General features: G+C 67.6%; 40 protein-coding genes and 1 pseudogene (1 of these 41 cut by a window edge). 13 read left to right on the top strand and 28 right to left on the bottom strand.

All coding sequences use genetic code 11. From position 1 onward, the window contains the following. Window positions 1-592: pseudogene (locus FXO23_RS21225) on the bottom strand (IS5 family transposase); the annotation flags it as partial. Between the two features lie 133 nt (window positions 593-725). Here FXO23_RS21225 and FXO23_RS21220 point away from each other — a divergent pair. Next, on the top strand, window positions 726-1,187 hold the full coding sequence (locus FXO23_RS21220) for a hypothetical protein (RefSeq protein ID WP_158887121.1): 462 nt from the start codon (window positions 726-728) through the stop codon (window positions 1,185-1,187). A 35-nt stretch (window positions 1,188-1,222) separates the two neighbouring features. Here FXO23_RS21220 and FXO23_RS21215 read toward each other — a convergent pair whose 3' ends face one another. Next, a complete protein-coding gene (locus FXO23_RS21215) occupies window positions 1,223-2,164 on the bottom strand; it encodes an NAD-dependent epimerase/dehydratase family protein (RefSeq protein WP_158887120.1) in 942 nt (313 codons plus the stop codon). Window positions 2,165-2,288: 124 nt separating this feature from the next. Here FXO23_RS21215 and FXO23_RS21210 point away from each other — a divergent pair, with 124 nt between their 5' ends. Further along, window positions 2,289-2,966 (top strand): TetR/AcrR family transcriptional regulator, encoded by a 678-nt coding sequence (locus FXO23_RS21210; RefSeq protein ID WP_158887119.1) that lies wholly within the window; start codon window positions 2,289-2,291, stop codon window positions 2,964-2,966. A gap of 4 nt (window positions 2,967-2,970) precedes the next feature. Here FXO23_RS21210 and FXO23_RS21205 read toward each other — a convergent pair whose 3' ends face one another. After that, on the bottom strand, window positions 2,971-3,882 hold the full coding sequence (locus FXO23_RS21205; protein WP_158887118.1) for a ScbA/BarX family gamma-butyrolactone biosynthesis protein: 912 nt from the start codon (window positions 3,880-3,882) through the stop codon (window positions 2,971-2,973). A gap of 483 nt (window positions 3,883-4,365) precedes the next feature. Between FXO23_RS21205 and FXO23_RS21200 the strand changes: the two genes are divergently transcribed. Next, window positions 4,366-4,974, top strand: coding sequence for a hypothetical protein (locus FXO23_RS21200; RefSeq protein ID WP_158887117.1), 609 nt, complete (start codon window positions 4,366-4,368; stop codon window positions 4,972-4,974). Between the two features lie 46 nt (window positions 4,975-5,020). On the opposite strand, the gene FXO23_RS21195 is transcribed toward FXO23_RS21200, so the two are convergent. The 4 genes from FXO23_RS21195 to FXO23_RS51635 form a co-directional block, all read right to left on the bottom strand. Further along, on the bottom strand, window positions 5,021-5,653 hold the full coding sequence (locus tag FXO23_RS21195; protein WP_158887116.1) for a hypothetical protein: 633 nt from the start codon (window positions 5,651-5,653) through the stop codon (window positions 5,021-5,023). A gap of 295 nt (window positions 5,654-5,948) precedes the next feature. Then, entirely contained in the window at window positions 5,949-6,356 is a 408-nt protein-coding gene (locus FXO23_RS21190) for a hypothetical protein (protein ID WP_179956827.1), read from the bottom strand. A 733-nt stretch (window positions 6,357-7,089) separates the two neighbouring features. Next, window positions 7,090-7,233 (bottom strand): hypothetical protein, encoded by a 144-nt coding sequence (locus FXO23_RS51640; RefSeq protein ID WP_246257632.1) that lies wholly within the window; start codon window positions 7,231-7,233, stop codon window positions 7,090-7,092. Window positions 7,234-7,275: 42 nt separating this feature from the next. Next, a complete protein-coding gene (locus tag FXO23_RS51635) occupies window positions 7,276-8,037 on the bottom strand; it encodes a site-specific integrase (protein WP_246257629.1) in 762 nt (253 codons plus the stop codon). 62 nt (window positions 8,038-8,099) lie between these two features. On the opposite strand from FXO23_RS51635, the gene FXO23_RS21180 reads away from it, so the two are divergent. Then, window positions 8,100-8,450 (top strand): hypothetical protein, encoded by a 351-nt coding sequence (locus FXO23_RS21180; protein ID WP_158887115.1) that lies wholly within the window; start codon window positions 8,100-8,102, stop codon window positions 8,448-8,450. Here FXO23_RS21180 and FXO23_RS21175 read toward each other — a convergent pair. Beyond that, window positions 8,415-8,849: an SUKH-3 domain-containing protein gene (locus FXO23_RS21175; protein ID WP_158887114.1), complete on the bottom strand. Its 435-nt coding sequence runs from the start codon at window positions 8,847-8,849 to the stop codon at window positions 8,415-8,417. The genes FXO23_RS21180 and FXO23_RS21175 overlap by 36 nt on opposite strands. After that, on the bottom strand, window positions 8,846-17,548 hold the full coding sequence (locus tag FXO23_RS21170) for a golvesin C-terminal-like domain-containing protein (protein ID WP_158887113.1): 8,703 nt from the start codon (window positions 17,546-17,548) through the stop codon (window positions 8,846-8,848). Before FXO23_RS21170 ends, FXO23_RS21175 begins: the two co-directional genes overlap by 4 nt. Before the next feature lie 183 nt (window positions 17,549-17,731). Between FXO23_RS21170 and FXO23_RS21165 the strand changes: the two genes are divergently transcribed. Beyond that, the gene (locus FXO23_RS21165; RefSeq protein WP_158887112.1) at window positions 17,732-18,928 is read left to right on the top strand and encodes a YncE family protein; all 1,197 of its coding nucleotides are present in this window, start codon (window positions 17,732-17,734) and stop codon (window positions 18,926-18,928) included. 469 nt (window positions 18,929-19,397) lie between these two features. Here FXO23_RS21165 and FXO23_RS21160 read toward each other — a convergent pair whose 3' ends face one another. Genes FXO23_RS21160 through FXO23_RS21110 form a run of 11 tightly spaced genes read right to left on the bottom strand, consistent with a single transcriptional unit; the run spans window position 19,398 to window position 32,758 of the window. Further along, window positions 19,398-20,678 carry an aspartate kinase gene (locus tag FXO23_RS21160; protein ID WP_158887111.1) on the bottom strand — a complete coding sequence of 427 codons (1,281 nt, stop codon included), beginning with the start codon at window positions 20,676-20,678 and terminating at the stop codon, window positions 19,398-19,400. Further along, entirely contained in the window at window positions 20,662-22,143 is a 1,482-nt protein-coding gene (locus FXO23_RS21155) for a cation:proton antiporter (protein ID WP_158887110.1), read from the bottom strand. The genes FXO23_RS21160 and FXO23_RS21155 overlap by 17 nt, the downstream gene beginning before the upstream one ends. Window positions 22,144-22,150: 7 nt before the next feature. Next, on the bottom strand, window positions 22,151-23,026 hold the full coding sequence (locus tag FXO23_RS21150; protein ID WP_158887109.1) for an arylamine N-acetyltransferase family protein: 876 nt from the start codon (window positions 23,024-23,026) through the stop codon (window positions 22,151-22,153). After that, window positions 23,023-24,768 carry an FAD-dependent monooxygenase gene (locus FXO23_RS21145; protein WP_158887108.1) on the bottom strand — a complete coding sequence of 582 codons (1,746 nt, stop codon included), beginning with the start codon at window positions 24,766-24,768 and terminating at the stop codon, window positions 23,023-23,025. Before FXO23_RS21145 ends, FXO23_RS21150 begins: the two co-directional genes overlap by 4 nt. Continuing rightward, window positions 24,768-26,087 carry a phenylacetate--CoA ligase family protein gene (locus tag FXO23_RS21140; RefSeq protein WP_158887107.1) on the bottom strand — a complete coding sequence of 440 codons (1,320 nt, stop codon included), beginning with the start codon at window positions 26,085-26,087 and terminating at the stop codon, window positions 24,768-24,770. The genes FXO23_RS21145 and FXO23_RS21140 overlap by 1 nt, the downstream gene beginning before the upstream one ends. Next, on the bottom strand, window positions 26,084-26,851 hold the full coding sequence (locus tag FXO23_RS21135) for an amidohydrolase family protein (RefSeq protein ID WP_158887106.1): 768 nt from the start codon (window positions 26,849-26,851) through the stop codon (window positions 26,084-26,086). Before FXO23_RS21135 ends, FXO23_RS21140 begins: the two co-directional genes overlap by 4 nt. 8 nt (window positions 26,852-26,859) lie before the next feature. Beyond that, the gene (locus tag FXO23_RS21130; RefSeq protein WP_425484885.1) at window positions 26,860-28,005 is read right to left on the bottom strand and encodes a 3-dehydroquinate synthase II family protein; all 1,146 of its coding nucleotides are present in this window, start codon (window positions 28,003-28,005) and stop codon (window positions 26,860-26,862) included. Window positions 28,006-28,023: 18 nt separating this feature from the next. Then, window positions 28,024-28,845 (bottom strand): 2-amino-3,7-dideoxy-D-threo-hept-6-ulosonate synthase, encoded by an 822-nt coding sequence (locus FXO23_RS21125; protein ID WP_158887104.1) that lies wholly within the window; start codon window positions 28,843-28,845, stop codon window positions 28,024-28,026. 39 nt (window positions 28,846-28,884) lie between these two features. Further along, window positions 28,885-30,282 (bottom strand): NAD(P)/FAD-dependent oxidoreductase, encoded by a 1,398-nt coding sequence (locus FXO23_RS21120; RefSeq protein WP_158887103.1) that lies wholly within the window; start codon window positions 30,280-30,282, stop codon window positions 28,885-28,887. A 41-nt stretch (window positions 30,283-30,323) separates the two neighbouring features. Continuing rightward, entirely contained in the window at window positions 30,324-31,697 is a 1,374-nt protein-coding gene (locus FXO23_RS21115; protein ID WP_158887102.1) for an aldehyde dehydrogenase family protein, read from the bottom strand. Next, complete coding sequence (locus tag FXO23_RS21110; RefSeq protein ID WP_218952114.1) at window positions 31,697-32,758, bottom strand: class I adenylate-forming enzyme family protein; 1,062 nt, start codon at window positions 32,756-32,758, stop codon at window positions 31,697-31,699. The genes FXO23_RS21115 and FXO23_RS21110 overlap by 1 nt, the downstream gene beginning before the upstream one ends. A 289-nt stretch (window positions 32,759-33,047) precedes the next feature. On the opposite strand from FXO23_RS21110, the gene FXO23_RS21105 reads away from it, so the two are divergent. Next, the gene (locus tag FXO23_RS21105) at window positions 33,048-33,935 is read left to right on the top strand and encodes an AfsR/SARP family transcriptional regulator (protein ID WP_158887101.1); all 888 of its coding nucleotides are present in this window, start codon (window positions 33,048-33,050) and stop codon (window positions 33,933-33,935) included. Window positions 33,936-33,945: 10 nt separating this feature from the next. Here FXO23_RS21105 and FXO23_RS21100 read toward each other — a convergent pair whose 3' ends face one another. The 4 genes from FXO23_RS21100 to FXO23_RS21085 all read right to left on the bottom strand — a co-directional run bounded on the left by FXO23_RS21100 (window position 33,946) and on the right by FXO23_RS21085 (window position 38,092). Continuing rightward, window positions 33,946-35,004 carry an NAD(P)-dependent alcohol dehydrogenase gene (locus FXO23_RS21100; protein ID WP_425484883.1) on the bottom strand — a complete coding sequence of 353 codons (1,059 nt, stop codon included), beginning with the start codon at window positions 35,002-35,004 and terminating at the stop codon, window positions 33,946-33,948. Window positions 35,005-35,105: 101 nt separating this feature from the next. After that, window positions 35,106-35,486 (bottom strand): MerR family transcriptional regulator, encoded by a 381-nt coding sequence (locus tag FXO23_RS21095; RefSeq protein WP_158887100.1) that lies wholly within the window; start codon window positions 35,484-35,486, stop codon window positions 35,106-35,108. A 28-nt stretch (window positions 35,487-35,514) separates the two neighbouring features. Beyond that, a complete protein-coding gene (locus FXO23_RS21090; RefSeq protein WP_158887099.1) occupies window positions 35,515-36,756 on the bottom strand; it encodes an MFS transporter in 1,242 nt (413 codons plus the stop codon). Between the two features lie 70 nt (window positions 36,757-36,826). Then, window positions 36,827-38,092, bottom strand: coding sequence for an SGNH/GDSL hydrolase family protein (locus tag FXO23_RS21085; protein WP_246257623.1), 1,266 nt, complete (start codon window positions 38,090-38,092; stop codon window positions 36,827-36,829). A 335-nt stretch (window positions 38,093-38,427) separates the two neighbouring features. Here FXO23_RS21085 and FXO23_RS21080 point away from each other — a divergent pair, with 335 nt between their 5' ends. Beyond that, on the top strand, window positions 38,428-40,143 hold the full coding sequence (locus FXO23_RS21080; RefSeq protein WP_158887098.1) for a hypothetical protein: 1,716 nt from the start codon (window positions 38,428-38,430) through the stop codon (window positions 40,141-40,143). 25 nt (window positions 40,144-40,168) lie between these two features. Beyond that, complete coding sequence (gene sigJ / locus FXO23_RS21075; protein ID WP_158887097.1) at window positions 40,169-41,041, top strand: RNA polymerase sigma factor SigJ; 873 nt, start codon at window positions 40,169-40,171, stop codon at window positions 41,039-41,041. Window positions 41,042-41,049: 8 nt separating this feature from the next. Here the strand turns inward: sigJ and FXO23_RS21070 are convergent, their stop codons facing one another. Further along, the gene (locus FXO23_RS21070; RefSeq protein ID WP_158887096.1) at window positions 41,050-41,850 is read right to left on the bottom strand and encodes an SDR family NAD(P)-dependent oxidoreductase; all 801 of its coding nucleotides are present in this window, start codon (window positions 41,848-41,850) and stop codon (window positions 41,050-41,052) included. 147 nt (window positions 41,851-41,997) lie between these two features. Between FXO23_RS21070 and FXO23_RS21065 the strand changes: the two genes are divergently transcribed. After that, complete coding sequence (locus FXO23_RS21065) at window positions 41,998-42,375, top strand: YciI family protein (protein WP_158887095.1); 378 nt, start codon at window positions 41,998-42,000, stop codon at window positions 42,373-42,375. Between the two features lie 13 nt (window positions 42,376-42,388). Here FXO23_RS21065 and FXO23_RS21060 read toward each other — a convergent pair whose 3' ends face one another. Next, window positions 42,389-42,877 carry a DUF4262 domain-containing protein gene (locus tag FXO23_RS21060; protein WP_158887094.1) on the bottom strand — a complete coding sequence of 163 codons (489 nt, stop codon included), beginning with the start codon at window positions 42,875-42,877 and terminating at the stop codon, window positions 42,389-42,391. 296 nt (window positions 42,878-43,173) lie between these two features. Here FXO23_RS21060 and FXO23_RS21055 point away from each other — a divergent pair, with 296 nt between their 5' ends. From FXO23_RS21055 to FXO23_RS21045, 3 genes are read left to right on the top strand one after another with little or no spacing between them, the layout of a single operon-like run. Continuing rightward, complete coding sequence (locus tag FXO23_RS21055; RefSeq protein ID WP_158887093.1) at window positions 43,174-43,512, top strand: hypothetical protein; 339 nt, start codon at window positions 43,174-43,176, stop codon at window positions 43,510-43,512. 44 nt (window positions 43,513-43,556) lie between these two features. Then, window positions 43,557-43,808 carry a hypothetical protein gene (locus tag FXO23_RS21050; protein WP_158887092.1) on the top strand — a complete coding sequence of 84 codons (252 nt, stop codon included), beginning with the start codon at window positions 43,557-43,559 and terminating at the stop codon, window positions 43,806-43,808. Window positions 43,809-43,825: 17 nt separating this feature from the next. After that, window positions 43,826-45,889, top strand: coding sequence for a hypothetical protein (locus tag FXO23_RS21045; protein WP_158887091.1), 2,064 nt, complete (start codon window positions 43,826-43,828; stop codon window positions 45,887-45,889). 171 nt (window positions 45,890-46,060) lie between these two features. On the opposite strand, the gene FXO23_RS21040 is transcribed toward FXO23_RS21045, so the two are convergent. Continuing rightward, window positions 46,061-46,723 carry a class I SAM-dependent methyltransferase gene (locus FXO23_RS21040; RefSeq protein ID WP_158887090.1) on the bottom strand — a complete coding sequence of 221 codons (663 nt, stop codon included), beginning with the start codon at window positions 46,721-46,723 and terminating at the stop codon, window positions 46,061-46,063. A gap of 93 nt (window positions 46,724-46,816) precedes the next feature. Further along, window positions 46,817-49,873 carry an NACHT domain-containing protein gene (locus FXO23_RS21035; protein ID WP_158887089.1) on the bottom strand — a complete coding sequence of 1,019 codons (3,057 nt, stop codon included), beginning with the start codon at window positions 49,871-49,873 and terminating at the stop codon, window positions 46,817-46,819. An 80-nt stretch (window positions 49,874-49,953) separates the two neighbouring features. Between FXO23_RS21035 and FXO23_RS21030 the strand changes: the two genes are divergently transcribed. Continuing rightward, window positions 49,954-52,119: the 5' portion of an AfsR/SARP family transcriptional regulator gene (locus FXO23_RS21030; RefSeq protein ID WP_158887088.1), read on the top strand. The gene runs 879 nt beyond the window's last position; the window shows 2,166 of its 3,045 coding nt (coding positions 1-2,166); the start codon lies at window positions 49,954-49,956; its stop codon lies off the right edge, out of view.

Here is a 52,119-nt window from a genome sequence, read left to right as displayed (position 1 = left end):
TTGCGGTATGTGTCGTGGTCGTAGGCGCGGTCGGCGTAGACCCGCTCGGGCCGCCGGCGAGGTCGCCCGCGGCGGCCGCGGATGGGCGGGATGGCCTCGATCAGCGGCATCAACTGGGTCACGTCGTGGCGGTTGCCGCCGGTCAGGGCCACCGCCAGCGGGATACCACCGCCGTCGGTGATCACGTGGTGTTTGGAGCCGGTGCGTGCTCGGTCGACCGGGCTCGCACCGGTTTTGGGCCACCGCTCACCGCCCGGACATGGGAACCATCCACCACCGCCCGCGACCAGTCGATCAGCCCGGCGGCGTTCAGCTTGGCCAGCAGCAGCTCGTGCAGGCGTTGCCACACCCCAGCCTCGGTCCAGTCCCGCAACCGTCGCCAGCAGGTCATGCCCGAGCCGTACCCCATCTCCTGCGGCAGGAACTCCCACGGGATGCCCGTGTACAGCACGAACAGGATGCCGCACAACGCCTTGCGGTCGTCCAGCCGCCTGCGCCCGGGATGGCGGAAACGCCGCTCGACCGTGGGCAACAGCGGCTCGATCAGCTCCCACAGCGCGTCCTCGACTTCCCACGGCCTGCGCTGGGCCACACCAACCTCCCACCAGATGATCAACAACCGGCGAGATCAAACCACAACACCAAGATCATTCTGTTAGGACCTCTTAGGCGATGCCGTCGCCTTGGTCGTTCCCTGCCCGTACCCCGCGCATACCGTCGGTGACGTGATCGTCATCTGCGACGAGGTCCTCTTCGCCGGTGACCTGGTATTCGCGGGCTCGACACCGCTGGCCATCGGTGGCACGGTCCGTGGCTGGCTGGCCGCCCTGGAATGGCTCACTGCAGGCACATATGCCCAGTCCATTCGCCACATGGTGCCGGGCCACGGTCCCGTGCTCGACGACCCCAAGGCCGCGATTACCCACCTGAGACGCTACTTCGATTGGCTGCTCCGGGTCACCGCGGACAGCCAGGAGCCCGCTGAGGACGACTATCGCAGGCTGGTCGATCAGGCCCGGGCAGCTCACCCGGATTGGCTCGCCCCCGAACGGCACGCGGCGAACCTGCGGGCCGCGTACGCCGAACAAGCACAGCGATACCTCGATACCGCCGGCGTGGTGGAGGCGATGCTCGAGATCAACGGCGGAAAAATCGCCGTGGAAACGCCCCCGTTTTCCCAGGACTGATCGTCGCATCGCCTCGCCGCCAGACGACCACGTGCTCAAGGCTCCCCGGCGATGTGCTCGCGATACCAGCCCACCAATTCCGGGAGGTCACCCGGGAATCCCGGTCCCGGCCGGCATCCGGTGATCTGCCAGATCCGCTCTGAGTCGTACACGTGATCGTCGGTGTACATAGCCAGCCGGCGGACGGCAGCGGCGCCCCCGCGGTCAGCCAGTACGTCCCGCGCCCGGGCGATCGGCACTGAACGCCGGGGCGGGTCGAGACCGAAAGCACGGCCGACCAGATCGAATACCGTGGCCACTGGTATCGGGATCGGGTGAGTCGCGTGCAGGATCGCTTGGGACGGCACGGATCTCGCCTGCACCATGGCCAAGCCAGCGAGCAGGCGCCCCAACTCTTCCGCGGCGATCAAGGAAACCTGGGCGCTGGTCTCCGGCCAGCCGTCGAGCAGCCGCCGCAATCGGATCAGGCTGGGCACCACCCAGCGGTCCCCGCGCCCGTAGACCACGTGCGGGCGTACCACGATCCCACCGGCCGCGAGCACATGCTCCTCTGCGGCGGCACGACTGCGGCTGGCCGCCGATTCCGGGCGCAGCTCGAGCTGATCCGGACTGTGGCCGACCTGGGCCCGATGTCCGTACACCGCGGCGGTGCTGACGTAGATGATCCGCCGCACTCCCGCTCGGGTCGCCTCCCGGACGAGCGTCGCCGTGCCCTCGTCGTTCACCGCGGTGCACAGCGCCGTGTCGTCTCCGACGTAACTGGCAGCGTGCACAACGGTGTCCACTCCCGCGCACACCCCCGCGACCGTCTCCGGGACGGTCAGATCGGCCCGGAGCGCCCGCACGCCCGCCGGGCTGTTCCGCGTGCGCACCAGCGCTGACACGTTCGCGTGGTTCTTGTGACCAGCGGTCAGGGCGCGTACCACCGCTGAACCGATGAACCCGCTGCCGCCGGTGACCAGGACGTGAGTTACCACTGCGTCTCCTCGAATTGCTGCGTTTGCGATCCAATTCGACCCGATCGGGCCAGTCAAGATCCACTTCTGCCGACCGACTGCCCGGTATCATTTCCGACGTGATGCCCAAGCTGGAGAACCTGTCGTGACAACCCAGCGGCGAGCACTGGAGGTGCAGCGCGCCGCCGTTGTGGCTGCCGCCGGCGTCTTTGACGCCAAACCGTCGTACGAGGCTGCCTCCATGGCGGACCTGCGCGAGGCGACGGGGCTGTCCCAAGGTGGTCTGACGCACCATTTCGGCAGTAAAGACGGCATCGCGCACGCGGTCGTGGAAGAGCAACATCGACGGTCGATCACCTTGGTGAAGGCCGCCCTGGAAAACCCGGACATGACCGGCCTGGAGGCGGCGATCCGGTTGTCCTTCGAGTTCGCCGACCAGCTCACTCACGATCCGGTGGTGCGGGCCGGGATCAAGCTCACCATCAGTAACAACGATGGGCTTGACCTGGACAAAGACCCGTGGGGGGACTGGACCAGCGCGACCGAACACTTATTGCGTCGCGCTGCGGACACCGGCGAGATCGTCCTCGAGGACATGAACCCGGCGGATCTGGCGCTGCTGTTCGCGGGCTCCTTCATCGGCATTCACCTGCTCTCCGAGCATCGGACGATGCGTGTCGATCTCGCCGACCGGCTCGGTGACTTCTGGACGTTCAATCTGCGCCGCGTGGTTCGCCCCGCTCAACTGCCGCGGTATCTCGAGTACGTGGTGGCCTGTCAGGCGACGGTCGGTACGGAGCAGCCCACACTGACGAAGGCCTGATCGCTCAACCCCCGCCGCGGGACCGACGAAGCGTCATCGTGCCCTCTGCGGCCACTTCACGATCCTGTACCGCCTGAACGTTCAACCTTGCCTCGGTCCTGGACTCGTTATCGATCTCCAACCGAACAAGGCTGGAGCGGGACAACTCAAGAAACCGATCGAACGACACATCGCAGGCACTTGGTTGGGCACCGGGCCAGCCCAGCAGGTCCCGGGCGGCCTGCCGCCACGCCTCCAGCAGCAGCATTCCTGGAACGTGATCCAGTGGGTGATCGAAGAGAACGGGGTGCGCGAACTCCAGCCGCACCGGCCAAACACCAGGTTCATACGCTGCCCCGATCACGACATCCAGCGGGTCGAACCGACCGACGCGACTCGGCTCGAGCGGGGCGGGATTGTCAGCCGGGGGGCCGCCCGGCGGTTGGGTCGATCCCCGCATCCGCGCATACAGAGCAGGCTCCACGCAACTCACCGATCCGGCCCCGTGGGCGATGCGAGAGCCGTCTCGGAAGAACTCCATCTCCATGGCGAACCGAGTGCGTCTCGGCGTGGGGTCATGCGGTATCACGGTCACCCGCACGACCACGTTTGCGGGGGTGGTCTCCGCGGCGAGGCCGGTAGGGATGGTGAACCGCATCCGGCCCATCAGGAACGACCAACCAACGGGAATCGTGTAGGCACGGTGACACAGCAGGATGCCGATCTGGCGCATCGTTTCAGCCAGCATCAAGGGGTCGTGCTCGCCCTCATGGACTCGGTAGAAAGAGTGCGATCTCGGCCACTGGGCAGCGCACTCGAAGACGTTGCCCTCGGGCAGGGCACGCCAGTCGGTCAGCAGCACTTCGCTGACCGCGCGTTTGTGCACCCAATCGCTGGGCAGTGCCTGGCGCCACGACACGGGAATGTCTGGAGCCATGCTCACGGAGTAGCCGGTTGGGTCCTCGTCCTGATTTAGGTGCACGTGAGTATCTTTCGCGGGGGCCGCTGCGCCGCAGCGCCCGCCCCTCTTGTGAGGTCAGCCCGCCGAGAAGCGACTATGGTACGGCCGTACGGGTGATGTCCCTTGCGCACAGTAACAGGCGTTTGCGAACCGGTTTCGTTAGCCCAAATCGCCTACACTGCCCGCCCCGCGCCAGCCATGACCAGCACAAAGGCAGAGCCTGAGACTGGTAGAGACACCGTAGCGGACCCACGCTATTTACGGGCTGCATACCGTCGGCGAGATGACGGCGACCGGTTACCCACTGCCACAGGCGTCAACCTAGTTTGACTAAACCGAGCGGTTGGTCTGTATCTGAGCTACCATGCGAGTAGCTCTCGATCAGAGAGCGCCGCACCAACGTCACGGCGTTGTCCAGACGCCGTCGATCGTGACCCCGCGCCAGGCAACGGAGGACTTGTGGCCAGCACCCTGCGGAACGATCCGCTCCCACCGGAACTGCGTGTTCCGCTGGAGGAACTGGTCAGCGCCAAGCGGGCAGAGGCGAACGCGTTGTGGCACATTGCCGCCACAGCGGCCGAATCCGAGGACGACCTCCTGCATGTTCCACCCGATCGGCAATTGACGATCGCCAACGCCACAGAGTGGCTGGACATGTGCGTCAACCGGCTCCAAGCACCTGACGGCCCGGACGCGACGGCGGCGATGCGCTACCGCGGCATCACGATCCGGATCCTACGAACCGCCGCCGCATACACGCCGCTCACGCTGGAAGCCACCGTGGACACCGCCGAACGCCCGTGGAGTTATCAGTGGCCGCTGCATACTCCACGCAACACCCCTCCGATCCCCCTCGGAGATTTCCTCGCGGCCAAAATCGCCCAAGCCGACGATCAAGCCGGGCAACTGGAAGTTCGCATTCAGTCGTGGGAGGCGGTCCTCAGGCCCCAAGAATCTGTCTTGGCCTGTTGCTCGCCCTCCCAACTGCACAAGATCGCACGGGCACATATCGCGATGTGGGTTCATCCCGGCGTCGTCCGCTCCGCTAGGGCACCGTCTTTCGCCTAAGGAAGGCGACCGCGTCCGTACGTACGCTTAGCGCTTAAGGAAGGATTCAGTCCCAGCTGGCATGGGCGCGATTGACGACCTCCGCCCACCAGGTTCCCGGCACGGCGGCCAAGGTCAGCCCCAAGTGGCACAGGATCCTGCAGATCTCGACACCGACAGGGCGGACCGTCGGGTTCGACTCCGGGTCCGGATTGATAACCAACTGATGCGGTTTTCGCGAGTCGGGCACTGTGGGGAGAAGCGGAGCGATGGCATCCACATCCGAGTCCGCGCCCAGACCGGCCTCCTCAATCCACAGCGCGATCTGGCGCAACGTGCGCGCCGGGGCCGCCAGGCCAGACAGGTCACGATCCAGCTCAGTCGCGAAAAACGAAGTGTCGTGGTGCTGGATCCCCAACCGTGAATCAGCCAGCCACAACCCCCACGCCACCCCCGCCGGCGACCACGCCGACACCGCCGCGCAATTACCACCGAGCAACTGCGCGACCAGCGCTGGAAAGCTCGTCCCGGCAACCGCCTGCACAACCAGATCCCGCCCAGCCAAGTCACCATCCACCCGCGCCAGTTGCCACCCATCGTCGCGACGCGCCCACACCTCCACGTCCGCCACCTCAGAGGCATTAAGCGCTGCAATCGTGGGTAGCGGCGCGGTGGCGCGCGCCACGAGCAGATTCCTCACCCTCGATCCTCCCCTACCCCGGACTCATTGTTTGAGTGCCCTGCCGCGCGTCGCCGACTCCAGGCCAACCGCAATACTCGCGGTGATCCACCACCCAAGATCATCTTCGATGGCGGTAGGGCACCATCGCATCAACTGCCAGTGTTGCAGGTTCGCCAGCTATTGGCGCGCCCCGGCTTAGAGACAATTCCTGCGTGGACAGCACCGCCTACGAACAACATCTCCCCACCACAACGCCAGCGCTGTAACTCCCCAGACAACGCGCAAGCCACATCCCCGGCCCCAGGTCCAGCGCTCAATCCACCGCCCGTGCGTAGTGCGCGTATACCGCGTTTACTTGCCGGATCCAGAAGTCCTCTTTCGCTCGCGCCGATGCACGCGCCTCGAGCGCTCCGAGTTGTGCGGCGAGCTTGTAGAAGCCAGATCCGGCGTCGTTCGCGTCGAGGTATTGCACCAAGCTGGAGAGCATCAAGCCGGTCGTGGGGAAGTCCCTTTCGACGATCAGACCGAGGAGATGACCCATTGCGGCTCGTTCACCTGCATGTCTGAAGTCGAAGCCGGCCAGACCGGTTCGGCGCTCGAGAATGGCATTGAGTTCGGTGTACGTCGTGATCTTCTGGAGCCGAGCCCGTTCGATGAGAAAAGCCCGCCCTGTCTCGACGAGGCAGTTCCAGTCCGCTTCGTCTCTGCCATACACCGCCATCTGCGACTCCTCCCCCTGCTTCTGGTGCAGTGAGCCTACTGGGTTCCGACGAAGGGGCGCTGACGAAGGCTTCGCGTCGAAGATCTGCCTCACTCTCACCGAGGCTGCGCAACCGTGCTTTCGGTGTCGACGATTCCGCGTTCATAGCCCCAGGCAACCGCTGCGGCCCGGCCGTCGGCGCCCAGCACCCCGCGACCTGCTGCAACCGGATGTGGCGCTGGTCGGAGTGCGGTCGTCGTACTACGTCGCCGGCGAACTGGACGCCGCCACCGCCCGGATTTGCGCCGGTCATTGAAAGAGCTCCGAGTCCCGCCCTAGGTCGTCGCGGTCCTCGACTTCGTCGAGATGTCCTTCCATTCCCGCGGCCAGCAGGTGGGCGTCACGCTGGTCATGGCTGCGGACTGCCGAGTGCGCGACGCGGCCGTGCAGCACGTGGCGCAATGCAGCGCCCAGCCGAAGCCGGACACGGCTTGACCCCACCACACCTTGCTCGCGGGCGCGGCGCAGTGCCCTGCATGGACGACAAGAGACCAGGCCCGGCCCCGTGATGGACGGAGCTGGGCCTGCAGGTGAGCGTGAAGCTATTAGGCAGCGGGTGGTTGCTGCGGGCTTTACGGGGAACGAGGGCGGCGGAGGCTTCGGCGGTGCCGCGGGCGAGGTCGGGCGCAGGATGTGGGTGTAGGTGTCGGCGGTGATGGTGATGCTGGAGTGCCCCAGCAGCGCCTGCACTTCTTCAGGGTGCCCCCCGGCCGCGAGGATGATGGTGGCGGAGGTCGTGCAGCCGGATTGGCGGGAGTCCGGCTTCCTTGGCGAGTTCGTAGAAGGCGTCGGTGACCTTGGCCGGGTGTACCGGGGTGCCGTCGGGGTTGGTGACCACCAGCCCGGTCTTCTGCCACGCATCACCTGCGGCGAGGCGCAGCTAGTTCTGGTGCTCCCTCTGTTCGGCCAGCATCTCGGTGGTGGCGTTGTCCAGCGCGACGACCCGTCCGGAGGCTTCGGACTTGGATTCGCCGAACTCGACTTGCCAGCCGACCTGGATCAGCGCGGCGGAGATGGTCATCTCCTGGGCCGCGAGGTCGGTTTCCCACCAGGGCAGGCCGCACCCTTCGCCGCGGCGGAGTCCGCGGTAGGCGATGAGGTGGTAGATCGGGTAGTAAGGGCCGTAGGCGTAGTCGAGGAACTCGCCGACCTGCTCGGGCATCCACACCATCACCCGAGACGGCTTCTCCCCGGTCTCTTCCCAGCGGCGGACCCGGGCCGGGGTCCACAGCAGCGCCTTCGGCCGCTTGCGCGAGGGCAGCTCGACGTAGGAGGCGGGGTTGAACGTGATCAGCGGGGCCGCCTTACGGCCCCGTTTGGCGCGGATGGCGGCGTTGAGTGCGGCGCGCAGGGTGGCGCGGTAGCGCTGCATGGTGGCCGCGCTGATCGTGCGCATGCCCCGGACGCCGACGCGCACTTTCGGGTCGTCGCTGGCGCGGGCTTCGGCAATGCGGTCGTTGCGTTCGGCCATCGCGTCGAACATGCGGGAGATGTGGTCGATGGTGAGTTCGTCGAGGCGGTAGTGGCCGAGGTGTGGGATCAGCCAGAGCCGGATGTGAGAGCGGTAGGAGCGGTCGGTGCCGCCCCGGATCTTCTTGCGGCCGTCGATCCAGCGCTCGAGCCATTCGGCGACAGTGGGCATGGCGTCCGGGTCGGTACCGATGTCCAGGCGCTTGGCGACCTCCTCCGGTGTTGGAAGGGCTCGTGAGCGCGCCGAGCGTTCTCGATGAGATCCCCGATGAGGGTCAGCTCAGCGGGACCACGTTCCTCGCCGATCTGGACAAGTTCGGCGACCCGATCGAGTTCGGCCTGTCCGTGACCGTCGACGACCGGCCGAGCGGAGCCAGCTACCGAGCCGGATCAAGATCAGGCCCCACCCCGGACGACCTGGCGGGTTCTCGGAATGTGCGCCATCGACGCAGCCCGATATTCGGGCAGCTCCCAACTCCTTTCTTCGACGAGGCGGCCGACAATCCCGGCACTGACGTATTTCTCACCCATTTTCCAGGCGGGCAGGTGTCACAGTTTTCGGGTGAATCCTTTTTCCAGGATTAGGTTGTCCAGGCAGGAGAGCAGGTCTTCGCCAAGTTCGCCGAACTCGTCGTCGAAACCACCGAACCAGCGACCGTCCTCGCCGATCAGCAGCATCAGATGGCCGGTGTTGGAGGCCCCGACCGGTACCAGGGCCGTACCAGCCCGAGCCGCGTACTCACCGACCCACGACGGATCACGGTCCTGGCAGATCCGGGCGGCGGAGAACCAGATCTCGTCGGCGAAGCCATCCCGGTCCCAGGGCAGGTCGAGACCCGAGTACTCGCGGAGAAAAGCAACCGCACCCGCGAAGGCCGTATGCCCCTCCGCCTCAAGAGCACGCAGGTCATCCTCTACCTCCACCTCCCGACCAGGCATCCAGCCGCCTCGCCTCAACAGTTCGATCGAAGGTCGCTCGCTCATTTGTCGCCGAACACCCATCTTTCACAGTTTCTGCAGGGAGGCTTGACTATTCCTGTTCTAGTGTAAACCGAGACGATCTCAAGGTTCTCCAGCTTAGCACCGTGTGAAATCGCTCCGGCGCATGCCGCGACCTCTCCACAGTTCCGCACGGACCACGGCTCCAGGCTCTGCTTCGGCAACCGAGCCGCCAGCTCCGGCGGAATGAAGATCTTGGGGTTCCCACTTCCGCCGAACCACACCTGTCCGCTGACCCGGTCCACCGCGGCGGTCGTCACGGTCGGATGCCGGCCGGGAAGCCCCAGCAGCGCCGCCGCTTCCGTCCTCGCGGCTTCCAGCGCATTGGGCACTGTCTTTCCGGCCGCCCCGACCCGGCCAGCCCCCGCACCCGCGCCAACGCCCAGGGCCAGAAGCATCTCGCCGATGCTGGCGATTCCCGCCTGCCGCTCGCAGGTCTCCATGTTGACCACGCAGTAGGTGGCGGCGATGAACTTGGCGCCTTGGACGTCATCCTTGTTCTCACGCAGGTACTCGATCGCCTTCTGGCATCCCGCCCTGCCGAAGCAATTGCGCTTGACCTCGCCGTTGGCACCGGTGTATTTCGGGTCCCACCACGATCCGACATAATCGGCTCCCTGCAGGTCCTGGAGGACCTCCTCCGGACGTGTGGTTTCCGGGGAGTTCTTTCGAACCCATTCTTTTTGTGCCTTGTACTGCTCCCACCAGATCGCCTGACCGACTGCCCAGGCCTTTTCTTCCTCGGTTTCCGGAGCACAGGTCTCGGCCGAGTCCTGGACTCCGAAACCCGAGCAGTTGATCGCGGTGTCGCGCGGCTCGTGGCCGTCAATTTCGACCCGGCTGGCCGGGTTTCCCCCGGCAAAGGCGTAGCGATTGCCGGTCCAGGGGTCGATGGCGAGCCCGAGGTCGTCGAGTGCTCCGTTGAAGGAGTCCCTGTTGAGGAAGGCATTGCGATCGGGGGAATAGTTTCGGAAGCCCATGTCGTAGGTGCCGGTCGCCCCGTCCCAGCGTTTCGCGCTGTACCGGTACGGGTTGTAAGCCTCTTTCGCCGGATTTTGCGGGTCGGGCTTGTCGATCCCGGTAAACGACTCCTTGTCGTTGCTTCCGTAGGCGGTGTAGCCATAGGTCGCCTTCGCGTCCCCCTTGTCGTCCGTCAGCGTCTCGACGTCGGTATGGGGGTTGTAACCGTAGAAGGCGTTCTCGTTCTGATTGTCACCGGTCTTCTTGGTTTGCGAGAGGCGCTCTCCGGATGGGCTGTACTGATAGGACTTCTGAAGTTTTCCGGCGGTTTCTTCGGTGAGGACCTCGTTCGACAGGCCCAGGTATGCGAAGACGGTCTTCTTGTCGCCCTCGGTCTTGGTGGTGGTGCGGTCCATCGGGTCGTAGGTGAAGCGGGTGGTGACGCGTTCGGTCGCGCTGCCTTCCTTGAGCTTTTGATGTTCCGCGACGCGATCGAAGCCGTCGTAGCGGTACTTTTCGACGAGCTTCCCGGCCGAGGTGACCTTGTCGAGCCGACCGTAGGGGTCGTAGGTGCTGATTGTGATGTGCTGGTCGTTCTGCGCGGTGATGAGCCGGTTGCGGTCGTAGGTGTACCGGGTGGTCTTGCCTTCGAGGGTTTGCTCGATGACGTTGTTGTTCGCGTCGTGGACGTAGGTCTCGGTCTCGAGTTCCTTACCTCCGGGATCGGACTTCACAGATTTGCGGAGCCTGTCGCGCGGATCGATCGTGTAGCTGCGGACCTCGTCGATGGCCGCCGTGTGGTTGTCCGCGTTCATCTTTCGTGACGCGTCGCGGATCAACTGACCATTCGCGTCGTAATCGAGGGTGTGCTCCGCGACGACAGTCGTTCCGTCGGCCTTCTTCTCGATGGAATGCCGTAACCGGCTATCGGGGTAATACTGATCGTAGTCGACAGTATTGCCGTTGGCCTTGATCTCCGACTTCTTTTGCGACCGAGGGGTATAGCCGAAGGTGGTGACCTGTGATTTCGCACCCGGCCCGGTGTCTGTGTTCGTAACCTTGGTGAGCAGGTCTCGGACGTCGTACTCGTACACCGCATTCTGCGCGTTATGCGTCCGAGTCTTCGCGTTGCCGTTGGCGTCGTAGGTGTAACCGGTGGTTTTCTTGGTTACATTCTTGAGTTTCTCCTCGATCTTTTCGACTTGGTTCAGCCCGTTGTAACCGATGGTGTACGTGTCGACCGCGGAACCGGGGCTGGTGTCGGTCATCTCCACCAGGTTGTTGTTCGGATCGTAGGCGTATCCGAATGTCTTCTGCTCATCGTCTCTTTCACCGGTGCCGTCGCGGACGAGCTTGACGGCGTCGGCCACAACGGTGCCGTCGGCCTTGTCGCTCAATATGATCTTGCGGATCTGGTCTTCGGTGTACCCGTACTTGCCCAGGCTCACCCACTGGCCGGCCTGCTGAGTCTGGTCGATCACCTTGGTGGCACTGCCGCCGTCGTGTTCGACGGTGTAGGTCGCGTTGGTGGCTTTCGCTGCCGCGGTGTACCGGACGAAGACCTCGTAGGCACCGTTGCGCGGCACATCGATGTTCCACGTGACGGTGTCCGCACCGGTCCCCGGGTTGTGGAGCCGGTAGTCGTAGCCTTCGTGATCAGGCGCCGGACCCGCCACGCCCCAGTTGCCGGTCACTACCGCGGCCGGATCCGAGTTGTCCACCACGGCGACGTCCCGGCCGACCGGGGCTCCGTCGTCAGATCGGGTTTTGGTCTTGCCGTCGGGGTAGTAGGTCCATTTCATCTCCCGGCTGGCCGAGCCGCCAGCCGCGGTGAGGGTTCGACTGGTCTGATTGCCGAACGAGTCGTACGCGAAGGCCGTGGTGATGTTCCACGGGTCGGTGCTGGACCGGACCCAGCCGGTGTCCAAGAAGGTGCTGCGGGTGACGTTGCGGATCGTCTGCCCGGCCGATGGCGGCGCGCTGACTTCGGTCAGGTTGCCGACCTCGTCGTAGGTGTTGAAGGTCTTGTCCGGTGTCTTGACCCGCTCGTCGTCCTTGTCGAACGCCGTCCATTGCTCGACGACCCGGTTCATCTTGTCGTAGACCGCCACGTGCGCGAAGTCGTCCGGATCGTCCGCCGTCTCCATGCCGCGCGGGGTGATGACGCGGGTCTTGTTCCCCACCTCGTCGTATTCGTTCCGGGTCTTGTGATAGACGACCGCGCCCTTGTCGTCCCTTCGCCACGGGGCCCATTGCTCCTCGACCATCGAGCGGGCGTCGTATTTGATCAGCGTGGTGTTGATTGCCGGATCCGCGGCGTTGGCGTTGTTCGCGTCCGGCGCGGTGGATTCGATGACGTTGCCGTCCCGGTCGTACCTGCTGCTGGTCCCGCTTCCGGCGGCGTCGGTGACGGTGGTGACCCGGTGGTTGCGGTCGTAGCCATACTTGCTGGTGAAGTCGTTCAGGTCCGCGGTAGCAACCTTGATCGGGTCCACGACCGTGATGACGTTGCCGACGTTGTCGTACTCGTTGGTCGATCTGTTCTTCAGGGCGTCTACCGTGCCAGTGACCCGGTTGAGCTGGTCGTACTCGTATCTCGTGGTGAAGTCGTTCGGGTCTGCCGGGGTGAGCACGCCTTTTGGATCGGTCCTGCTGGTGAAGTTGCCGACGTCGTCGTACCCGTATCGGGTCGTTTTGGCCGGCCCGTCCGGGGTGTCCGACGGCGCGGTCGTCGTTTCCAGGTGATCCGTGGCGTCGTAGGTAGCCGTGTTGACGACGCTTTCGGCGGCGGTGTGCTTTATGACGTTGTCGTTGGGGTCGTACTCCGGGCCGGGAGTGAAGATGTATTTCCCGTTGTCGGCGTCCAGCGGGGTCTTCGAGGTGAGCGGCCTGGCGAAGACGTCGTAGGTGAACTCGCTGGTCTTGCCCTTGGCGTCCTTGGACTGCAGGACGTTGCCGAGCGCGTCGTACTTGACCGTCTGGGCCCGGTTGTACGGGTCGATGGTCCGCGTCGGGTAGCCGGTCGCGTCGTAGTCGCGGTACTGGGTGGCGTTGTCGTTGGCGTCCGTGGCGGTGATGAGCTGGCCGACGTCGTCATAGGCGTAGGTGCTGGTGTAGTCGCCCTCGGTAGGGGTTGAGGTCCCCATCGGGTCGGTCACCGCGACCAGGTTTCCTGTGCCGTCGTAGGTGAACTGCCACTTCCGGCCCTCGGGGCTGGTCTTCTCGTTGAGGTCTGCGACGTGCCCCTTGAGCCCGGTGTGATAGGCCAGCTTGGTGGGTGGCCCGTTCGCCGCGTTGGCCTCGGCGTCCTTGATCTCGACCGGGAATCCGGTATTTGGGTCGTAGACCCAGGTGAACACCGCCTTGTTGTCCTCCTCCAACCGGCGGACGTTGTTGTCGGTGTCCCAGGTGAGTTCGGTCTTCTCGTTTTTTGCGTTGGTCAGTTTGGTGGGTCTGCCGTAGCCGTCGATCAGGGTGGTGGTGGGGTTGTTGCGGGCGTCGGTGACGGTGGACTCGACGAAGGAGCCCTGGTCGCCGTCCGGGTCGCGGTAGTCGAAGCTGGTGTTCTTCTGCTTGCGGTCGGTGAACTTCTCGACCTTCCATTTGCGGCTTGGGTCGCTGTGGTAGGTCAGCCCCGTGGAGTGGCCGCGCGGATCGGTGACCGCGAGCAGTTTCGGGTTTTTGTCGAGCCAGGTGTTGTCGTAGAAGAACATGAACTTTTTCGACGCCTGGGTTCCTGCGCCGTCGGTCATCTCCTGGAGCAGGCCGCGATCGCTGTAGACGAATTCGACGCGGCGGCCGGTGATGTCGCTGATGGCCTTGAGCTGGTTGGCGATTTTGCCGTTGGCGAGGTTGGTGCCGTGCTGTTTCTTGTCGCCGGTGTAGTAGTCGTATTCCGGGTCGCCGTGGGCGTAGTACTCGAGGTTCAGCGTGCGGCGGCCGGTGGCGTCGGTGATGTACCGCAGGACCCCGGTGTTGCGGTTCGAGATGCTGGATCGCTCATAGGTGAACTGCATCTCGTTGCCGTTCTTGTCGACGGTCGCGGTCTGGTAGCCGTCGGTGTCGAAGAAGAACTGGGTCCGGTCCGGTCTGGTCATGACCCACATGCGGGTCGCGTCATCGCCGCCGTTGCGTTGCAGGTAGGAATGCACACCCGCGGGCTTGTCGTAGTCCCAGTCCGCCGGGTTGCCGCTGTTGTGCTTGTTCAGTTCGAACTGGTGACGGGTGCCATCGCCGTCGGCCAACACCACTTTCTGCGGAAACCCGGGCCCTGCCCAGCCGTAGAACTCCAATGGCGACCCGAGTCGCATGGTGGTCGAGGTGGACAGGGACCAGCCGTAGCCGATGTAGGAGTTGGAGGTGTCCTGGGAGTTGTAGGTCATCCGCAGGAAAGTCGCCGGTCCTCGGCTCGGGTGGGAGAAGGCGTTGTAACTCCACACCGCGTTCCCGGCGAACTGGTTCACCATCGCGGTCGAACCGGCGCCGGTGCCCACGGCGGTGTACTGGTAGAACTTCTCCAAACCGAGTTGGTTGGAGGTCGGGTCCTCGACAGTGATGTTCTGCGCGAGCGGCGGGACCTTGCTGATTTCCGAAAGCCATTTCCCGGTCTTGGTATTGCGGAGGTCCCATTTCAGGATGAACGACTCGCGCTTGTTTCCGAGATCGACCGGAATCGCGGCCTTGACCTTTGCGTCCACTGTGGACACATCATCGACCGGGATATCGGCTGGCAAAAGGGTTTCGGCACGGTTTCCGGGGTTGGTGTAGTCGGTCCCGTCGGGGAGTGCCCAGTGGTAGGACAGTGCCCAGTCGGCTTTCGGCCACGCGGCGCCGGTGGTGTTGGTGATCGTGACGGGAACCGTGTACTCGTCGCCGGGGATCATCCGATCCGGGGTGGTCGGTGCGTAGTAGGTGTTTTCCGCGGTCTGCTCGGTGTAGGTGATGAGCAACCGGGGACGCAGCTCCGGTTCGGCGGCCTCGCTCGACAGGAACAAGGTGCGCTCGGTGGCCTTGGACTCGTCGGCCAGCTTGATCAGAGCGCCTCGATTCGAGGCAGGTTCGTTAACCCATTTCTGCACCAGGGCGTTCGGTTTCCAGGTACGCCAGGTCGGGTCGTTGGTGACCTTGTCGACCGCGCCGGCGATCGCCGGGTCGAAGTCGCCACCCGGAGCGGACCAGGCCGCGGCCGGACCGGCACGGTTCCACGAGGCGGCAGCCTCGTCGAAGTCCCTGGTCAGGCCGTGCAGCTCGTAGGTGCCCGTGCCGATGGCCCCGTCCATGACAGAGGTGAATCCCCACAGGCCGAGCTCGGTGTCCACCACCCGGGCCCCCGCCGGAAGACCGAGGTTGGGGAACTTGACGACGGCGCGGGCGGCGCCGAACGTGGCGCTCGAGTTACCGACCATCAGCCAGGGTTCACCGGTGAGTTGATCGTGCCCACCGTCGGGTTGCTTCGCCGTCAGGGTGGTGTCCGGTGTGTCGCCCTGAACGACTTTGACGACCCGGCCTGCCTTGGGCAGGCGCACCAGCTGCGTCTGTGACGGGATCAGTTGCCCGTCCCTGGTTTTGACCGCGAGTACGTAGTAGAAGGCGCTGCCGAACGGCTGCGGGTCATCGGCCCGGGTCGGGGTCGCGGTGGTGTCGTTGTAGCTGGTCCTGTCCGCCTTGATCGGCGCCACCAAAGTGGCCGCGGACGGCCGGAAGTTCTGGAAAACGCTGCGGTGCACCTGGTACTCGACCAGGTCGTCTCCGGGATCGGTCGAGGGATCGCGGTACTGGCTCCAGCTCAGATCCGCGCCGGTAGCCCGGATCCTGGTCGGCGCGTCCAGCGACACACCCGGACGTCCGTAGGTCAGCAGCAGCTTCGGGGTGTGCGCGCTTTCACCGTTGTAGGCGAACTCCGCCGCGGCATACCGCGGCCCGCCCTTGCCCAACGCTTCGTCGGCTGCCTTCAGCATGAAACCGTGGTTGGGGTGGGTGCCGTTGAGCCAGTCCTGCACGGTGGAGCGCACGCTGAAGCTGTGCCACACATTGGCCTTGTTGGCCTTCTTCAACTGCACACCCAGCTTGGTCAGCCGCACCGCATCGGCCACCACCGCCCGGTTCGCGACATCACCCAGCACGATCTTGTGGCTGGTCCCCGCGTTGAAACCCCATTTACCCAGCGGCTGCCACACCCCGTCGGCGCCCGTGCTCTGGTTGATCAGCACCTTCTGCTCGCCACCGGCGTGGAACACTGTGAACGGCGCGTTCGTCGCCCGATCCGCAGCCGCCACGTTGTGCGCCTCGACCTGGTACTCCCCCGGCTCGGTCAACCGCGGCACCCAGGCGAACGTCTCCCCGGTCCGGGAGTTCCGGTTCACCCGGTACGTGCCACCGATCGCGTGCTGCGCGTCGCCGGTGTTGACCACCGGCCATTCCCCGTTCACCGCGGTCTTTCCGGTGTCGCCGTTGTCGACCTGCTCGGCATTCTGGCCGACTTCTCCGAAGGCGGCGTTGATCGAGTTCCAGGTGGCGGTGTTCTCCGTCCACGGCGCCGTCACGCGTCGCGCCTCGATCGCCACATCGTTGGCACCGGTGGTGTGGTCCTGGTCGTAATAGGTCTGCAGCTGCGCGGAGTCCAGCCGGGTGCCCGCCGGGATGCCCGCCAGGTCGAACTTCAGCAGGCTCCGCGCGACCGAACTCGTCGTGGCGCCGACCGACAGCCGCCAGTTGCCGTCGTAGTTCGTACCCGGCGCATCCGAGTTGATCATGACGTCCTGCGACTGCGTGGGCGTCGGCTGGATCTTGATCGTCGGATCGATCACCACCGGGAACTTCCGGTCCCCGGCACGCAGCCACTCGTCGTCCGCGGTGACGACGATGACGAACCGGTCACCCTCCTGCTTCAGGGTCTGGGTGACCTTGTCGCTGTACGCCTTGCCGTACGGTGATGTCGCGCTATCCCGGCTGTCGTACATGAACGGCTTCGGCATGAAGAACAGCGCGGGCCCCTCCCCACCCTGGCGGTAGAAGGCGATCGAGCCGTCCACCTGCTGCTTCGCCTCCACACCCGCCATCCGCAGCGAGAAGGTGAACGCCGCCGTGGCAGGCGCCTTGTCTAAGACGATCTTTTCCTTCAACGCCTGCGGTGTGACCTCATACGCCACATCCGCATCCCCCGCCGCATCCGGGTAGGAGATCGAGTTGCCGTCCACCTTCGGAGCCAAGCCACGCGCCGGGCCGTCCAGGCCGAGTTCCACCTGCCGCTCACCGAGCTGGAACTTCACCATCCGGTCCGAGCCGGCACCGAAATAGCTTCGGTACAAGCCACGTTCGCTGGCAAAGGCGAATCCGGATCGTGCGTCCACACCAGCGATCCGGGTGTCGATCTCCTGCCAGTTCCCGGCCGCGTCCCGGTAGTGCACCGGGCCGGCCGACACCTCCACCTCCGTCCGGCCGTCGGCCAGCCGGTAGGACTTCGTCGTCGCCGTCCGCCGCTCAACCTGCTCGCCGGCCCGCTTCGCTTCCAGGAGCACACCGCCGGTCGGCGTGGGCTCCTGGCGGGGCAGAGCATTTTCCGGACCCGGAGGAGTCGGCGCGACATTCGGCTGCCGCACCTCGGCTTGCCGGACCGAACCAGCCACTGTGGACGGTGCGGCCGAAGCCATCTGGCCTGGCGAAAGACCGGCCAGAAACAGGATCGCTACCAGGGCAGAAGAAAACAGCGCGCGAAATTTAACCATGACTGGGGCTCCCCCAAACCATCACGGAAAATACGGACGACGAGCCGTGCACCCTCCCCGACGGATCCCCAGGACAAACGACTCTGCGACTGACGGTAGCGTGAAGGTCAGTTCGCACACCATAGGCCGTTTGGCCGGTTTCTCACCAACGCCGAGGCAGACATCCCTCATGGCATCAACTAAATGATCTTCGCGGACCGCCTCGATTACCAGCCAGAAGCCCGTTCGGCCGCGTGGGATGCGACCGAAGAGCGGTATCCGTTCCCGATCAGTTATCGATACTTTCCACTGGGAGAATCAAGAAGCTTCGTCAATACTTCACGAAATGGGGACCGGGGGATGCCTTCAGTTCGAAGAATCACGCTCACCTTTTTGCCTGCCGTCGCCGCCTCGCTACTGATAGCCACCTCGCCCAACGCGAACGCGGAAACCCGCGGCTCACTCGGCCTTCCGGCCTATGCCGACACCGTCGTCGACGAGACCAACCACCGGGTGTTCATCTCCGGCGGCAAGTCCACGAACGCGGTCGTGGTGACCGACTTCTCCGGCAACGTCCGCAAAACCATCAGCGGCCAGTACGGCGCCACCGGCCTGGCCCTGTCCGCCGACAACCGCACCCTCTACGTCGCCCAGGCCTCCGGCGACGCGATCTCCGCCATCGATACCACCACGCTCACCGAAACCGCGCGCTACGCCACCGGCGCCCAAACCTGCCCCACCCACCTCGCTCGCACCGAAGGCACCATCTGGTTCGGCTACGGCTGCGAAGAAAACTGGACCGGCGGCATCGGCAAACTGGACACCGCCACGACACCACCGGCCGTCACTCTCGACCTGCAAGGCGACGCCCAATACCAGCGCGCACCACTGCTCACCGCGCAACCCGACGCCGACGGCCCAGTCGTCGCCGGGCAACCGCAACTCAGCCCCGCCAACATCCGCGTCTACGCCGTGACCGCCGGCAAACTCGAATCCCGAGGCGCGGGCAATGTCGTCGGCAGCGATCTCGCCGATCTGTCCCTGTCGCCCGACGGCGCCACCCTTTACACCGCATCCGGCTCCCGCGACCACGTCGAAGCCTTCGCGACCGCCGATCTCTCCCGAGCCGGCGCCTACCACACCGGCAGCTACCCCAACTCAGTCGCCACCTCCGCCGACGGTAAATACCTCGCCACCGGCGTCCGCAATCCACGCGACGACGCCTACCTCTACAAGACCGGCGGCGCCGTCCCCGAGAACACCCTCAACATCACCGACAGCGGCGTCCTCGCCCCACGCGGACTCACCTGGGCCGACGGCACCAGAAAACTCCTCGCCATAACCACACCGCCCAACGGCACCACCCCCACCCTCCACGTCATCAACCGCCCCTTCGACTGACTGAGGCCGCCCTTTCGTGGTTGCGGGATCACGTCGCAACCACGAAAAGTGGCCGTCCTCAGCCACACCCCCGCAAGTGAGCCTCGGCCACCACGCCCTCGGACGCGACCACGCGGGATTCTCGACACGGCCCGAAGCAGCTCCGCGCCTGGAGATGAATCGACCATCGCGGGTTTGACCATGCGGCCACGCAGGCGCCGACGTGCGCGGCCGCCGCCCACTATCCAGCCGGCTGGCGGCTCCAGCAACTGGTCACCGAACTACGCGCGAACAGTGGCTGCTTCGCCGAGCTCTGGGGTTCAAGATTCATCTCTGCCGCGAGACCTGTAATCCAAAGGAAGGCTCTACGAGGCTCTAGCAGGCAACTAAACCGCTCTTCCTGGGCGCAGGTGCCGCAGGTTCGAATTCTGCTGAGGGCACCCGATCGGCCCGGGTCGATGTGTTTGTGGGTCCGTTGTCGGTCGTCGCTTCAGACTTTATGAGCGGGTTCGAGCGCCGGGTTTTGCGAATCGAGGCCGAAGGCGGTGTGCAGGACCTCGACCCCGCGGGTCACCTCTTGCGCCGGGACGGTGGTCGAGATCCTCAACTGCGAGGTTGAGACCGACGTGGTGGGGATTCCCGCCCGGGTGAGGGACGACAACATTCGAGCGATGCAATCGGGACGGTTGAGCAGGCCCTTGCCCACAATGGACAGCTTTCCGATGCCGTCGTCCACCTCGACTCGCCCGCCGCAGCCGTTGGCGAGCTCAGACAGAACGGCACGGGCGGGCTCGGCGTCGATCCGGCGGACCGCGATGCCGATGGAGAATTCGTTCGTGTCCCGTTCGGAAATGGTGGTCATATCGGCCGGAATCGCTTGCTGTGCCAGCAAACGGAACAAGGTTGGCATCAGTTCACCGTCCCGACGCGCGGTACGCATGACCAGGCGCACCACGTTCGTGTCATGCACGACAGCCATTACGGCAGGCTTCGCCTCGAGCATTTTCTCTCCGTCCTTGATCTGGATGCGCGTGCCCGGCGTGGCTGCGGCGGAGTGTCCGACGTGGATCTCGACCCGGTACATCGCCGCGAGTTCGACGGCGCGGGAATGCATGACCTTGGCCCCGGCGAACGACATCTCCGCCATCACGTCGACGTCCACCACGGGCATCACCCGCGCGGACGCGACAATGCGCGGGTCCGCGGTGTACACGCCGTCGACATCGGTATAGATCTCACAGTGCCCAGCACCGGTTTCGGCCGCGATGGCCACCGCGCTGGTGTCCGAACCACCCCGGCCGAGCGTGATGACGTCGCCCTCCGCGTCCACACCCTGAAAACCCGCCACCACAACGACAACGCCGTCGCGCATCAAGCGGTTCGCACGCTCGGTGTCGACCGCCACGATGATCCCCGCACCGTGCCGCCCGGTCGCCAGGATCCCGTTCTGCGCTCCCGACAAAGCAATCGCCGGAACGCCGATGGCCTGCAGGGCCAGGGCCATCAGCGAAGCGGAAGCGGTCTCCCCGGTGGCCATCAGCTGGTCCAGCTCGCGCCCCGCCGGGGACGGATTCACCTCGGCCGCGAGCCGCAGCAGTTCGTCGGTGGTGTCGCCCTGTGCCGAGACCACCACCGCCACCTTTCCGCCCGCCCGATGGGCCGCCCCGATCCGGCGCGCCGCGGCGCGCACCTGTTCGGTCGTGGCAAGGGAGCTGCCACCGTATTTCTGCACCAGTACCGCTGCCGCCGCTCCGTCATCCCGCACGGTCATCGCCTTTCCTCCCGTACCCACCGCCGGCGGCCACACCGGCCAGGTCCGGTTCCAACCGGAGGCGGGAGAGCAGTGGTCCGGTCATCGCGGTCGTGAACAACGCCATCAGCACCAGGACCGCGAAGAGATCGGGGCCGATGACACCGAGTGAAAGACCGATGTTGAGCACGACCAGTTCGGTGAGGCCACGGCAGTTCATCATCACGCCGACGCTCCACGACGCACGCCTTTCCAGGCCGACGAACCGGCCCGCCACCGCGGTGCCCACGATCTTGGTGACCATGGCGACCACGAGGATCACCAGCCCGGCAAGCCAGACGCCCGCGTTCCCCAGCCCATCCACGGACGTCTTCAGCCCGACCGTGGCGAAGAACAGGGGAAGCATGAGCCACATGGTCAGGCCCTCGAGGCGGTCCGCGAATCGCCGCACCGGTGGCGAAGACCGCGGCATCACGGCGCCGGCGACGAAAGCACCGAAAATCGCGTGCACTCCGATCCGCTCGGTGCCCCATGCCGAAAGCAGGATGACGACGAGCAGCGTCATGGCCACCAGATTTCCCGCCTTTTCGCGGTCCGCGAACCGCCGCAACCAGCCGGCCAGCAGGGGCCGCACGACGAACGCCATCATCAGTCCGAATAGGACGGTCAGCGCCACGGTGCCCGCCACAGCGCCCATCGCGCCGTCGCTCCGCACCTCCGCGATCACGAAGGTGAGCAGACACCAGGCGGTGATGTCACCGATCCCCGCGCAGGCAAGCCCCAGTGCGCCCACCGGCGTGCGGTGCAGTCCCCGCTCCGCGAGGATCCGAGCCAGTACGGGAAAGGCGGTGATGCTCAGGGCCAGACCGCAGAAGAGCACGAACGGAACGACACCGATGTTCGCGGGCCGATAGCGCTCCAGCAGGGTGAGACCGAGAACGGCGCCGGCGAGAAAGGGCAACGCGATGCCCGCATGTCCCAGTACGACCGCGGAACGACCGTCGCGCCGCAGGGTGCCGAGCGGAAGTTCGAGCCCCACCAGGAACATGAAGAAGATGACCCCGAGCTGTGCCAGCACATCCAGTGCGGGCCCGATCTGCGCCGGGAAGACCCACCCCTGCACTTCGGGAAGCACCGCCCCCAGGACCAGCGGACCGAGCAGCAGCCCGGCCACCAACTCGCCGATCACCCTGGGCTGCCCCAATCGGGCGGCGAGAGCGCCAAGCCCGTGCGCCGTCGACACGATGACCGCGACCGCGAGCAGCAGCCGGTACAACGTCGTCTCGGTCGTCGCGCCGGCCGCGGAGCCCGGATCCGGAACGCCCGGGCCCGGAGTGGCGCCACCCCACACCCGCACCGCGAGCACCGCGAGCGCCACGGGGACGATCACCAGGGCGAGGTAACTCCCCATCTCCTTCACCCGTGCCACCCGCGGCCCCGTCTCGACCTTCCGCATCGTGCCGGACGAAGGTTCGGTTTCCTTCATCGGTTGCCTAATCCAGGGTCGACGGGGTCGCCTGGCGGTCGAAGCCGAGGGTGAGCGCGGGCGCGAACTCCCCGTGCCCGTACAGGATCCACCCCAACGCCGCACCGAATACCGGGCCGCCGGAATCCAGTTCGGCTTCGAAGAGTTCCCCGTCCTGGAGCACGGCCAGGCGCCGACCGGCCAGCAGCACCTGGCCGCTCGCGGTCGCCTTCGAACAGATCACCTTCCTGGTGAACGGCGACTCGGGCGAGGTCTCGTGGAAGGCGCGAACCTCGTCGAAGTCCGCCCAGGACCGCGCGGCCGGGGAAACTTCGGTCCGGAACAGCGGCGTCCACGCCCCGCCCGCCTCCTGGCGGCACACCACCCGGTGGTCGCCCTCGATGCCGACCCGGTAGGTGACCCCGAACTGCCGTTGCGGCCCGGGATGGTCGAATCGCAACGGCTCCAGCGCGGAGAACCCGCCGAACCCGACGTCGACCAGCCACCACTCCGATTCCGCCGCCACCATCAGGAGCGGGTGGTCGACCCCCTCGACGAAACCGTCGCGGTGCGCCACCTCGGCCGCGATCAAGGTGACCCGGAAGCCGAGCTCGACGAGCAGTTCGCCGAAGCAACGGTTGAGTTCGAAGCACAACCCACCCCGTCCCCGGTCGACCAGCTTGCCGAAGGCCTTTCCGGTGGTGTCCGGGAGCGGAACGCCCCGCAGCACGTCGAGGTTCTCGAAGGGCACGGCCGCGAGATGCCGCCGCTGCAGCTCCCGCAACGCGCCGGCGCCGGTTCCGGTGACCCCTGAGCATCCGATGTGTCCCAGGTAGGCCGCGGGGTCGACGCCGACCGGGCGCGCCACGTCCCGAGCCTCCTGATCGCCGGTGGCCAGGCTCATCCCGCCTCCTGGCGAAGTCGCGTGTACAAGGGACGCAACTCCTCCTGTCCCAGCGCCATGACCTCCACCAGCGACGGCGGCGGCCCCTGGCCGGGCCGGGGTGACCGCGGGTGGGAGGACAGCGTCGGCAGGCTCATCTGGAACTGCTGGAAGTGCTCGACGAACGGCTTCCGCACCATCTCGTATTCGGCGATCTGGCCGGCGTTGCCCTCGGCGATCGCCCGGTCCAGCACCTCCGCGAGGAGGACCGCGTCCTGCAGCGACATGTTGAGCCCCTGACCGCCAAGCGAGTGCATGCCGTGCGCGCTGTCCCCGAGGAGCACCAGGTTCGCCTGATGCCACACGCGCGGCTGCAGCACGTGGTGGTGGATGTCGACGACCTGCTCCCACCTCGTGATCCCGGCCATCACCTCGGCGAGCGCCGGTACCGCCGCGGTGACCCGGTTCGCGAGTTCGCGGACATCGCCGACGCCCAGCCCGGCGACCTCCTCCGGGGTGGCGAGCCACATCACGACCTGGTCACCGCCCGCGATCGGCATGGTCCACGCGTTCGCCGACGGCTGTCGGTAGACCTTCATCTCCGCCGGCCAGTGCCGCGGGCGCGGCGCGATGAACTGCAGGAGAGGCACGTCGAATTCGAACACCTCCGCGTCGATGCCGGCCATGCCGCGGACCGAGGAGAACTTCCCGTCCGACGCGACGACATATCCCGGCGCGACCTCGAACGCCGCCGAGTCCCGTTCCGCCAGAACGCCGTACCGGCCCCCGCCGTCCTGGGTCAGACCCGTCACGGTCACCCCGGCGCGAACGGTGATGCGCGATTCCCTGCCCACCGCGTCCAGCAGCACCCGGTTGAACGCCGAGAGCGGCACGCTCAACGAGTACGGAAAGGGGCAACCGGGGACGTCCCGGTACGCCCACGCGGAGGTGAGCCCTTCGGGGCCGTATTCGGACACTCCGGTGATCCGCTGGCCCTCGGCGAGCAATTCGCCGAGCACTCCGGCCCGTTCGAGGAGCCGCAGGGTCGGGGGATGGAGCAGCGGGGAAATCGGCGGCGCGGCCCGCAGCTCCTCCCGTTTCTCCAGCACCACGACGTGCTGCCCACGCCAGGCCATGAGCAGGGCCAGCAGCAGTCCGGCGGGGCCGCCACCGATGACGCAGATTTCGGTCCGCAGGGTAGACGAAGGCACAGTGACACTCCGGTCGGGTTTCGGGCGCGCCGATGGGGACGGCGCGACTGTCGTGTAATCGCTCCGGTGGAAGACCAGTGGCTCCGCTTCCGGGTCGCCGTGGCGCACCGCGACGACCCGGCCGAGCAGCAGCCGGTGGTCCCCGGCCGGGTAGGTGTTCTCCAGCTCGCACTCCAAAGCGCAAAGCGCGTCCGAGACGAGCGGTTCACCGCCGGCCCCGCATTCACCGCCGAGCGCACGGACGGCAACCGGGCCGCACGGCCGGCTCGATGCCACGAATCGTTCGGCGATCCACCTCTGCCGAGCATTCAGGAAGTTCACGCCGAAACGGCGCGCTGCCAGCAGCGGTCGGAGCGTTCGCGAGTCGCGGTGCACGCTCACCAGCACCAGCGCCGGATCGAGGGAGACGGAGACCACGGAATTGACCACCATCCCGGTGGCCGTGGCGGTGGGGCCCACGGTCAGCAGCGCGACGCCGGTGGGAACGGCCCGCAACGCGGACCGCAGCGCACCGCCCAGATCGGCGCGTTCGGTCATGGATTGTCCGGTCATCAGTAGTAGATCACTGACCTGGACCAGTCTTCGTCGTCCGCGAAGAGCGTCTTGGGCTTCACGAATTCGTGTTGCTTGGTCAGCACCTCCGGGGACACGAGCGTGCCGGTGGGGACTCCGCGCACCGCACAGTCCACGCCGAGGGACTCCCGCACCCGCGAAGTCAGCTCGGCGCACGCCGCCGCGCGCTGGTCATCCGGCACCTCGATCTCGACCTCCAACATCGCCGGCCTGGCCCGGGCCCGCCAGAACAGCACGCCGCGCTGTTCGGGCAGGCCGAAGACGAGTTGCTCGATCTCGTGCTGCGCGACCCGGACGCCGCCGACGGGATACCCACCGGCCGACCGGCCGAGAACCTCGATGGACGGGAGGTGCCAACCGCACTCGCAGTCGGCCGAGGAGACCCGGACGGTGTCCTCCAGGTTGTAGCGCAGCAACGGCATCGCCGCGCGGTAGAGCGTCGTGATGACCAGTTGACCGGTACCCTCACGAGAACTTCGCCCCGTCGCCGGGTCGTACACCTCGGCCAGGAACCGGTCGGCCCACAGGTGCATCCGCCCGGCCGGGCATTCCCCGGCAAGGCTCCCGGTCTCGGTGGATCCGTAGTCCTGCCGGACGGGACTGCCTCCCCACAACTGCCCGATCCGTGTCCGTCGCGCCTCGGTGAGCGGCTCACCGGCGAGCAGGAATCCGCGCAATGCCGGGAAATCACGTTCGGGACGCAGACCGGCCGCCCGGGCCGCGGCCACCCACAAAAGGCACTCGGTCGGCAGGCACCACGCGACCGTCACCTCGAGATCGCGCAGCACCTTGATCACCCGCGCGTAGGGCATCACCAGGGAACGGTTGTCCGCCGGGACGACGGTCGCGCCCCGGAGCCGGGCGGCCTGATGCGCCTGATGTGCCGTGGTGAGCATCGAATACGGCGTGCGCACCAGCACCGTGTCCGCGGGCAGCAGGCCGATCGCGTTGCGCGAGAAGCGATCGATGACGTCGTACCAGTCGGCCTCGGTGAAGTACGACGGTGTCGGCTCGCCCGATGTGCCGCTGGATTCGTGGTACGTCGCGAGTTCTTCCTTGGGGACGGCCAGCATGCCCCACGGGTGGCTCTCCCGCAGGTCCTCCTTCGTGCTCAGCGCGATGCCGGCCAGCTGCTCGACGGTCCCCGGCAGTTCCCCCGGCCCCAGCCGTCGCCGGTGGAACGGCGAGCGGTGGGCCAAGGCCAGGGCATCGGGCAGGCGCGCGTCCTGGAGCCGGTACAGCTCCTCGACCGAGCCCCATTGGCCTATTTCCGGCAGCTTCGGCAATTCTCCGTTCATGATTCGGTCTCCCCTGCAAATCGGCATGCGTTCAGCCAGGTCACTCGCCGCCAGTGGTCCTCCGAGAGTTCCAACACCCGGTACTTGGCCAGTTCGACGCTGGGGTGTTGAAGCGGGTATTCGGTGCCCAGGAGCACCCGGTCGGGGCCGAGGCGGTCGAGAGCTGCCCGCACCACGCTGGTGTAGCTACCGGAGGTCTCCAGGGCGACGTTGCCCACCGGCGCGATCAGGTCGATTCCATAAAGGTCCAGATCCCCCACTCCCCCATGTCCCAGGACGAAGCCGACCCGGGGAAACCGCTTCGCCAGCCGGACGAGTTCGGCGACCTGAAAGCCAGGGCGTTGAATGCAGTGCAGGTAAACCCCGTGCCCGAACCCGCCGGCTTCTTCGACCAGTCCCGCGGTGCGCTCATCGGCGAGACTCACGCCGTGCACGGAGGGGGCGAGCTTGAGGCCGCGGAACCGGGCCCCGTGCGCGCGATAGTCCTCCCCGTTGCGGTGCGGATTGGCGAAGAAGAACGGGACCAGCCGTCGCTGCGCGCGCTCGCAGCCCGCCAGCACCATTTCGTTGTCCGCGTCGTTCTCCACCTGACCGCCCTCGATGATCTGCCGGGACAGCTGATCGGGGGAGAGCACACCACCGGCGACGACGACGGCACGGTCGATCCCGCAGTCGTCCATGACTTCCAGGAGCCGGTTCACGGCCTCCGCTCCGGGCGGCAGATGCGCATGGGCGTCAAATACCCGTCGGCGGTCCCTCGCCATCGTGCCGCTCACTTCTCCAGGCAGAACTCGTTGATCGGGTATCCGACGTGGCGGTCCTCGCTGGGCAGGTAGCCCAGCACCTTGTCTCCCGGTTTGAGCTCGGTGGAGTTGAGCACCGAACCGCCCGGGCCGAGCACCCGAACGTGCCAGTCGTCCTGCAGGATCAGGTTCACCCGCTGCCCGTTGGGGGCGACCGCGTCGATGGAGATCAGCGGACGCGACTCGATCTTCACCCGGCCGACGTTGACCATCCGGGTCTGTCCCTTGATGTCGACCGCCATCACCTTGCTCCCGGCCGCCAGCTCGCTGAGGTAGTTGGTCCGTTCGTCCTTGGACAACGTGTACGAGTGGATGGCCCCGGCGTTCACCCGGAAGGGCCGAGTCGGCATGTACGGCAACGGGTGTGTCTCACTGACGCAAAGGATCATCCCCTTGGAATGCGAGCCGACCAGGATGCCCTCGTCCTTGCGGAAATACGTGCAGGTGTCCACGCAGGCGCGCTCGCCCATGCCGATGTGGTTCGTTTCGACAACTTCCAGCTCCACCAGGTTGACGTCTGGCGTGCCGCTCCTCGCCGAGGCCTTCAACCGTGCGGCATCCCCGACTGCCCGGGGAGCCATCAACACGCCGTCCGAACCATGTTCCAGAACGCCGAAGATGATCTCCGCCTCCTCGACGTCCTGGGCGACGGTGATCAGGCTCCCGGTCGACCGGGCGGCGGCGGCAATCACGATCTCGAGCGGGATCTTGGTCGGATCGCGAAACAGCAGCAGACTCCACTTGTCGGTACGAGCGGATTCGCAGGCGTCCTCCAGTGTCGGCGCGTCGATGATTTCCACGAACCGGCCGAACTCCATGTCGGGGTGCTTCAGCGCCAACTCCGCCGGAGTGATCCCATGCCTGGCCGGATCCACGATGACGACGGTGGCGTCCCCGAAGTCCTCCGGCAATTCGGTGCTCCGCGGGAAGAGCACCTTCGTGATCGTCGGGGGGAGGTCCGCCAGATCCAGCACGTCGTCCGCGACGATGCCGTCCAGGCGGTTGTGCAAAGCCTCTTGCACAACGGCTTCCTTGCCGTCCCCGACGGAACGGATGTCCAGCCAACTGAGCTTCACGTCATCACTCCAAGAGATCGTTACGAAAAGGTGGGAAATGGTGGCCGTCGAAGGCCGTCAACCCAGGGGCGCGGCGAGTTCGCCGAACCCCGCCGCCTCCAGATCGACGCGGTCGTGGACCAGGTCCGCGACCGAACGCGCCGCCTCGATCGGGTTCGCGGCCTGGAAGACGTTGCGCCCCATGGCCACTCCGGCGACACCGCTGCGGAGCGCTTCCTCGACATACGCCAGGACCGCGGCGAGATCGGGATTGCGCGGCCCGCCGACCACGACCAGCGGCACCGGAGACAATCGGGTGATCTCGGACATCGTCTCCACCGACCCGGTGTACATGGTCTTGACGATGTCGGCGCCCAGGTCCGCGGCGAGTGTGACGGCGTGCGCGATGAGCGCGGGATCGCGCGGGTTCTCGATCTTCGGTCCGCGTGCGTACATCATCGCGAGCAACGGGAGATTCCACCGATCGCACGCATCGGCGACCGCCGCCAGGTCCGCTATCTGTTGCCGCTCCTCGGCTGAACCGATGTTCACGTGCATGCTGACCGCGTCGGCCCCCAGCCGCAGGGTTTCTTCCACGTCGGCGACCAGGTACTTGGCATTCGGGTCGGGGGCGTGCACCGTGCTCGCGCTCATGTGGACGATGAGCGAGGTGGACTCGAACCAGCGCGGGTCCACGTAGCGCAGGACGCCCTTGTGCAGGACGACCGCGTCCACCTGTGCGGACGCCAGCTTCCCGACCAGGCTGTCGACCCGGTTGCCACCCGTGATCGGGCCATCGGTCACGGAGTGGTCCAGCGGCACGACCATCAGCCGCTGCTCGTGATAGCGGTGCAGACGGCGCAGCCTCAGCTCACGCGCGGGTGCGCTGTAGCGTTGCATGGGATCTCCTCTCAGTCGAGCCCGCCGACGCCTGCTTGGTCACGCCTCCACCCGCGCGTCGGCGGCCCGGCGCAGGGTCAGCTTCGGTTCCGTCTCCAGATAGAGCCCCTCCAGGGCGCGGCCGGGCGCATCGGGCAGTTGCTCCATCGACGCGTTGTGGTTGGCGAGCGGGTTGCTGGAAGCCGCTTCCGGGCCGGCGAGGGTCCTCGCCACGGCCTGGTACGCCTCCTCCTTGGCGTCGGCCAGATCCTCGATACCGGTGACGATGTTCAGGAACGCCTCGTGCAGCTTGAGTCCCTGCTTCTCGCGGGTCGTCAACCGCTGCGCCTCGAAGAAATGCTCGTCGCGTCCGCGGTAGCTCTGGTAGAAGACCGAGACCAGGACCAGCAGCCGCTCATAGGATTTCCGATAGGCGGTGCCGTAGAAGCTCAGCGCGTTCTCCTCGTCGACCCCGTCCCGCAGAATCGAGGAGACCGTGGCCGCGGCGAGCAGACCGCTGTAGGTGGCCAGATGCACCCCGGTCGACAGCAACGGGTCCAGGAAGCACGCGGCGTCACCGGCGAGCAGGTAACCGGGGCCCGCGAAGTTCTCGGTCACGTAGGAGTAGTCGGTCTCCGCCTTGACGTCGGACACCAGCTCGGCTCCGTCGACGAGGCCGGCGATCAGCGGGCTTTCCGCGATCTTCTTGTGGTAGATCGCCGCGAGATCGGGGTGCTTGGCCTGTTCCTCGCGGAAATGCCGCTTGCTGGTGACCACGCCGATGCTCATCGTGCCGTCGTGCAGCGGGATACCCCAGAGCCAGCCCTGCGGGACCGAGCACACCGCGATGGCGCCGTCCGGCCCCGGCTCCAGGGGCTGGGTGCCTTTCCAGTAACCCCACACACCGATGTTCTTGAACACGTCGTGGACCCGGCGGCTGCCGAGGTGTTTGGTGGCGAGTACGCCGGCCCGCCCGGAGGCGTCGACCAGGTAGTCGAAGCCGATCACCCCGCTGTCCCCGCGGTCGGTGTTTTCCCACAGTGCCCGCACCGCACGGCCTTCTTCGAAAACGACCTCCCGCACGGCCACCCCTTCGTGCACTTCGACGCCCTGGCTCTTCGCGTGCTCGAGCAACAGGTGGTCGAACTCGGAACGGATGACCTGCCAGCTGTAGGTGGTGTCGTCGAGTTCATTGAACCGGAGGTCCCATTTCTCGGGCCCCCACTCGAAGTAGGCGCCGCCTTTCTTCTGAAATCCATGGGCCTCGATCTTCTCCCGGGCTCCCATGAGGTCGAGGATGGGGAGACAGGAGGGAAGCAGCGACTCGCCGATGTGGTAGCGAGGGAAGTGATCCCGCTCCAGCAACGTGACGGCGAACCCCTCTCGGGCGAGCAGGGTTGCCGTCGTGGACCCCGCGGGGCCCCCGCCGATCACCAGAACCTGGACAGCGTCTCGCATCGTGCATACTCCTCGCGGATCGGGACCAGAGCGCGCGTTCGTCATTGCTCGCTCGTCGAATGGCTTTTGCTGACAACACCTTTGGGCTCCAGCAGAAACTGTGTGAAGTTGTCGTCGTGCGGGATTCCGGGCGCCGTGGCCCAAGGCGGCACGAGGCCCCGCGTGATCTTGCGAACGCCGGTTTCCCGAACCGCGCGCTCCACCAGGTCTTCCCGGCCGGTGAGCAGATTCAGCGTGAGCGAGTCGCTCAGGGGACCGACCCCGTCCTGCTCGCTCCACGGGGCGACCACGACGAAGGGAAAGGGCAGCTCCGTGCCCACCATCGAGTGGCCGGGCCGATCGGCCGACAACACCAGCGGGCGCAACGCGAACGAGCCGTCAGCCAGTTCCACGAGGAAGTCTCCGCCATAGAACTGTCCACTGTGGTCTTTCAGTTCGGCGCGCAACGCGTCGACCTGGCCCCGCAACTGCCTTGCGCCGTCCCGGCTCACCGCTGGTAACACGGCATCCGGATTCGTGACCGGGAGCACCGGTAACCCGCTCAGCCGTTCCGCCAGCCGGTCGGCGACCCCGGCCACCGGCCGCGTGGTCAGCACCGCGGACAGGTTGTTGCAGCGGACACCGCCATCGAAGGCGACGGAGCGAACCAGGTGATCCGTCACCGCGTCGTCGAGGTCCGTGTCGAGCAACGCCTTGGCCCTGCCGGGTCCGCGGACGGCGACCGGCTCCCGGGCGCGCCAAGCCGCGGTGGCCCGCTCGCCGCCGTACACGATGCCCCGATCGGCTTCCTTGAGGAGGAACTCCCCGACCCCGCGGGCACAAGGCAGGAACGCGACCTTGTGCGGGGACAGCCCTGCCGCCAGCAACGCCGCGATCAGTCGACGGGGGGTGAACGGATCGCGGCCGCCCGGGCGAACCAGCACGCCGTAGCCGTGGAAGAGAGCCTGTACCCAGGTCGCGTTGGGTGCGGGATGGTTGCTGGCCAAGACCGCGGCGAAGACTTTGCCCCGCGGTACCCACCTGGTTCGGAATCCCTGACCGAATTCCGTCGCCGGCAGCTCCGCGGCCGTGGTGCTCGGTAGCGCACCGAGCTGAGTGACGACGTCCTCGACCGCGCGGGCCACCGCGGCAGCCGTCAACCCGGTGCTCAGGACCACCCGGCGCGCGTACTGCTCCGGAGCTTCGCCCTCGAGTTCCTCGGTCGCGAACAGTTCGGCCGCACGGATGACGACCTCGCTCTCCGGCGGCAGCCCGTCCGCGTGCCGCCGCACTTCGTTGAGCGCGGTCTGCGCCAGTAACCGAGGGGCGAGTCCGATATCCGCCATCGGCTTCCCGAATACGCTGTTCAGCGCCGACCGGTCGGCGCTGGCCGCGGGACGGCCCCCGAACAGCGGGTCGAGCACCACGACGTCCATCAATAGACACCTTCGATGATCTGCGCGTCTTCGAGTTCGCCGTAGGTCTGAACATCGGCGAGACCGTCCACTTCGCCGCCGGGCGCCGGTTCGACGCGCACCGCGCTGTCCCGCTCCAGAATGTTGGGCAGGAACATCTCTTCGGAGAGCAGGTGCAGTCGGACCCGGCCGCGCTGCCCGTACCCGACCTGACGCCCTTCTTCGTCGACCAGCTCGAGCCGGGTCGTTTCCGGAAAGGGCTCGAACACGCACCGGTGGGTGTCGGTGTCGAGGCGCCGGCGCTGCGGTGCTACTCCCATCAGGCTGTTGCCGTACACACCGGCGACGACCGCATCCGGAAAGAACACCTCGTCGAGCTGCCGGAGGTTCTCCGGGCTGATCGAGGTGCCCGCCCAGAGGATTGCCTTGACCTTCGCCCGCACGAGCTCGTACAACTCGGGCCGGGAGCAGATCGCCTCCAGCAGCGGTGGCGTGGCGTTCAGCACGCTGATGTCCTGGGTCTCCAGCACGGTCCTGCCCTGGTCGAGCAGGTGCTGGAGGTACTCTTCCGCGACTTCGGCACTACCGCGGGCCAAGAGATTCTTGACCCAGCGGGGATCGAAGTCGACGGCGTAGAAAAGGCCACGGCCGATGGCCGCATGCCGGGCCACATCGGTTCCGGCCACATGCGGACCGGTCGGACCGAGGTGCAGCCAATTGCCCGAAGGCGGCACGCCGAGCTCGATGAGCCGAAGCCGCGCCCATTCCAGCATCCGTGCGCGGCAGTCGCCGTCCACAATCCGCTTCGGGGCGCCCGTGGTCCCCCCGGACTCGTAAACTCGGAAGACCTTGCCGGACAGCCCGGCCGGGATCAGCTCCTGCGCCGGTACCGAACGCAGCGCAGCACCGACATCCGGGAACATCGCCAGATCCGCGGCTCCTTGAACGTCCCGGATCGGATCGAATCCCAGTTCGGTCCGCTTGCCCAACCAGAACGGTGATCCGGTGTTCGGGTCGAAGTGCCATGCCACCAACTTCCGCACATGGATGTCAAAATCGGAGACCACGATCCCTCTTCCCACGATCGAACTCTGCTGCCACGAGTTTGCGGGTGGCGGCTATCATCGACCTATCGGCTGAATATTCACCACTGCCGAACCGGCCAATAGCTGAATACTGTTCAACGAGCAGCACTCCAGGATTAAACTACAATTCCTAGGAAAAACGGCAGAGTTCGGAGAATTGGATCAGTTCAACTTGACAGCCACTTGCAGTACTCCGTTACACTCAACCGAGCAGTTACGGCGCCACCTCGGCAATATAGCGCGTACCACCGCTCAGCACGCCGAGGTGCAACCTGGGGGATTCACCGTGAAAGACGTACGATTCCACATACTCGGCCCGCTGGCCATTCATTCAGATGGCAAGGAGATCCACCTCGGCGGGCAGCGAAGAAGCATCCTGCTGACCACGTTGCTCCTGGAAGCGAACCAAGTGCTGAGCCTCGACCGCCTGATCGATGCCATCTGGAACGAAACTCCACCAGCCTCCGCGCAAAGCCAGGTACGGATATGCGTGTCGGATCTACGACGTACATTCGCCGCGGAAAACTGCGAGAATTTCATACAGACGCGCAGTTCGGGCTACCGGATCAACGTACCCGAGAACTCGCTGGATCTGTACCGGTTCGAGGACCTGGTCCGGCGAGGACGTCTCGCCGCGGCGCAGCGGCGGCTCACCGAGGCGGTGGATCTGTTGAAGTCTGCTCTGAATTTGTGGCGCGGCCCCATCGCGGCCGGCCTGAACAGTGAATTGCTGAGGACGTCAGCGATCAAGTTTCAAGCGAACCGGCAGGCCGCGATCGAGGAATACGTGGAACTCAATCTGCGACTGGGCCGCCACCGCGAGATAGTCGGAGAACTCACCGGCTACGTGGCGGACTCGCCTTTTCAGGAGAATCTTTGCGCCCAGCTCATGACCGCCCTGCACCGGTCCGGCCGAAAAGCCGAGGCACTGGAGTTCTTTCGCAAGGTGCGGAAGCGGTTCGCCGACGAACTCGGCATCGAGCCGGGAGAAAAACTGCAGAAACTGGAAGCCGCCCTGCTCGAAAGCGACACGGAATTCCGGCCGGAAGATCCGGACGACCGCGTCGCGGCACTCCTGGGCGGCGGGCAGGCCACCGACGATCGGCTGTCCCGGATCGAAGAGGAACTCGTCCAACTCCGGCAGGACAACCCGGCCCAGTTACGGCTGCGGTAATGCCCCGCGATCATCGCGCGAAGGATGCGGCGTCGATAACGAACCGGTAGCGGACATCCCCGTCGACAACGCGTTTGTACGCCTCGTTGATCTCATCGGCGCCAATTACTTCGATCTCCGCGCCGATACCTCGCGCGGCGCAGAAGTCCAGCATTTCCTGCGTCTCGCGAACACCGCCGACCAGGGAACCCGCCAGACTTCTGCGGGCGCCGATCAGCGAGAACATGCCGAACGAGTTCGGGTGTTCGGGCACCCCGATGTTGACCATGGTCCCGTCCAGCTTGAGCAGACCGAGGTAGGCATCCAGGTCCACGTTGGCGGACACGGTGTTGACGATCAGATCGAAGGATCCCCTGGATTCCGCGAACCTGGCAGGATCACTCGTCACCAGGAAACGGCTCGCCCCCAAGCGCAGCGCGTCTTCCTCTTTTCCCGAACTCCGGCTGAGCACGGTGACCTCGGCGCCCATCGCGCGCGCGACCTTCACCCCCAGATGACCGAGGCCGCCGAGCCCGACCACCGCCGTCGACTTTCCGCGGCCGGCATGCCAATGGTTGAGCGGGGAGAACACGCTGATCCCGGCGCACATCAGCGGTGCGGCTTCGGCGAGCCCGATACCGTCGGGAATGCGCAGCACGAAGTGCTCGTCGACCACGATGTGAGTGCTGTAGCCACCGTAGGTCGGCGCACCCTCGCTCATCGCGTTGTACGTGCTCAGCGGCCCCTGCAGGCAGTACTGCTCCTGGTCCGCCAGGCAGTGCGCGCAGGTTCGGCAGGAGCCCACGAAGCAGCCCACGCCCACCCGGTCTCCGGCCCGGTACCGCCGCACCCGATCCCCGGTTTCGACCACGATCCCCGATATTTCATGCCCCGGCACCATCGGAAAGATCGATTCGCCCCAATCCCCGCGAACCTGGTGGATATCCGTATGGCAGATTCCGCAATATTTGATCTCCAGAAGAACGTCCCGCTCACCCACCGCGCGGCGCGGTATCGTTGTCCTTACGAGCGGCGCGTTCGGAGCCGCGGCAGCGTAGGCCGACACGGCATTCATCCCGGGCCCGATCATTTGATTCCCCCATCACGCGTCCCGAAACAATACGCGAACAAACAGCGGGTTCGTGCTGCTAACCGAAATATCCGAACGAACCCGGAGATTCCGCGCGGCGGTCAGAAGGCGTGATCGAACTGCCGCGAGGTGTCCGCCCGAGCGCCGGCCAGCTGCGAACGGAGCCGCGCCCGCAGCTCGACGAGCACCTCAATGCGTTCTTCCACGACCTTGAGCCGGTTCTCGTAGAGATCGATCACGCCCTGGCACACGGGCGCGCCCGTGAGGTCCTTGGTCAGGCACGGGCCCAGCTGCCGGATGTCCTCCGACGTGAGCCCGGCCTCCAGCAGCATCCGAACGTTGTGGACCTGGGTCACGGCGGCGGGGCCGTACTCGCGGTAGCCGTTGTCCCCGCGCTCCGCGGTGATGAGCCCCTGCTGCTCGTAGTAGCGCAACGCCCGGGTGGTGACGCCGGTGCGCTCAGCGAGCTCTCCGATTCGCATCGTTCCCCCTAAGGTGCAAGACACCACGCTACGCCCTTTCATCCGCCAGATCAGCCCCCACCTCGGCCTGCTTCGGCTTGCTTCGGAAGGACAGCGCGAACACCGCTGTTGACACCAAGCCAAGTATCGCGCTTGCCGTCAGCACGCCCGTGCCGCCGTTGCTGGACAGCGCCACGCCACCGACCGCGCCGGCGATCGCGATCCCGACGTAGAGCGCACTGGTGTTGAGGGCGAGCGCCTCGGTACCCGCGTTGCCCGCCACCTTCGTCAGCCGCACCTGACTGGGTGAATTCAGCGCCCAGCCACCGATGCCCCAGCAGGCGAAGAGGAGGCCGACCAGCACGATCGAGACCTTCCCGTCCCAGACCCAGCCCAGGACGGCGAGCAGCAAGGTAGCCGCGACCTGCCCCACCAGTGCGATCATGAGGGTTCGTTCCGGCCCCAGCCGATCGCTGCCCTTGCCGCCGAGCACGGCGCCCGCGATCCCGGCGATTCCGACCACCGCGATGAGCACGGAAAGCTGAGACGAGTTCGCGTCCGACAGGTCGCGCACGATGGGCGAGATGTAGACGAGCGCCATCAAGCCGCTCGCACCGCCGGCCATCATGGCCACCAACCCCGCGAGCACCGGGACCGTCCGCAACGGCGACAACCGCTGCTTCAGGGTCAACGGCGGGGCCGCGGCCAGCCTCGGCATCGACAGCGCCAGGCCCGCGGCGACCACCAGGGAGAGCCCGACGACGTAAACCATGGTCGACCGCCAGCCGAAGGTCCCACCCAGCCAGGTGCCCACCGGCACGCCGACGACCAAGGCGAAGGTCAAACCGGTGGCCACCGTGCCGATGAAGCGCCCGATGCGCTCCGGCGGCGCCAAGGACGCCGCGGTGGAGAAGGCCGCCGGGGTCATCGCCGACGCGGTAATCGCGGCCAGCACCCGGAAGACCATCAACACGCCGTAGGTGGGGGCGAGCGCGGCTCCGACGTTCAGGGCCGCGAAGACGACCATTCCGGCGATCAGCACCGTTCGCCTGGGCAATCTCGCGGTCAGTACCGCCATCACCGGAGCCGTGATCGCATAGGTCACCGAGAAAACTGTGATCAGCTGACCCGCCGCGGCCGGGGAAACATCAAGATCGTCCGCGATCTCCTTCAGAATTCCGGCGATGACGAAATCGTCCGTGCCGATGGCGAAGGTGAGAAGGAGAAGGCAGAACAGCCATGGCGGTAGCGACTTGCCGGTAGCGGCCGCATTGGCGGATCGATTGTTCATGGAGCGAGGCTAGAACCTTGACGCTAGCGTCAAGGTCAAGCGTTCCCCGGAACGCGGACTGATTCACTGGTCAGAGCATGTCCGGATCGATCGCGCCCGCCATGGCCGCGTAGCCCGCGTCGCTGGGGTGCAGCCCGTCGCCGCTGTCGTAGTCCGGCCGGAGCCGGTCGCGGTCGGCGGGGTCGGCCATTACCGACTCGAAGTCCACCACGGCGTCGTACTCGCCGCTGGTGCGCAGCCAGGTGTTGAACTCCGCGCGGACCTGGTTACCTCGTTCGGTGTAGTAGAAGGCCCCCTTGTACGGGAGCAGGGTCGCGCCGACCGCCTTGATGCCCCGGGCATGAAGGCGCCTGATGATCTCTCGATGAGCGGCGACCAACTGCCGCGCGGTAACCGGCGACGTCGGCTCGATGCAGGGCGGAAACGGGAATTCGCTGTGTCCGATATCGTTGATGCCCACCAGGACGACGACCGTTCGAACTTTCGGTTGCGCGAACACGTCACGCCGAAGGCGCGTGCCCGCTTTCTCCCCGAAGCACGCCGAATCGTCGAGTATCCGGTTGCCCCCGATTCCCGCGTTCAGCACCGGTCGCGGCCGTCCTGCCGCGGCCATCCTCTCGGCCAGTTCGTCCGGATAGCGATTGTTCGCGTCCACGGTCGAGCGGACGCCGTCGGTGATGGAGTCGCCGAAGGCCACTACGGCGGCCCCGGAATTCCCCGGGGTGACGACGTCCACGCCGGTCATCACGTACCAGGACAGAGTCGACCGGTTGAACGCCGTGCCCTCGGTGTCGAAGCGGTGGTCGCCGTCGGCGAGATAGCTGGTCGACGAGGACTCCGAATGGTAGTCGACCGGCCCGGTCGGCTCGGCGAAGTACAACGTCACGGTCAGGTGCCCGGTCGGCGACGTCCGCAACCAGACGGCGTCGCTGAGCAGTTGGCCGCCCGCCGGGACGACCACTTCGTCACGCGCGCCGAAGGTCAGCCGGCGGCTGGATCCCGGCTCGATCGCCGCACCGCTCACCGTGCGGGCAATACTCGCGCCGGACAACTTCAGCGCCTTGGTTCCGTACACATTGGACAACCTGATCCGGGCCTGACGGCCGCCGACGCTGAGCTGGATGGTCTGGCGAACGCTGTTGTGGTCGAAGCCTTCCCGGGACCAGTTGGGGTGAAAGAGCCCTTCCGCTGGGCGTTGCGGTGGCGCCGACCAGCTACCGGTCCAGTTTCCGGTGGCGAACGCCGACGGCGCCGAGGACAATCCGGCGAGCGATATCACCAGCGCGACCAGGACCATCACCGGCCGGGCGCCACGCCCGCGCATCGGCTTTCGCATACTCGAATCCCCCAAGTGTGCCGTCTTTTGGAAACCACTCTCCTATACGTCACCGGGTGGAACCATCCTCGGCGACAATTCAAGGCATTCTCATAGTGTTGAGTGCGCGGACGCGGTATCACTGCCCACCTTGGCTCCGGTGGCCGCCCTCGGTCAGGGCGCCGTTGGCGACCGGGTCGCCGAGTCTCGCGGATCCCGGCATGACGGGTCCCTCTAGCGTATGAGGATTGCACCAAATGGCTGTGATCTGGATCACTTTCAGGTTTGTTGGGCAACGGGGGTGGTCGATGGGGCGCATTAGGGGTGGGCGTTCCATCGGCACGGGAGTGGGTCGGATGTATGTCGCGTTCTTGGGGTGGGTGGTGGTCGCCGGGGTTTTGGTGGCGGGGTGGCGGCTGATCAATAAGCACGTGTGGTGGCGGGTGGCGGCGTTGGGGGTGGTGCTGGGGTTTTCGTTGGTGCACCAGCGGTTGTTCGGCACCGTGGCGGAGGACGCGTTCATTTCGTTCCGCTATTCGGTGAATCTGGCCGAGGGCAACGGGCTGGTGTTCAACGCCGGTGAGCGGGTGGAGGGGTATTCCAATTTCCTGTGGGTGGTGCTCGTCGCGGTGCCACATTGGTTGTTCGGCACGGGCACCGTGGTGGGGGCGGTGGTGTTGGGTGTGCTGTGCACGCTCGGTTGCGTGGTGCTGGCCTACTTCCTCACCAATCGGATCGTGCGGCCGGTCCGGGCGGCCGCGGGGCGGGAACCCGCTCCGGCGCTCGGGGTCGCGGCCGCGCTGCTCACCGGTGCGGCGAGCGGGCTCGCCGCGTATGGTCCGTCCGGTTTGGAGACTCCGCTCTTCCTGTTGCTGGTGCTCGGCTGCTGCTACGCGCTGACCGCGCGGCGGCATCTGGTGGCCGGGGTGCTGGTCGCGCTGGCCACGATGACCCGGCCCGACGGGCTGGTGGTCGTCGCGATCGCGGGGATCTGGCTGCTTTCGCGGGTGCGGCAGGGTGGTCCGGGCTGGCGCGGGGTGGGCGGATTCGTGTTCGGCGCGCTGCTGCTCGCCGTGCCGTGGACGGTGTGGCGACTGGCCTACTACGGGTACCTGATGCCCAACGCGCTCGCGGCGAAGGCGGGTGGCTCGCTCGCCTGGCAACTCGAAGAGGGCTGGGCCTACGTCGCCGGATTCGGCTTGGCGCATCAGGGTTTCGCGCTCCTGGCCGCGGCAGGCCTCGCGGCGATCTGCTACCCGCGGCCCGGCGGATCGCCGGAATCGGCCCACGCGCGATCCGTGGTGTGGCTGCTCTTCATCCTCGCGCTGGGATACCTCGTCTTCATCCTCTTCACCGGCGGCGACTGGATGCCCGCCTGGCGCATGCTCGCCCCGGTGCCGCCGCTGCTCGCCGTTGCTTCGGTCGCGGCCTACGGCGTGGTCACCTCGGCACCGGCCGCCGACCGGCTCCGGTTGCCCGCCCGGCGCATGACGGCCGCCGTCGCGGTCGGCCTGTCCGGGCTGTCGCTGTTCGTCTCCGTGATGAGCCCCGCCATGGCCGACGAAATGCACGACTGGCGGACCAAGATCGCCGGGATGCAGGAAATCGGCTCCTGGCTCGGCGAGCGGTTGCCGCCGGGCAGCGTGCTCAGCACGTACGCCAACGGCGCCCTGTCCTACCGGGCCGGGACCCGGGTCAGCGTGGTCGACGTCCTCGGGCTGACCGACGAGCACATCGCGCGCAAGGGGAAGCGGGACGAGACCGCGGGACCGGTCGGCCACATCGTCACCGACTTCGACTACGTGGTGAACGAACGCCGCCCCACGGTCGCGGTCACCACCGGCAGCGGCTACCTGCCGTCCCAGGAATGCGCGGTGCCGAACGTCTACGCCGACGACTACGGGGTGGCGACCTTCCGCCGGAACGGGACGAGCGGCTGGGTCCCGGTCTACCCGCGCCAGGATCAGTACGCCGCCGTGGTCGCGGCCCTGGACGCCGATCCGCGGTTCACCTTCGTGCCGTGCCCGCCGGCCGGGTCCGGGGGCCATGACCAGGGCCTGGCCCGGAAGTGATCTCCGGTGCGGCGAGAATGAGGCCGTGGACGATCACGAGATGCTGGCGGGACGCTTCGAGGCGCACCGGCCCCACCTGCGGGCGGTGGCCTACCGGATGCTCGGCTCGCTGAGCGAGGCGGACGACGCCGTGCAGGAAGCCTGGCTGCGGCTGAGCCGTTCCGACACCGGTGACGTCGAGAACCTGGCGGGGTGGCTGACCACGGTCGTCGGCCGGGTGTGCCTGGACATGCTGCGTTCGCGCAAGTCCCGGAACGAGGAGTCCCTGGAGATCCGGGTGCCCGATCCGATCCTGAGCCGCGAGGACGGGATCGATCCCGAACACCAGGCCCTGCTCGCCGATTCGGTCGGCCTCGCGCTGCTCGTGGTGCTCGACACCCTGGACCCGGCGGAGCGGCTCGCGTTCGTCCTGCACGACATGTTCGCCGTGCCCTTCGACGAGATCGCCCGCATGGTCGGCCGATCCCCGGCCGCGGCCCGGCAGCTCGCCAGCCGCGCCCGCCGCCGGGTCCAGGGCGCCGCGACTCCCGACACCGATCTGAACCGGCAACGGGAAGTCGTCGACGCCTTCCTCGCCGCCGCGCGGGGCGGCGACTTCGACGCGCTGCTCGCCGTGCTCGACCCGGACGTCGTGCTGCACGCCGACGGCGGAGTGGTGGCCGCGGGCGCGTCGAAGACGGTCCGCGGTGCGCGGGCGGTGGCCGGGCAGGCGCTGCTGTTCCGGCGGTTCGCCCACCTGTCGCGGCCGGTGCTGGTGAACGGCGCCCTGGGCCTGGTCACGGCACCGGACGGGAAACCGATGTCGATCATGGGCATCACGATCGCGCGCGGCAAGATGGTCGAGCTGGACATCCTCGCCGACCCCGAACGCCTGAGCCGGATCGACCTGCCGTCGTAGCCGCCCGGTCAGTCGAGCACCGCACCGCTGGTCAGGTTGACCACGGTCCCGGTGAGGGCGGTGGCGCGGTCCGTGGCGGCCAGCACCGCCGCTTCCGCGACTTCGGCCGCGGTCAGCGGGCGCCCGCGCACGCCGCCCGACCCGACCATCTCCAGCAGCCGGTCCAGGCCGATTCCGAGGCGTTCGGCGGCACGCCCCCACACCTGGCGGGTGTGCGAGCCCAGCGACGCCGACTCCGGAATCCCGTCGAGCCGCAGGCAGACCACCCGGACGCCGTGCGGGCCGAGTTCGGCGGCCAGTTGCCGGGCGAGGCATTCGACCGCCGCGAACCCGATCCCGAAACTGCCGGACAGCGCCGTGGGCATCCGGGCCATCGGCGCCGACAACGGCAGGATCACCCCGGATCCCCGCTCCACCATGTGCCGGGCCGCCGCCTTCGCGGTCAGGAAATGCGTGCGCGCGTAGGTCGTGACGGGGATGAGGTACGCCTCGACCGGCAGTTCGACGAGTGGGATCGCCTGCTCCCCGTTGTCGATCCCGATCGCGTTGAACGAAACGTCGATGCCACCCGCCCGTTCGGCCACCTCGTCGGCATGCCGGTCGACGGCCCGTGCGTCCAGGGCGTCGACCAGCGCGACGTCCGCCGTCCCGCCCGTGTGGCCGATCTCGCCAGCCACCGCTTCGAGCGGTGCGCGCGTCCGTCCGGCGAGGAAGATCCGGGCTCCCTCCAGGGCGAAGGCACGGGCCACCGCGCCGCCGATCACCCCGCCGCCTCCGTAGATCACGGCGTTCTTGTTTTCCAGCAACATCGAACTCCTCCCGGTGACGCGAAGCCGCGTTCTTCCGCGACCTCGCGGGTACGTTTCACCGGGGGTCGGTGCGGCCGGGACGTTCTCGACATCGTCGGCCGCACCGATTCCAGCGCGCCCGCCCGGCGCACGTGCCATCATGCGGGCGTGAAGTACCTGCTGCTGATCTACCAGAATCCCGAGGCGCCCTGGACCGGTTCCGACGAGGACCGGGCGGGCCTGCGCGAGCTGGTCGACCTGAAATGGAAACTCGCCGAATCCGGCGAACTGGTCGACACGCAGGCCCTCCGGCTGCCGGAGGCGACCAAGGTGGTGCGGGTGCGGGACGGGGTCCCCGCGGTCACCGACGGACCGTTCATCGAGGCCAAGGAGCACCTCGCCGGGTACTTCCTGGTCGACTGCGCGAGCCTCGACCGGGCGATCGAGATCGCGGCGAGCACTCCGGTCGCGCGGACCTTCGCGATGGAGGTCCGGCCGGTGCTGGATCAGGCCGAGGTCGAGGCCGAGGCCGCGCCCGAAGGCTAGGACCCTCGCCGCGTCACGGCGGGCCCGGCGACGGGTCGCGGGCCCGCAGGCCGAGTACGGGCTGCCCGCCCCGGCATCCGCGATATCCGCGATCCCACGGCCAGCCGCCGCGATCGTCCGCGTGCACCAGTTGCAGCGCGCGTATGGCGGCCCCGTAGAGAGCGACGGCCGAGTTCAGATGCGCCGAGGGTTCGGCGATTTCGACGATCTCGATGAGCGGGCCGTCGTGCCACGGGATCCGCTCACCCGGTTCGGGAGCCCGCGCGTGCAGCAGGTGGGTGGCGACCGAGTTCAGCAGGATGTACGCCGGGGCGAGCGGCATACCGGTGACCACCAGCTCCGGCCGGTCGTGCTCGGTGAGCCCGATGGTGTACGCCCAGGGCGGATGGCTCCGATCTCGTTCGATACCTTCCACCGCCCAGCCGCAGCGGGCGACGACGTCCAGCAGGTGGGCGAGGTAGTCCTCCCGGGTGCTGCCCGGATGATCGCATTGCCAGCACATCGCTTCCTCCTCGTGGTTGTGGGACTACGGGCAGTATGGGGAGGGGGTCTGACAGAAACCGCGGCTCCGCCGGGGCCGGGCGGGCGCGGCCCCGGCGGCCACCCCGGGCCGCGCGGCAAATACCCGCCGAGCCGAAATTGAGACCCATTCGATTTCGAGTGGTTTTACGCGGTGCCTAAAGGGCAGCCCGGGACTCCCCTAAGGCGGACCATCGGCCCCATTTTTCCAGGGGCGGCGCTGACATGATTTTCGGGCACCGTACAGGCTCATTTCGAAAATTCTCGGAGGTGATCCGCATGGGAGACGTGCGGAAATCGGTGGGACAGCTCGCGGCCAGGATCGCGGACGCGCGCAGCGCGCGGCCGGGCGAGATCGTGTTGCGGTTGACGGGCGAGGGCGGCGGCACCTATCAGCTGTCCACCGGCGGGAAAGAGGTCCAGGTGGCCGAAACCGCCGGGGTGGACGCCCAGCCGCTGATCGAGGTGCTCGGCGACGCGCGGGCCGTCCAGTCCGTTCTCGACGGAAAGGTCGACGCGCGCGAACAGTTCCTCAACGGCGGTATCCGGGTGCGCGGGGATTTGCGGCACCTGAGCGATCTGGCACTCGAACTCGGCCTGTTGAAGCACCCGCTCTGAATAGTGACTTTCCGACCGCATCGCAACCCTAGGGGGTTAATGTCATGGCAGAAACAATCGGTTTGGTGCAACGGCTGACCGTCGTGTCGAACACGCTCACCTGCACCTGGATCGGGCCGACGCCCAACAACACCGCGCTGCTCACCGTCACCAACGACTCCTCCGCCGCGGACACCGCGTTCGCCGCGAACCTCGTGCAGACGCTCGCCGCCGCGGCGACCAACTACCGCGCGGTCGCCGCCATCCACGGCGACAACGACTCGAAGATCACCTCGGTCCGCGTCGACCCGGTGTGAGGAGAGGCGACGCTGAAATGGCAGTCACGACTGGATACGTCCAGCGGCTCACCTCGTTGAGCGGACCGATCACCTGTGCCTGGGTGGGCGCCGATCCGGCGACGAACGAGCTGCTGACCATCAGTTCCCCGGCCAACGAGCCGGAAGTGGATCGCGCCCACAAACACGTCCTGACCGAGTTGCTCGCCCAGGCGCTGACCAGCGGGCGCCTGGTCGAGGTCACGCATCCGGACGATTCGGCGACGATCACCGGGGTGGCGCTGCCGGCCGGGAACACCGCGGCCCAGCCGGTGCAGCTGGACGGCCTGGAGGTCACCCAGGCCGTGCAGGATCTCGCCCATTCGGTGCCGCTGATCGCCGGTAAGCGGACCGTGGTGCGGGCCTACCTGAGCAACTACGGGAACGCGCCGCTGACCGTGTCCGGGCAGCTGTCCGTGCGCACCGGCCCGAACGCCGCGCCGGTGCTGGTGAACTCGGCGAACACGGTGACGCTCGTCCCCGCCGACGCGGGCAACATCACCGTCACGCGCAACGACGCGGCCCGCAGCCTCAACTTCGTCCTGCCCGCGAGCACCACGGTCGCCGGGCAGCTCGCGGTGCGGCTGGCCAAGGTCACCAACACCGCGAACAACGCGGTGCTGCCGGTCGGCAACGAGTCCCGGCCGATCGTCGCCTTCCAGCCCAGTGCCCCGCTGCGGGTGCGGATCGTCCGCATCAGCTACCAGCAGGGCAATCCGCCGGTGAACTTCGCGCCCAGCAACCTGGATTTCAACCTGCTGGTGTCCTGGCTGCGCCGGGCGTATCCGGTGGGGCAGGTGCTGAGCTCGCAGACTTCGGTGGCCGCCACCGCGGCGGTTCCCTTCGGCTGCGGCGACATCAACGCGCAGATCTCCGCGATCCGGGCGGTCGACGTGAACGCGGGCACCGACAAGCGGACCCATTACTACGGGCTGGTCAGCGACGGCGGCTTCTTCATGCGCGGCTGCGCGGCCGGGATCCCGGGGAACCCCGATCCGTCGGTGGTGGCTTCCGGGCCGACCGGGCCGAGCAACTGGGGCTGGGATTTCGACGGTTCGTACGGGGACTGGTACGGCGGGCACGAGCTGGGCCACACCTTCGGCCGCCTGCATCCGGGGTTCTGCGGGGAAACCCAGGACGATCTGAACAACTACCCGTTCCCGGCCGGGCAACTGTCCACAGCGGACAGCGGGTTCGGCGGGTTCGACGTCGGCGACCCGGGCAACGGCCTGCCGCTGGCCGCGCTGCCGGGGACCCAGTGGCACGACGTGATGACCTACTGCAACCGGCAGTGGTTGTCGGTCTACACCTACGAAGGGATCCGGCGGCGCCTGCTCGCCGAGGACGCGTTGCCCGCGGGCGCGGCGCCCGGCATCCCCGCGCCCGCGATGGCGGCGGGGCGGCCGGACGAACGCGATCCGCACCGGGCGGGCGCCGCGGTGCGCGCGGCGGCCGGTGGCACGCCCGCCGAGCCGACCGCGGTGAGCGTGGTGGCGCAGGTGAACCTGACCCGCCAGCTCGGCAAGGTCAGTTTCGTCAATCCGGTGCCGAACCTGGAAACGGCCGAACCGGAACCGGAGAGCCCGGTCGTGCTCCGGATCGCCACCGCGGACGGCCGGACGCTCGCCGAGCATCCGGCGCCGGTCCAGCTCAACTCCGAACTCGGCCCGGACGACGACCGGGTCGGCATCGTGGACACGATCGTCCCGGCCGGACCGGGTGCGGCGGTGATCGAGCTGGTGATCGACGGCGCGGTGGCGGACACCTTCCGGGCCGGCGGGACGCCACCGGCGGCCCGCGCGGTGCGTGCGGTGCCCGCCGGTCCGGACGCGCTCGGGATCGCCGCGGACCTCGCCCGACCGGCGGAAACCGGCCACACGTTCGTCGTCCAGGTGAGCACCGACCGCGGGCGGAACTGGCAGACGGTCGGGGTGGGGTTGCCCGAGCCCACGGTCACCGTGGACCGGAGCCAGTTCCCGCCGGGGCAGGAGATCCAGGTGCGGGTCACCGCGACGAACGGGTTCACCAGTTCGGTCCTGACCAGCGAATCGTTCCGGGCGTAGGTGCCGGGGTTCGGTCATCGCCCCGGCATCGCGTCGCCGCGTCGGGAGGAAGGGACCTTCGCTCCGGTTCAACCGGAGCGAGGGACCTTTACTCCAGTTGAACCGGAGTAAAGGTCCCTTCCTCCCGATTCTCGGCGCGTTCCCCGTCGACGGGAGGTCCGTCGATTTCGGTCAGCCGCGGCGGTCCGCCTCGGCGATCCACGCCGGGAGCGGGATCCGGGTTCGCGAGGGCTCGACGCCGTGCTGGGCGACGTAGTCGGGCATCGCCGAGGCCACCGAGGACAGTGCGCCCGCGCGGAGATCGGTGATCCGCCAGCCCGCGGGTTCCAGGGTGTCGCGCAGGTTCGCCGCGGATACCGGTAGCGGCGCGGGCAGCCCGTCCAGGGTGGTGTCGGCGAAGCTCAGCAGGGTCAGGCGGGCGCCGGGCCTGGTCACGCGGTGCAGGGCCGCCGCGTACCGGGGCCGGTCCTCGTCGTCGAGGCAGTGGTAGAGCGCGCAGTCCAGGACGCTGTCGAAGCGATCGTCGTAGCCGTCGAGGACGGTCGCGTCGGCGACCGCGAACTCGGCTTCCAGGTCGCGTTTCCGCGCGGTTTCCCGGGCCTGTTCGAGGGCAGCCGGGGAGGCGTCGACCCCGGTCACCCGGTGGCCGCGGCTCGCCAGGAAGAGGGTGTTCTCGCCGAGGCCGCAGCCGACGTCGAGGACCGTGCCCGCGAAGCGCCCGGCGGCTTCGAGTTCGACGACCGCGGGTTGCGGTTCGCCGAGATCCCAGGGGACGCCCGGGAATCGTTCGGAAAGTTCGTCGCGGTACAAGGCATCGAAGTCGAGTTCAGACATGGCTCCACGGTCTCGCCCGCACGACTTCTCCGCCAGCCGCTACCGCCAAGCTGGCGATTTCCGGCAGAGAACGTCTCATCGAGGTGGAATCCGTCAGGAGCGTTCGGGGAGCCCTCGCCCCAGCCGGCGAAGGGACCGGTCCCGCTCGGCGGCTTCCCAGATCCGGTTCATGGTGCGGCGCCACCAGTCCAGCGGCAGGCGCTCGCTGTCGGCGGCGAGTTGGCGGAAGACGTAGGAGGCAAACCTCCGCTCGTCGCCGCTGAGCTTGGCGTCCGGTCCGTGCAGGATGGTTTCCAAGCACCGCTCGTAGGCGTCCACGAGCTCTTCGGTCGTCGCGTCGTCGCGGTTGGCGGTGAGCCAGAGGACGAACAGGGAATTCGCCGATGAGCTCGCGATTCCCCGCTTGTCGCGGGAGAAGGCGCTCACCGCGGAATCGAGTCGGCCCGCGAGCGGTTCGAGGGCGTGCATGATCGTGTCGTCGGCCCGGTCGCACAGAAAGTGGTTGTGTGCCCGCAGGTCCCCGAAATCGAAATGACGCCACCCGGCCTCCCCGCGGAGTGACGTGCCGTAGGACCAGCTCGGATCGATCTTGGGTGGTGTGGTTTCCTCCCGCGCGAAGCTGAGCTGGATTTCGGGCTGGTCGTCCTCAGTCCATTCGCGACGCAATTCGAAGGTGTGCACCAGGCGGTTCCAGCCCTGTGCGGGCAACTGCGACCGCCACAGCAGCGCCATCCGGTGCCAGCCTTCGACCGGGTCACGATGGCCGGGGAACAATTCCGCTCCGGAGACCTCGCCGCCGGTGAGCACGATGAGCAGAAGCAGGTTCGCCGCGTAGGCAGCGTGCCGTTGCGGCACCCCGATCCGGCGCGGCCGGTAACCGTCGAACGTCTGGGAGGTACGGGGCCCCAGGGCGTGGTGGAACAGCTCGAGCAGGAGGCCGCGCAGCACGTCCCGCGAGGGCAGCGCGGTGAGGCGGTCGGCGAGGAACGAGATCGCGGTGCCGCGGACGGTCAGCGGGACGAACGACAGCAGGGCGTGCAGGAACTCGTCGTCCGGTGGGGCCGGGCGGCCGCGGGTGGCGGTGAGCGCGGCGGTTTCGGCGAGCACGCCGAGTTCGCGGGCCACCAGGCGGCCGAGCAGGAACTCGCCGAAGGTGGCGTGCAGGAACTCGTACGTCCGCAGCCGGGATTCGTCGTGCGTGGCCTGGGCCTCGTGCACGAAGAAGAAGCGGCCGATCACGATCTGCGCGGCGGTCAGTTCGGTCCGGTCCCGCCGCCCGGACGGGCCACCCAGCAGCAGCGGCAGATCGGCGTCGAGTTCGGCCTCGGTGACCCACTGCCGGTTGCGGTTGAACATCGCGAACGCCACCACCGAAAGCCGGGTGAGTTCCCGTTCGACCTCGCGCCGGAAGTCCACTTCGGACAGTCCGGGGGCGGTTTTGCGCACCTCGCGTTCGGCGAAGCGGGTGAGCAGCCGTTCGTAGAGTTCGGTCCGGCCCAGCGCCGCCTCGCCGCGCTGCAGCGCGTTGCCGTCCGCGTCGTACAGCGCGAGCATCAGCAGGAGCAGGGGCTGCGCGGCGAGTTCCCCGTGCTCGAGCACCGGTTCGACCGGCAGCGGTTTCACCCCGCGCGCCTCGAGTTCGGCGGCGTTCGCCGCGTTCCACACCTGGAGCCACTGGGCGATCTGGGTCTCCCGGAACGGCTCCAGCCGGATGGCGACCATGCCCCAGACCGGTCGCGCCCGATCGGCGACCGCGACCCGGCTGGTCACCACGACCGCCACCGGGCGGCCGAGGTCCGCCTCGCGGCGCTGGAAGTCGGCGACCTTCTCCAGGTAGTCGGACTGGCTGACCCCGGTCGCCTGGAGCAGTTCGTCGAAACCGTCGAGCAGCACCACCGGCAGCGCGCCGCCCGCGGTCCGCGCGAGTTCGGGCCAGGTCAGGCTCTCCCCGGTCGCGGCGCGGATCGCGTGCTCGATCTGGCGCTGCACATCGGTGTCCGCCGGCACGTCCCGCAACGCCACGCGCACCGCGAGGAAGTCACCCGGCGGCAGCCGCGCGGCCAGCACCTGGGTGAGCATCGACTTCCCGGACCCCGGCTGGCCCAGCACCAGCAGCGGCGCCTCGGTCGCCCGCGGCGAGGTCAGCTGCCCGGCGAGAAAGCCCTGCAGATCCTGGCGCACCGGCCGCTCGTGCCACCAGGACTCCTCGGCGAGCAGATCGGCCGATTCCACCGGGGTGATCCGGAAATCCGGGTTCACGTAGGCCTCGCCGAGCCGGGGCAGGCGCAACCCTTCCGGAACGTCCCCGGAGGCGAGGACCGGCCGGTCCAGCGCCGCCCGGTAGGCGGTGGCCAGGGCGCGCCGCCGTTCGTCCGGCGCGCGGCCCGTCGCGAATTCGGTGAGGACGCGTTCCAACCCGGCCAGACCGCGGCTCATCGCCTCGATCCGGGCGCGGGTCGCCTGGTGGTCCACCGAGTTCGCCCAGAACGCGAACTCCGGGAAGTCCGTGCCCAGTCGCCGGAACAGCTCCTCGTACCGCGCGAGCGCGAGGTCGCCGACCGTGGACCGGAGCACCGCGTCGAAGCGCTCGCGGCGGGTTTCGTCCAGGTCGTCCCAGATGGCCAGCCCGCGCACGAACCGGTGCAGGGAACGCGACACCGATTCGAAGAAGGCGCGCAGCTCCGCCAGGGTCGCCTCGTACGGCCGGGCCGGATCGGGCATTGGCACGGTGAAGTGCAGCAGATCGGTGACCAGTGCGGTCAGCCGCGAGGAGGCCCAGGACCGCCCGGTCGCCAGCATGCCCTGCTCGGCCTTGGTGAGTTCCAGCGCCTTGCCGTCGAACGGGAGGTCGGCCGCCTCGAGCGCCTCGAAGAACGCCGTGAGCACGACGACCGCGTGCGCCGCGGCGAGGCGTTCGCTGCGTTCGAACCGGCTCAGCCCGGACAACCGCTCGCTCAGCCCGGAGAGCAGCCCGCCGGACAGCCGCGCCAGCTCCGATTTGGGGCCGAGCAGGCTCAACGCGAATCCGGCGCCCAGCGCGGAACTCGCCAGCAGCGCGCCGCCGGTGAGCTTGTCCAGGGCGGCGACCGCCTTGTTCTCCCGGCCGCCGAGCAGCCGCACGGCGTCCGCGTAGCTCAACCTCTTGGCCATGATCCTCCTCCGCGTACACCCTGCCGGGCGCGGCCCGGACCGCACGAGCGCCAACCGAGTGGTCGGCGACAATCGGTGCCATGTTGTTCGGCATCCTCGGCGCCGTCGAGGCGCGTACCCCCGGCGGCGACCCGATCGCCCTGGGCGGACCGCGTCCGCGTTCCCTGCTCGCGATGCTGCTGCTGGACGCGGGCCGGATGGTGACCGCCGAACGCCTGCTCGACGGGATCTACGGCGACGAACCGGGCTCGGCGAACGCACTGCAGTCCCAGGTGTCCCGCCTGCGCCGCAGCCTCGGGGACGCGAACCTGATCGAACTGCGCCCCGCGGGGTACCGGCTCGCGGCCGACCCGGAGGACGTCGACGCCCACCGGTTCGAACGGCTGGCGCGCGAGGGCCACCGGGCGCTCACCGCCGGGGAACACCGGCGCGCGGCCACCTTGCTGCGCGAGGCCCTGGACCTGTGGCGCGGGCCCGCGCTCGCCGATGTCCTCGACGCGCCCTTCGCCCGGACTCAGGCCGCCCGGCTGGAGGAGCTGCGGATCACCGCGCTGGAGGATCGCTGCGAAGCCGAACTGAAACTCGGTGAGCACGGCCCGCCGGCAGCCGAGCTGCGGGCGCTGGTGGCCGCGCACCCCTTGCGGGAACGGCCGCGCGGGCTGCTCATGCGCGCGCTGCACGGCGCCGGGCGGCAGGCCGAGGCGCTGGCGGTGTTCGAGGACGCCCGCCGGACACTCGCCGACGAACTCGGCGCCGACCCGTCGCCCGAACTCGCGGGAATCCACCTCGCCGTGCTGCGGGCCGACCCCGCGCTCACCGCCCCGGCGGCCCGGCGCGGGGTTCCCGCGCAGCTCACCAGTTTCGTCGGGCGCGACGCCGAACTCGACCGGATCGGCACGCTCCTCGCCGCGGGACGGCTGGTCACGCTCACCGGTCCCGGCGGCGCGGGCAAGACCCGGCTCGCGGTCGAAGCCGCCGGGAACGTGTCCGGCGAGGTCTGCTTCACCGAACTCGCCCCGATCGCGCAGGGCGTCCCGCAAGCCGTGCTGCGCGCCCTCGGCCTGCGCGAAACGGCTCCGGCGCGGGAAACCGACCGGCTCGTCGCGGCGCTGGCCGACCGGAAACTGCTGCTGGTCCTGGACAACTGCGAACACGTCCTGGACGAAACCGCCCGGCTGGCCGCCCGCCTGCTCGCCGCCTGCCCCGCCGTGCGCATCCTCGCCACCAGCCGGGAAGGGCTCGGCATCACCGGCGAAGCCCTGTGCCCGCTGCCCCCGCTCCCGGAATCCCCCGCGGTCCGGTTGTTCGCCGACCGGGCCGCCGCGGTCTCCCCCGGGTTCACCGCGGACGGCGCCCGGCTCGCGACCGTCACCCGGATCTGCGCCGCCCTCGACGGGCTCCCGCTGGCCATCGAACTCGCCGCGGCCCGCCTGCGATCGCTCCCCCTCGAGGACATCGCCGCCCGCCTCGACGACCGGTTCCGCCTGCTCTCCCGCGGCGACCGCGCCGCCGCGCCCCGCCACCAAACCCTGTACGCCGTCGTCGAATGGAGCTGGGACCTGCTCACCCCCGACGAACAACAACTCGCCCGCAGGCTCACCGTCTTCACCGCCGGAACCACCCTCGACGCCGCCGAACACGTCTGCGGCAACGCCGATCCGCTCCCCGCACTCGCCGAGAAGTCCCTCGTCGAACTGACCGGCGGGCGCTACCGCATGCTCGAAACCATCCGCGCCTTCGCCGCGCGAAAACTCACCGAAGCGGGCGAAGCGGACACCTTCCGCCGCGCCCACGCCGAACACTTCCTCGAACTCGCCGAAACCGCCGACCCGCACCTGCGGGGACCGGACCAGCTCGACTGGCTGGCCCGGCTCACCGCCGAACACGGCAACCTCACCGCCGCCCTCCGCTGGGCCGTCACCGCGGACGCCCGGATCGCGCTGCGGCTGATCGCCGCGCTGTCCTGGTTCTGGTGGCTGCGCGGCCTGCGCGGGGAGGCGGCGCCACTGGCCGCCGAACTGCTGCGCACGATCGGCACCACGCCCCCGGACGGGCTGGCCGAGGAGTATGTCCTGTGCGTGGTCACCGCCGCCGGGGCCGGGACCGAACGGGCCGAGTTCGCCGCCCACCTCGAGCAGACGAAGTCGATCATCCTGGCCCGGGACCGGACGATGCGCCGCCCGTACGCGGTGTTCCTGTGGAGCATGACCGCCGGGCCGCTCGGCGCGGACGTCGGCCTCGGCGAG

It is taken from the genome of Amycolatopsis anabasis, assembly GCF_009765355.1.
GTDB classification, from domain to species: domain Bacteria; phylum Actinomycetota; class Actinomycetes; order Mycobacteriales; family Pseudonocardiaceae; genus Amycolatopsis; species Amycolatopsis anabasis.
Note: the sequence above shows the minus strand (reverse complement) of the source record. Positions and strands in the feature narration are given on the sequence as shown.

Bases quoted from the DNA above. Each gene is read 5' to 3' on its own strand.
- FXO23_RS21205 (WP_158887118.1), bottom strand. From the start codon at position 3,882: ATGGCTCCAGACATTCCCGTGTCGTGGCGCCAGGCACTGCCCAGCGAT.
- FXO23_RS21190 (WP_179956827.1), bottom strand. From the start codon at position 6,356: ATGGCGGTGTATGGCAGAGACGAAGCGGACTGGAACTGCCTCGTCGAG.
- FXO23_RS51635 (WP_246257629.1), bottom strand. From the start codon at position 8,037: ATGCCCACTGTCGCCGAATGGCTCGAGCGCTGGATCGACGGCCGCAAG.
- FXO23_RS21175 (WP_158887114.1), bottom strand. From the start codon at position 8,849: ATGAGCGAGCGACCTTCGATCGAACTGTTGAGGCGAGGCGGCTGGATG.
- FXO23_RS21170 (WP_158887113.1), bottom strand. From the start codon at position 17,548: ATGGTTAAATTTCGCGCGCTGTTTTCTTCTGCCCTGGTAGCGATCCTG.
- FXO23_RS21165 (WP_158887112.1), top strand. From the start codon at position 17,732: ATGATCTTCGCGGACCGCCTCGATTACCAGCCAGAAGCCCGTTCGGCC.
- FXO23_RS21160 (WP_158887111.1), bottom strand. From the start codon at position 20,678: ATGACCGTGCGGGATGACGGAGCGGCGGCAGCGGTACTGGTGCAGAAA.
- FXO23_RS21155 (WP_158887110.1), bottom strand. From the start codon at position 22,143: ATGAAGGAAACCGAACCTTCGTCCGGCACGATGCGGAAGGTCGAGACG.
- FXO23_RS21150 (WP_158887109.1), bottom strand. From the start codon at position 23,026: ATGAGCCTGGCCACCGGCGATCAGGAGGCTCGGGACGTGGCGCGCCCG.
- FXO23_RS21145 (WP_158887108.1), bottom strand. From the start codon at position 24,768: ATGACCGGACAATCCATGACCGAACGCGCCGATCTGGGCGGTGCGCTG.
- FXO23_RS21140 (WP_158887107.1), bottom strand. From the start codon at position 26,087: ATGAACGGAGAATTGCCGAAGCTGCCGGAAATAGGCCAATGGGGCTCG.
- FXO23_RS21135 (WP_158887106.1), bottom strand. From the start codon at position 26,851: ATGGCGAGGGACCGCCGACGGGTATTTGACGCCCATGCGCATCTGCCG.
- FXO23_RS21125 (WP_158887104.1), bottom strand. From the start codon at position 28,845: ATGCAACGCTACAGCGCACCCGCGCGTGAGCTGAGGCTGCGCCGTCTG.
- FXO23_RS21120 (WP_158887103.1), bottom strand. From the start codon at position 30,282: ATGCGAGACGCTGTCCAGGTTCTGGTGATCGGCGGGGGCCCCGCGGGG.
- FXO23_RS21115 (WP_158887102.1), bottom strand. From the start codon at position 31,697: ATGGACGTCGTGGTGCTCGACCCGCTGTTCGGGGGCCGTCCCGCGGCC.
- FXO23_RS21100 (WP_425484883.1), bottom strand. From the start codon at position 35,004: ATGATCGGGCCCGGGATGAATGCCGTGTCGGCCTACGCTGCCGCGGCT.
- FXO23_RS21095 (WP_158887100.1), bottom strand. From the start codon at position 35,486: ATGCGAATCGGAGAGCTCGCTGAGCGCACCGGCGTCACCACCCGGGCG.
- FXO23_RS21090 (WP_158887099.1), bottom strand. From the start codon at position 36,756: ATGAACAATCGATCCGCCAATGCGGCCGCTACCGGCAAGTCGCTACCG.
- FXO23_RS21085 (WP_246257623.1), bottom strand. From the start codon at position 38,092: ATGCGAAAGCCGATGCGCGGGCGTGGCGCCCGGCCGGTGATGGTCCTG.
- FXO23_RS21080 (WP_158887098.1), top strand. From the start codon at position 38,428: ATGTATGTCGCGTTCTTGGGGTGGGTGGTGGTCGCCGGGGTTTTGGTG.
- FXO23_RS21070 (WP_158887096.1), bottom strand. From the start codon at position 41,850: ATGTTGCTGGAAAACAAGAACGCCGTGATCTACGGAGGCGGCGGGGTG.
- FXO23_RS21060 (WP_158887094.1), bottom strand. From the start codon at position 42,877: ATGTGCTGGCAATGCGATCATCCGGGCAGCACCCGGGAGGACTACCTC.
- FXO23_RS21055 (WP_158887093.1), top strand. From the start codon at position 43,174: ATGGGAGACGTGCGGAAATCGGTGGGACAGCTCGCGGCCAGGATCGCG.
- FXO23_RS21050 (WP_158887092.1), top strand. From the start codon at position 43,557: ATGGCAGAAACAATCGGTTTGGTGCAACGGCTGACCGTCGTGTCGAAC.
- FXO23_RS21045 (WP_158887091.1), top strand. From the start codon at position 43,826: ATGGCAGTCACGACTGGATACGTCCAGCGGCTCACCTCGTTGAGCGGA.
- FXO23_RS21040 (WP_158887090.1), bottom strand. From the start codon at position 46,723: ATGTCTGAACTCGACTTCGATGCCTTGTACCGCGACGAACTTTCCGAA.
- FXO23_RS21035 (WP_158887089.1), bottom strand. From the start codon at position 49,873: ATGGCCAAGAGGTTGAGCTACGCGGACGCCGTGCGGCTGCTCGGCGGC.